The sequence below is a fragment of the Vibrio sp. 1180_3 genome (assembly GCF_029478545.1).
Lineage (GTDB): Bacteria > Pseudomonadota > Gammaproteobacteria > Enterobacterales > Vibrionaceae > Vibrio > Vibrio aestuarianus.
In genome coordinates this window covers 1-57,671 of sequence record NZ_SJFM01000016.1, presented here as the reverse complement: position 1 = coordinate 57,671, position 57,671 = coordinate 1, and the positions used below count along the sequence as shown (strand labels likewise).

The window sequence follows — 57,671 nt, the reverse complement described above, 5'->3', positions numbered from 1 at the left end:
CTCAAATGGTCCGCCACGCCTTGCCAGGGTTCGGTAACAACTGGTTAGTTCTGCTTAAAACGACGGCGCTTGTTTCCATTATTGGATTGGAAGATATGGTCCGGGTCAGTTCATTAGCCGCTGGTTCGACGAAAATGCCGTTCACTTTTTATATGGCTGTCTCAGTGATATTCCTTTTCTTTACCAGTGTATCAACCGGCCTACTCAAATTGGTTGAACGCAAGTTCAGCATTCACACGAGGTAAATATGGACTTTTCCCTTATTACTCAAAGTCTACCTATCTATTTTAGTGGGTTGTGGACAACGGTTTGGCTGGTAGCATTGTCATTGATTATTGGTTTGAGTGTGGCCATACCATTAGCCGTGGCTAGAAACAGCCATAATTACTTTATTAGTATGCCTGCTTGGGGTTATACCTACTTTTTCCGTGGAACACCTTTATTGGTTCAGCTTTATCTCATCTATTACGGCATGGATCAGTTCTTCCCAGTGAAGGATACCCTGTGGGAAAATGCATGGTTCTGCGCACTGGTGGCATTTATATTAAATACATCAGCTTATACCGCAGAAATTATCCGCGGTGCGATTAACGGTTTACCTAAAGGTGAAGTGGAAGCGGCAAAAGCATATGGCATGAGCACCTGGAAAACGTACCGTCGAATCATTTTACCTAGTGCACTGCGCCGTGCTTTACCCGCCTACAGTAATGAAGTGGTATTCATGCTACATGGTTCTGCGGTCGCAGGTATTGTGACCATCATGGATTTGACCGGTGCTGCACGTTTAGTCAATTCGCGCTACTACGCGCCTTTTGAATCATTTCTTACGGCGGGGCTGTTTTATATGGGCCTCACGTTTATTATTTTGTTTTGTTTCAAGCAGGCAGAAAAACGCTTTTTGGCATATTTAAGACCGCTCAGTTAATTAAGGTTTAATGAATGAAAAAGAGCGCTTCGAGCGCTCTTCTGATGATGATTTAGGAAAAAGTAGACCAGATAGGGGCGTGGTCAGACGGTTTTTCAATGCCCCTTAGCTCGTAATCAATGCCGGACTCTTGGCATTTGGCTGCTAAGCTCGAGGTGGCAAGAATCACATCGATACGCAGACCTCTATTATCATCAAAACCTCGAGAACGGTAATCAAACCATGAGAATTGGTCGTTAGTTTCTGGGTGCAATTGACGGAAGGTATCAATCAACCCCCAGTCTTTAAGTGTTTTTAACCATTCGCGCTCTTCCGGTTGAAAAGAACATTTGCCAGTTTTCAACCAACGCTTACGGTTTGGTTCACCAATACCTATGTCTAAATCAATAGGGCTGATATTAATATCGCCCATCACAATGATTTGCTCACTTGGAGAGTGATATTCCGTCAAATAACCCATTAAGTCTTGGTAAAACTGGCGCTTGTATGGGTATTTGGTTTCATGGGCAATATTGTCGCCTTGTGGGAAATAGCCGTTTAATATCGTTACTTTTTCACCTGAATTATCTTCAAATGTCGCGATGATCATTCGTTTTTGATGGTCTTCATTATCGGTAGGAAAACCTTTTTGAACAGAAATTGGCTGCTTTTTGCATAGCATAGCAACACCATAGTGCGCCTTCTGACCATGAAAATAAACGTGGTAGCCCATCGCTTCGACATCTTCAATTGGAAAGGCTTCATCATGAACTTTGATCTCTTGGAGACCAATAACATCAGGTTGATGTTTATCGATGATAGCTTGTAGCTGATGCAAGCGTGCTCTCAACCCATTGATGTTAAAACTAATGACTTTCATTGCTGATCCTTTCGTTGGTCTGTTAAAGAAGATGTTACCATTTAGAAACGTGAGGACAAGATGAAAACCTAGTAAACAGTGCATATAGTAAACAGGTAAGTGGCTCCTGAGTTTTCTGTTAACATTTTTATAAACTTACGATTGATCTCTTGGGTGAATATGGTCTAATTTAGTTGAATCATTCACTCTTTAAAAAATTAAGCTGACGCAAACATAGGGATGTTGTATGCGAACACTATCGGTTCAGTGGAAAATTACACTTTTGGCAGGCTTTTGCTTGTTGATCACTTCACTATCACTCATTGGTTTCTCGGTTTATAACGCCGTTAATAACCAGCATATTATTAAGCAGCAAAGTTCCGACTCAGTAACCATTAAGTCACAACAACTGCTGCAGACACGTGCATTACTCAATGCAACCGAAGTGTCGGAATACCTAAATGAGGCGATGTTTAGAGCAGAAATGCTGGCAGCGAATGCCCTGTTTTTTAAAACCAATACCGAAGAGAACTTTGGTGAAAGTGAAGTGCTACGTACGGCACTTGATGAAATGGTGCGCAAGTCAGTTGTGGGTTTTTCAAGTATTCAAGGAGCTTACCTTGTATTTAAGCCCGATATGCTCGACGGGGAAGACGCAAACTATGAAAATGCTGCTTATGTAGGTTCAAATGAAATTGGTCGGTTTGCAGCCTATTGGCTAACGGCAGCTAATGGTGAAAATGTTGTTGCCAATGTATTAAGTGAACAAGCGTTAAAAGATGTGAAAGAGAGCGAACGATTTGCTTGTCCATTATCTAATGCCGAAACCTGCATTTCCTCGCCAAGAATGATTCAAAATGACGATGGTTCCTTTCTCTCTTCTTCAATATCTGTGCCTATTTTGATCGACGGCTTGCCGATAGGGTTTTTTGGTATTGACCTAACACTCACTCCATTAGTTGATATTGCTTTAGGTTCTGACCGCAGTCTCTTTGAAGGTAACGGCAAAGTATTCATTACCAGCGCAGAAGGCTCGTTGATCGCGAGTGATGATTCATCGCTCACATTAGGTAAACCATTATCTAGCGCTGTTTTGACGGCTCGGGAAATGCAAGAGTTTCGCGCTAGCCAAAAGGTACAGGCGAAATGGAGTGAGGATGGTCAATGGCTAACTGTTTTTGCTCCAATTAATGTTGCTAACCAAACGTGGGGAGTGATATTTGAAATGCCTAAAGCGAGTGTATTGGCAGATGCGAGTCAACTCGATCAAATCATTACTCAGCAAGTAGAGAGGGGCGTTCAAACTGAACTGCTGGTGGGTACTATTTTAGTGTTACTTGGTTTAGGTGTTATTGCGTTAAGTGCCGCTAAAATAGTAAAACCAATTAGAGAAGTAGCATTACGTTTACAAGATATTGGTTCAGGAGAAGGGGATTTAACTCAACGTCTTGTGGTGACGTCACAAGATGAAATTGGCCAACTGGCAAATGGGTTTAATCAATTCTTAGATAAATTGCAGTCGATCATTCAACAAGTGATCGAAACGGCTAATCAAGTGGCTCAAACGACAGATCAAGCACGCAACGCAGCTGTACAAACACGCAGTAGTAGCGAGTCTCAGTTTAAAGAGATGGATTTAGTCGCTACCGCCTCTGAAGAGATGACGCAAACGGCCAGTCTTGTGGTGCAAAATGCTGAAGCTGCGGTTAATGCGGCTTCTCAAGCCAATAATTCAGCATTGGTTGGTCAGGAGGTGATTCGCGCCTCTGAAGCTGAAATGCATAAGCTTGTGGTACGGATGAGCGATGCGGTTCCGGTCGTAGAAGAACTCGCACGCAACAATGCCAATATCACCGAAATTTTAACGGTCATTGAAGGTATTTCAGAGCAAACCAACTTGCTCGCTTTAAACGCGGCAATTGAAGCGGCTCGCGCTGGAGATCAGGGACGAGGTTTTGCAGTGGTTGCTGATGAAGTACGTAACTTAGCGCAACGTACTCAAGATTCGGTCGGAGAGATCCGCCAAGTTATCGAAAAGGTGCAGCAAGGCACGAAAGGGGTCGTCGAGGTTATCCAGCAAGGTAATGAATTGGCAAATGGTACGGCTGATCAAGTGCAGAAAGCGGTTGCCGAGTTAAGTACAGTTTTTGAGTCAATCTCTGCCATTAATGACATGAACAGCCAGATAGTGAAAGCGGCTGAAGAGCAGCAAGCGGTGTCAGGGGAGGTTAACCAAAACTTATCGAATATTCGTGATTTAAGTGCGCAAATACTCGAAAGAGCCGGTGAGTCAGAATCGGTCGGCTCTCAGATCAGTGCGCTTTCTGCTAAGCAGCAGCAATTGGTTGGGCAATTCAAAGTTTAGCGTTAAGCACATTAAGCTAAAAGGAGCGAGTTCTCGCTCCTCAATTTTTATTTGCTTCAATCTTACGCAATAAATCTTGTTGTACGATTTGCATGGCAGCTAGTGCTATCTCTGGCGCGATTTCATTGCTTTCAAGCAAATAAATGAGGTCAACGGCGAGCTTAACCTCTGCGGGTGCGGTGTCTAAAGCTGAGTCCATGTTATTGGTTTTTCTCTCTGAAGGTGATTTGTTTTTCAATTTTTGCTTTTGCTTCTTGGCAGCGTTTAAGGCGTTGCTCGGCGGTTATCAATGCCTGTTGTGCTTGTTGCTGATTAAAGGCAGAGGCTTGTCGCAAACTAAGTTCTTTATCTCTGACCATATCCATCAAACGTCGCTCCCACTCTTGGTGCTGTGCAAGCTCTTGATATAAGGCATTAATTGGTTTTCGGTAGTAGCTACTATGTTTGGGTTCGCTTTTTCTAATTGATAGGGTAGAGATTTCTCTTTGTATCGCTGAAATTTGGGCCAGTAAACGTTCGGTCAGGTATTCGGCGCGTTGGCTTGTTAAACGATTCGTTTCTTGCTCGCGCATGATGGAATCATAAGTCGACTGTGTTTCCAGCACACAAGGTACTAATAAATGAGCTTTGCAACGAAACAGTCGCTCATCGAATAAAACGTGGTGATGTTCACCGCGAGAACGGTCAACTTGCGCAGCCTGCTGTTTAAGCTCGTCGATTAAGGTCTTAAGCTTTGAAAAATGATTCATAAGGTGACAAACCATGCGTCATAGGCGAGTTTAAGCGCGAGAACACTGACCACGCTAACAAATACAGGGCGAATAAATTTAGCCCCAAAGCGAATGGCGGAATGTGCGCCAACAAATGCTCCAGCCATTAAGCAAACCCCCATGGTTAGGCCTAAAACCCAATCGATATGGCCCAATATAGCAAAAGTCACCAATGAGGTAAGGTTACTGGTGAAATTCATCGCCTTTGCCAACCCAGAAGCAAGTAATATATTCAGTCGATACAAAGCCATTGAACTAACGGTCCAGAATGCCCCCGTCCCTGGGCCGGCAAGGCCGTCATAAAACCCTAGTGTTACGCCTTGAATATATTGTTTCTTATGCAAAGTCGGGCAAGGTTGCGGGCTGACATTTTGCTTCGCATCTGGCGTTTTATGCCAAATCGTATAAACCGCTGCCGCCAAGATAATCAGTGGTAGCACTTTTTGTAGCCAATCAGTACTAATGGCATCAACCGCAAAGGTGCCAATAACCGCGCCAATAAACGTCGCCACAAAGGCTCGTAGCCAGCAGCGAGGTTGGAATAGCTTTTTGCGGTAGTAGGTGAAAGCTGCGGTCGATGAAGCAAAGGTAGCGGCTAGCTTATTAGTACCCAATGCAATGTGTGGTGGTAGACCAATAGACAGCAATGCAGGTACGGTTAGCATGCCGCCCCCGCCTGCGACAGCATCAATAAACCCCGCCACAAAGGCGACGAGTGCTAATACAACCAACATGGTTGGTTCAACAAGTTCCATGAATAAAATAGGCCCTAAGTTATTGGATAAAAAGGCGCAAACTTGAAGCCTTAATTAATATTCGATATTTCGTTTAAAGGGTGGCAAAGAGTCGAGTAGTGACTTGCCATAGCGTTTGGACACAATGCGTCGGTCAAGGATGACGACTCTACCAGAATCTCTTTCTTTACGCAGCAATCTACCCACTGCTTGAATCAGCTTTTTGCTGGCCTCTGGCACGGTAATTTGCATAAAAGAGTTTCCTCCCCGTTTTTCAATATATTCTGCATGCGCTTGCTCGACGGGGGAAGTCGGAACAGCAAAAGGTATTTTAGTGATCACCAAGTTTTCTAACAGCTCTCCCGGTAAGTCCAAACCTTCGGCCACCTTCACACATCTATTGTTCTGAATAGTGAGAAACCCTTGAAGATATAGGCAGTTTTGATTTTCACACCTATTATGCCCTAAACTAAGTCAAAAGTGAGAATTCACCATTTTATTTCACACCTTTTATGGCTGCCACCTCGACGCTTACGGTGTCTTGAAGCTCATAAACTCGATACATGAGGGTGTTGTTGATAGTTTCAAGCTTATCAACTTTGGCTTTAAGCTCTGCAACTTGTGCATAGTATTTTTTTTTAAGTTTCTCTTCGTCCTTACACTTATTTCTCCATTTATCTTCCGGGGATATTGACGTAGCAATTGATGAGGTATTAACCTCATCATTATTCTGAGCGTCTAGGCATTCTAGCCATTCTAGCCATTCTAGCCATTCTAGAGCTTTGTTGTATTCGTCTATGGCTGGTTGAGCAACATTGTCAATGAAAGGTTTGAATTTGTGAATGTAGCTGCGTCCATACCCTGCTTCATTATTTATTTTGTTTAGCGTGATTCCGCCTGTTGCTTTGACTCTTTTTTGGGTTCCTGCGAGCAGACGATTCAATGCCTCATTTAAGCGTTCAATTGCTTGTTTACTCATAAGTTTTCCTTTTTTTTGGAAAGGGATGTCTATACTTTCTATCTGCTTTTGAAAGGAGGGAGGGGCTTCGGGAGCATGTCTTCAAGCTCGTTTGCTCAATATGATTTTTCTATTTCATAGCTTTCAGCGATAGCGGTTATCTGAGATGTGTAATACATTTCACCTTAGTACCAGATTTGATTTTGGTAACTAGTTTTCAGTGAACCGTGCATTTTACGTAACGCTCTGTAAAGCAATAATTTCTTCAGTAAACGCTGTGTAATTAATGTTGTGCACTTGAAGTGTTGACTCACCAATTTGTATCTTGATTTTTAGTCCAGCGAGTATTGAGCTTTTTAACTTGTCACCAGAATTAAGGGCGCGAAACTTCTTGATTAGTCTTAATCTTTGTTTCGCCACTTCTTTAGCTCCTTTATCTGTGACCACTTTGTGCTCGCATTCTGTTTTCTCTGCCCTAAATGGCAAGGTTCCGCATAGTCGATCACAAGTTGCATTGGTACAATATGCACCAGAGGGTAGCTGAACAATTGTAAAGTCACCTGATCTGATATGTGCTTCGATTTCATCTAAGGTCATCAGAACACTTTCTCCCTCTTCAAGTTGCTTAAATCTATCTTTTTGAATTGCCTCACCTTGTTTACCACTGAGATTTTCACTTCTGTTGAATATATCATCGTAAAGTTCGATTCCAAGTTCGATCCCAGCCTCTTTCAACTCATCAAGCAGGTCAGTATCTAGCATTAGATCATTCATTTTACTTAGCACAGCATTATTGGCATAGTAATCGCTCATATTAAGGTTTTGGTGCTTATACTGAAACTTAATACCTTGAGCTGAACCAAAACCATACCGAACAAAAAACACAGCAAATGTTCTTCGAAAAGTGTGCGAAGTAATGCGTTCAAATGGCCTATTTAAGGCGAGCTGTCCTTCTCGACTCGGGTTTAGTAAATCAAATGTATCAATATCTTCTTGCGTATGTTTATAGCCAAGCCTCGGTAAGTATCTCTTGATTGATTCGGTGATAGTGTTGATATATGTAAAGTTGTTAGATTTCTGTTCGAATAGAGATGGTGCAATGAAAGAAGAATTTAATTGTTTTCTCATGTGCTCAATGCTTTCCTTTGAGATATTCCCTTCTTCTTCCATGTCTTTGATTTTCTGCTCGTAACATTTCCGAGTTGATTCCATCATGTCGTAAGCCAGCTCTAATGCTTGTAGTGCAATAGGGTGGGATTGCCATGTCGTGGTTTTAGGCTTACCGTTGTGACTTTTACTGGTCTCTCCCTGCAATACGATGATTTCTTTGCCATTAACAGTTATGTTTTTATAGTTAGATTTGTTGAAGCTCAATACCTCGCCAATTCTAGCGCCACTGAATGCTAGGACAACAATGAGGCAGCTAGTCATTATTTCCCCTAGTTTTAAACCTTTAATGTCGGGCCTAAAATCTGGAATTTCATGATCAATATTTTGAACTGCTTTGGTTACCCTAGCCTCGATAGCCGCTCTGTTCATTGATAGTGTTTTGCCTTTATGTGAATATCGGTCAAAATTTAGACGTTCACCTGCTTCCCCACGACGTTTGATGTTATAAGCTGCTTCCATCACCTGAGAAATAATATGCCGATACTCGTGATATGCAGCGATAACGCCTAGAGCGTGATTAAGGATTGTCTGCAACATCACGGGTGGAAGAGCTATGTGTTGTTGTGTTTTCTTCGGCGTAGATGCTTGCTGATATATTTTGTCACCATCAATATAGGTAATTATAATTCCAGATGCCGTAAGTATATTCAGCGTAGAGATTACGGTAGTCAGTTGGTGGTATGAAAAGCGACAATTTTTCAACGTTCGAAGAAAAGATTTGAGAACATTTCTATCTTCTAATGTTGACCAGTCAGTGCTATTGAGGCTGGCAGCAATCCGAGCTAAACCCATTTTTTTATCATCTATCCATTTTGATGATGGCGATTGAGACTCTGTTTGCTTTTTATAATGATATAAGTGGTAGAGGGTATCTTGAACACTTTGAACAAACTCCGCAGGTATTGATCTAAACGAGACTTTAGAGGCATTTGCTTTGTGTGTGCTGTATGACGTACTTGTAGAGAAGTCCCACTCCTCAGTGTAGTAAGGCTTGTCATGTAATGAGTTAATTAAATCACAAGGCTTTATTAAAAAAGCTGTAGTTGACTTTTGTAGAGGAGTGATCTGTTCTTGAACTTTGTCGTTGTTTGTGTTGTAGGTCATACTCAGAATGTCTCCAACAGATCAATTAGGCTATAGCCATCGCTATATAGAGGGTGAGGCTCATTGTTGTGTTGACTTTCAGCTATTGAAAAGTTCTTTGGAGAGCGCTCTTTGAATTTTTTTAGGATTGATTCCACGGTGTTGCATATTTTGTGAAACTTATCTGTTGGGAGTGAATTTATTGATGGATATTCCTTCATTTCTTTTAATGTGTCATTGAAAGAGAGCATTAACCAGATATCTTCAACTGCGGCGACTAATCGGTGGTGTACGCACTCAAAACAGCTTAGAAAGTCTGTACAAGCAAGTTCATTATTATTCGTTCTAACACCTTCTTTTTCTAAATTTTTTTTGATTACGTCAGCAGAACCTTGAGTTGAATCTTTGCAGCGAGTACCTACTGTAGTCAGCTTATCATTGCCTCTATCTTTTAACTTTTGATACTCATATTCCGTCAGCACATCTCTAAATTCATACTTTGCTTCCTTTATCGACTCTTCAGGCTCTTTATTGCAAGTTGCTATATCGTACATTGCCGTATGCGCGGCTGCTATGTTCCTGCGTTGCTCATTCTTATTGCCGTCACCATAGCTTGCCGAAAGAACTTTAACAGAGTTATTTGATGACATTGATACCAGCCAGATATCTTGCGTTACTTTTAAGAGGGTTTCTATTTTTGTTTGCCTGAGTATAGAGGCATTCACTTTGGGCAACCCTAATAATCCCATTAACTCATTTAGTTTTTTTTGTGGAGCTAGTTGCCCCGTTTCTACAAAACCTTTTGTTTCCCCATCTCTTGTATGCCAAGGGAACAGCCAGTCAGTGTTAGTTTTTGCTTGAACTTTTTTTGCTATCTTCACCCAAGAGTGGAAGAACGATTGAACGTGAGGTTTAAAACCTATCGCAGTGTCGAACTTCAGGTACTTAGCACGTGCTTTCGTCATATCAAAGTAAGCTTTTCCGTTCATTTTATTGCAAAACCTCACATCACTAAGCTTTAGATTTAGAATTGGTGTGCTGTTTTGTCCTGTGAGGCAATAAGTGATGATTACTGCAAGACGACTTAAATGATTGAAAAAAGGTTGATGTCCGTATTTCCGGTGGAACACAGCAGTCTTGAAGAGGTTTTTCTTCTTTTCTTCTTCCTCAATGCTCCATGCATTAGCTTTCGCAGCTTCATTGAACAATGTTTCGTCCCAAATTGGATTAAGCTCAGGATATGTTCCGTCATTGATATGTTTGGTATAAGTTTTGAATGCTGCAAATAATCTTTTCAAAGTAGGTCGTAACGCATCGCCTACATCAATGCCTTCGTAATGGCTTGTATCTTTTTTTATTCCTTTGATCGATTTGAGTTTTTTAGCCTCATCCTCTCGACCAAGAGCCTTAAGCATGAAGCTTATTGTTTTTTTAGCCTCGTTCCACGAACTTTTCTTTGCTTCGTTTTTGCTAACACAAAGCTCCCAATGCTCCATGTAGGATTCGTATAAAACTTTGTGGAAGAAGTCGCCATCAACAGCCGTTAAATTTCTTTCATCTAGCCATCTTAGGTAGTATTTTAAGCCTCTGAACCTTGTCTGCTTGGTTATGTTGAAATTGGGTTTCATAATTTTATATACTTGACGAACAAATGCCTCTCTCCCCATCGGGATATAGTCTACACCTTTAATTTTGTTCCCTACTTGGTTGAAGTTAGGGGCATTTTTGAAATTTAGCTGAATGAAATGACAATTATAGGTACATTTCAGAATCATATCTTCGACTCTTAATGGTTCCACTGTAGACTCTTCATCATCAAAGATATCATCAACTTGAAGTGGCTTTCTTCGACTCATCTTAGTTCCTTTGTAGAGCGAATATATTGTTAGCTCATGGTGATTTTCCTAGTGAGCCAAGGTTTGTGGTTGAATCGCATCACCTAGTAATTCATCTTCAAGGTCTTTAAATACGTCAAGGTAATCGAGTATATCTTCCCAAATTTCATCACCAGTTGGATGATCTTCTGCGATCTGTAGGTATAGTAATGTTGTCTCTAAATCTTCATGGCCTAGGCATTCTGAAACAATTGCTAGCGCCTGCTCAGCATCCTTTTTTTTCAAAAGCATACGAAATAAAGCCACTGCAAAAGTCGATCTTAAGTTATGCACAACTGCGTCCTCGATGCTCTGTGCTAAGTTGATGCTTGCGGTTTTTCTTATTTCACCCCATCGAGTATTTATTTCTGTTAGTTTCAAGAAGAACGGTTTACCTGTTGCACTCAAAAAGAGGTAAGCCTTGTTTTCGTCAACCCCATCTTTAGAATCAAAGAACGCGTCATCTCCTTCTTTTCGTTTTTTTTGACACAGTTCTTTAAATTTCTTCAATCTTCTTTCGTAACGTTCAGATTTTGTGTAATTGTATAAAGTCAACATTACTGAACTGGGTATTATTGTTCTCCGGTTTTTATTTACTCCTGCGACCCCTTTTGTTAGTGATCCGTATTCATCTCCAACCCCAAGACGGAGCATTGGTTTTTTCATATCAGGACAAGTAATCTGTCCAATATGCAAGCTTGCACCTTCTTCTTTTCTAAGCCCCGTGAATCTAAGTAGTATGAAAAAAAGACAGTATTCTTCGGAAAGTTTTGTCATTTTTTCCCGCCCTTTAACGAGCTTTAGAACTCGTTTCGTTTTAGTTAAGATGTTCTCTACCTCTTGCCAGCTTCTATTCGCAAGAGGCTTTAGTTCACGTCGTGAGTTAGGGATACTGCCACCATCATTTTTCATTGGTTTTGCAAAGGTAAGTTTCAAATCGGATGATTGAACAGAGAATGAGTATCTTGAATTCATGTTCGTACCATCACTATGTAAGGAAATGATAAACGATTCGTGCTTGAACGGAGGGTTGTTAAATCGTATCCCTTTCCTAAGAAAGTGGTTGTAGAATTTCACAACCCGTCGCATGTATGCAGTGCATAGTGATTGACTTAATCCAGACCCAGACTGACCTTCCTTTTTTAAGCTAGCGTGGTACATATAGGTAGCACGGTGATTAGTTCTAATACCAAATTTGTTCCATTCTGGTCGAGGTGGATGAAGTAGCTCATCATAATCGTCATTGTTGTATTTTTTGTCCCAAGCAGCTTGTACATCCAATATAAAAGAGAAGTAATGGATGAGTGCTTTAGAGTCTTGAGCAGAATCTTCAATTCCATCCTCAATATGTCTAAAAAGGATGTATTCATTTACATGATCCATAGGTTGATAAGAAATAATGTTACTTTTCTTATCCCTACCAACAAGATTCAAGAAGATAATATGTTTGATGTGCACATATGCTGACTTGTCCTTGGAATAGACAATCTGCATCTTACGTTTCTCATCTCGAACTACTAATGGTTTCTTGTAAGTGAAGTTCTTTATTCCTGTTGACTCAATTTTGTAAGTTATATCAGTCATTTTTCTAACCTAGTGATGACTATCTTTTAGAGTCTTAAGTTTTATCTGTTGCTGTAAAACTTCTCTTACTTTGGATAACTCTGAATACCCTAGATCGCCACAAAATCTGCTCATTTCGTTTTCCACTAGGTGAATGAGTATCTCCAATTGCTCTTTAGTTAGGGGTAATCTCATGCTTGAATCATCCACTTTAAGTCAATGTGGCATACTTACTCATGCCACTCATTACAATATGTATAGCATGAAAATTGAGTATTGTGCAACGTCATAAGTTGTTGATTTTTAAATACTTAAATTTAGATTAGTGCAAATAAAGAACAATGACGGTCAGGCATTTTTCGGTTAAAGTAATCGCTTAATGACACTCTAACTCAGAGTCACATAAGAGCCAAAATTAGGGTTTTAGATTATGAAAAAGATATTACCAAACCTAGAAGAATTTAGATTGAACGGGACATCACACCTAGTAGTCGATCCTAGTACGCTGCCTGTTGACGTTTTGGCGGCACTAGAGAGGTATATGCGAGGTAGAACTGTCAGTCATCCTGTTTATATATACATACAGGATTGGGTGGGGTTTTGTGGTGCAGTGGAAAGAGGTGACGTTAGTATTTAATGCAACTCGCAACTAAGGGGGTGTATCGAGGTATTGTGACCACTTCTTAGTTGCTTAAAAAGTGGCGGAAATGACTGATCGGAATGGGACAAAAGGCAAACTACGTAAAAATCTCGAACTTTAATGTCCACCGACAAGTGCTACTCATTCAAATACAACTCTGCCATCCCATCTAAACGGTTTTTTACTTCTTTCCAGTTCGGCATAACACTGGTTAGCAAGCGCCAGAATTTTTCGCTGTGGTTATGCTCAGCGATGTGGCAAAGCTCATGGAGGATCACGTAGTCAATGCAATCTTTAGGCGCTTTAATGAGGTGTGGGTTCAGCATCAAGTTGCCTTTAGCCGAGCAGCTTCCCCATTGTTTACTCATGGGAAGAACACGAAAGCTTGGGATACCATCAACCCAAGTGGCTTGCGGAAGTAATTCAGATAAACGCTCATGGAAAATACGCTCCGCACGTGCCTTGTACCAATTACGCACTAATGCTCGAACCATGGCTGTTTTGTCATCGTTAAACCGAGTTAAGGTGACCAGTAATTTACCGCGAGTCATTTTTACAGTTGGTAGTGCTTCGGCATCTTCCACGATCTTCAATACGTAACGACGACCAAGGTAGAACTGCATCTCACCGCTTACATAGTGCTTAGGCTGAACGTATTCCAAGTGACTGCGGAAGTCTTTCAATGCATCGTAAATCCACGAAGCACGCTTCATCACAGCTTGGTGAATGTCGTTACGCTCTGCATCTTCTGGGGCAGTAATCACCACTTCACAATTGGGGTGAACCTTGATGGTAATTTTACGTTTCTTACCGTCTAAATGAGGTTTGCGGACGACTTCGTAACACAAAGCTTCGTCGCCATAGACGAAGCTGTATTCTTCTTTGTTGCCTTCACTGGAGCTTACCGACGTCATTAATGATGCCCTGACACGCCAAGGCGGGTAATTTTTATAACATCAGTAATAATGGCTTGGGTTTTATCCATACCTATCGCTTTGAATAACACAGGGATTAACTTACGTCGGATCTGATTCTCTATTTCTTGAGGATTAATGGAAAACTCAGCAACAGCGGCGGTAACGATTTCATCGATTTGCAACGCATAGTTAAAGCACTCATCTTCTGACAAAACATGATCCCCTAAATGATGAGGGAATAGGCCATAGAACGCCTGTACGTGTCGTTTTATTTTTGGATCAAGCTCTGCGAAGCGATCCGTCGGTATGCCTTTCACATCGCGTTCTTTTACCTGCTCTTCAAAATCAGCAAATAGCAGGTACTGTTTTACAGGCGCATCGAACATCTCTTTTGCTTGTTGAATTGCTTGCCTAAGCAGTTTCGAGAAGTATTCTTGGGCATACGGGTCATCGGCAAGGTCTTGTTCGATCATTTTAGTAACACGACCAGTGATCTTATCTTTTTGGTTGCGAGCTTCATCGTCGGTGAGTTGCTCTGGCTTAATATCCTTACCCATGTTTCCGACTAGATAAGCGCCTTTTGACTCTTCAATTTCAACACCCGCAATATGCTTATCCAGCATGGTGCGAATATTTTCAGCATACACATCGTAATCAATAGTTTCTTCGGCATCTTCACGAACTTGCTTACGTAATTCAGCCATGGACTTTAACGTCTTTTTATACAAATCACGCCTATCTAGACCTGAGTTTGAATCAACGGTATCGAAGCTTTTATCTTCAAAGTAAGTTGCGGATTGCAGAGCCACTTTTAAACAATTTGAAAAAGCTGTGAGCGTAGAGTAGAAGTCATCACGTTTTTTCTGGTTGGTATCGGTAAGCTGTCCATCAATGGTGTCAATTTTCGGAGCGAGCACTTGGCGCAGTGCTGGGCCATCTTGTTTGTTGGGTACTTCGGCAAAAATCGCCCACAGCTCACTGTATAAACCGGGTAGTTTTTTGTATTCCGTATCCATACGATTATAAAGACCTTTTAAGTCTTCAATATCGAAACCACCTTGAGTACGCTCGGCAAGATCTTGATAGTCGGCAATGGTCGCATCCAACTCTTTTAAAATGCCACGGTAGTCGATGAGGTAACCGAACTCTTTCTTCTGATGCAGACGGTTTACCCGAGCAATGGCTTGGATCAGGTTGTGTTGCTTAAGTGGCTTGTCGATGTAAAGCACTGTGTTCTTTGGCTCATCAAAGCCTGTCAGTAGCTTATCAACCACGATCATGATGTCTGGGCCATCATCCTTACCGAACTCTTCGATAATATGTTTAGTATAAGCTTTCTCATCTTGACCAAAATCAGAGCTGAGGACATTCTCTTTCCACCAATTCTGAACGATATCCGTGCTTTCGCCATCTACTGTATCGTGCCCCTCACGCGTATCAGGCGAAGACATAGCAACAACCGAGGTTACCTTGCCTATTTTATCGAGAAGCTTCTTATATTGGATGGCAGAGGCCTTTGAATCGCAGGCTAGCTGTCCTTTTAAACCTTGGCGTTTGAAGTTTTGGAAATGGTCAGAAATGTCATGGGCGATTAAATGGATCCGCCCCTCGGTTTGATAGATCTGACCTTTCTGAGCGAACTTCTTCTTCAAGTCTGTACGCTGTTTTTCGGTCAGCTTATCGGTAATGCGATCAAACCACGCATCTAACGCTTTATCGTTGGTGCTTAGCTCTGGTACGCGCTCTTCATATAAGAGTGGCGTGACGGTTTTGTCTTCCACAGCTTGCTGCATGGTGTAGGAATGGATGATCTTACCAAACTTATTTTCAGTCTTGTCGTCCTGTAACAGCGGAGTGCCAGTAAAGCCGATATAAGCAGCTTTCGGAAGAGCTTGCTGCATACGAATGTTGTTCTCACCGTTTTGACTACGGTGGCCTTCATCAACTAGCACAATCATATCTGGGCTATCGTTGTAACATTCTTCTAACTCAATCGCTGTACCAAATTTATTGATGATGGAGAAGATAATACGCTCATTCCCTTTACTGATTTGCTCGGCAAGGCGTCGGCCTGTTGTTGCCATTGAGGCTTTACGATCTTTTTCTGATAGCGCACCACCAGAGGCAAAGGTACTCGCTAGTTGGTCTTCTAAATCAACACGGTCGGTCACGACTACTACTCGGCATTTAGCCAGTTCTTTAATCCATATGAGTGCCTTCGATAAGAACACCATGGTAAATGACTTACCTGAACCCGTGGTATGCCATATCACACCACCATTACGCGCCCCCTTCTCATCAAAAGAGGTGACACGTTCAATCAAGGCTTTGATGCCGAATACTTGCTGATAACGAGCAACGATTTTACCTGCTTTTTTATCAAACAAGGTGAAGAGCTGAGTCATTTCCAGTAGTCGGTCATGACGCAGTAGTGAAACCAATAAGCGGTCTTGGTCTGTCACCACTAAGTTACCGCCAGCGACTAAAGACAGGTATTCGTCACGAACTTTAGTTGGTCGATGACCAAAGATTCTATCTAGGCTGGTTTGCTCAAGAGGTTTATTCTTTAAGCGCTCAAAAGTGGCTTCGGTGATCTCTTCTTCTTTCCACTTTGCCCAGAACTTACTTGGCGTTCCGCACGTTCCGTATAAACCTTCGTGACCATTTACTGACAGTAATAGTTGGCTATAAGCAAATAAGTGTGGGATTTCATCGACCTTTTGATTGCGAATATTTTGCGAGATACCTTCAGCGACGGTCGGCTTACCCCCGTGAGACGAATCAGGACGTTTAGCTTCAATCACTACCCAAGGTAAGCCATTTACAAAACAAACAATGTCTGGAATGCGGTTGGCAGTACCATGAGCATTTTCAACGACAAGTTCTTCAGTAAAGTGAAACTGGTTATTGTTAGGTGTTTGCCAGTCAATGACATTGATAGTTGGGTTGGCTTTCTTGCCATCAACAAACTCGGTTACGCCAATGCCATAGGTCAAAGCGTTATAGAGTTTTTCATTCGCTGCTTTCAACCCTTCATTCATCGCTGGGTTCGCTAACTCGTGGACAATTTTGTCGATAGCCGCTTCTGATAACTGGTGATCTTTGCCCATGAATGAGTAGGTTTTGTGTTTCAACACATCACGTAAAACGTCAGGCAAAATCACCGTGGAGAGGTTGCCACGCTTAACAACGCATTCGCTCGGAGGAATGAATTGATAGCCAAGATTGGTGAGCAAGGTTAACGCTGGGATTTTGGCGCTTTGCTCTTCACGGAAGTTGGGGATATTTTGTTGTTCCATTAAGATTCAACTCCTCTACTTTGTGTAGATTTGTCTGCTTTTAATGTAGGGCGGATCTCTTTTTCAAATTGATCCATTATTTGTAATTTATGTGCCACTTTCTTACGCATAGTGTCTAAACTGTGTTCTTCAAACCGTGCTTTGTAACAACGGCATGTATCACTCACTTCATTCCATACCTGACCACAATCTTGTTCGCGATAGTGTTCATCAGCAATTTTTCGATCGTCATTATTATCAATGTCATCACAATAATAATTAATACAAAACGATTTACCTTTTCGCCCATCTAAAAATAGAACAACATCAGATTCAGTCGGCCAGTCTTGGTAAGCAAAACGTATAGCTGGATAGCCGTACCAATGAACCACTTTTGAATGCAGGCCAACACCCAAATCGATTTGTAGTTGCTGCTGTAAGCTTTGCTGATACAACTGAATCGTACTGACTTTCGTCTCTTGTAGTTGTTTTATTTGATGTAAGTTGTCCAATACGAAGTCAAGCGTATCTAATGAGAGTTGTGGTTGAGACATAACGTTTTCCAAATGCAGTGAGAACTCACGCAGTAAAATAAGCCACTTATTCATTGGCTGTTCAATAAAATGGTTAGCTAACTTATCTTTCAATGAATGGACAAAAGAGTCGTAGCTGATTCCATTCCAAAGCATCAATTCTTTAGGTATGTTTCCATCTAGAGAGAGGATGACAAGAAATTTCTTCTTCCCTTGAAATCGTTGGGAATTTTGCTTGTACACAAAGTTTTCGTATTCAGAAAAAGGGTTATTCTTTTCATGGTAGATTTTGTTTTCTATCACCATAACCCACTCATCACTTTCTAGTAACAAATCAAGACGCTTACCTTTTTGAGTTTGAACCTCTCTTTCTGGCGGAAGCGATAACGAACAATCAATATCATTAATGCTTTTCGGTAAAGAATTAATTAATGCTTCTAGTACGAGTGTTCCTAACCCATGAGCCGCTTTATCATCTAAAAAAAATGCCAATATGTCAGTAGTCGGGTTTTCGTAATAGCCTTTGCTGCCAATGCTAAAAATAGTTGGCTCCGCCACTTCAAACGGTGCAAGTTGTTTTAATTTTTTAAGCAGTTGATCAAACTGTGAGAGTTTTGTGTCCATACCTAGCCTTATATTTTTAATTATTTGCTTGCTCAGTAGCTGACTCTAACGTTCTTCCTTGGTGATCATGCAAGGTCACACCTTTATCTGTTTTCCAATCAACCCAGCCATTTGATGAACCAAGAAGTAAGAAACACGAAGCACCGCTTGGGGTTTTAAATAGGTAGTCGCGTTCAAATACAAAACGGTCGCTATTTTGAGATATAACATTTTTGGTTAGCAGCTCGTCTCGTTTTTCGTAAAATCGTGGTTCGGTTTTACGCTTGGTTTTCATTGGGGCAGAAGAACCTTTAAATACCACCATACCCTCATTGGTATAAACACCTTCAGCCCTAACACCCGAACGATTACAGACAAATGTTTGCTCGTCCTTGATATTGCTCACTTCAGTCAGCGGTTCGAAAATCGGATAACCCAAGGTTGCTAGAAGTAGGCTGCCAATATCATGGATTTCATCGCAATCGGCTTTGAGAGGGATAGGCGTATGCGGCTTTTGCCCGCCATTTCCATTGAGTAGTTCGTAGCGTTGGCTCGCTTTCGCTTTTTCAATAGACAAGGACTCCAAGTACAGCACATGGGTTTGGGTTAGGTTGTTGGTGAGAGAAACTAAGACTAATGCTCGCTCCCAGTCTTTAGTCTCACTTTTATGGTGCTGCATTAACCGAGACCCCACATCACCAGATTGACCGATGTAGCATTCGTCTTTGTTGTCACCAGAGACAAGAAAGTACAACCCTACTTGTTTGGATTCCGGCATATTAACAAACTCGACCATTTCACTGCGTGGCACTTCAATTAAGCGAATGATTGAAGTGGTTTGCTCAGCAATACGAATACCCGATGGATCTCCACTAGGTAAAAATATCTGGATGGTGCGAGGTCTTTTATTCATTATGCGACTTCCATATCATCAACTTTCACACGACGCTTACCAGTCAACAACTGTTGCATCAATGCCTTCTTTTCTTGCTTTAAGTGAGCGAACTTAGCTCCGAGCACTTCTATTTCTTTGTCGGCAGCGTTTAGCACTGAGGCGATTTTTTGTTGCTCGACCTCTGAAGGATAAAGCACAGACACACTCTCAATCGCTTTTTTTTGAATATTTGGTAAACCTGAACCAACTCGCAGCGACATAATTCTACGTTCGCTAAATTTCAAATACTGGTACAAATATTCAGCATCAACCGTAACATTAGTTAGGTTGTAACAGTGACCTCCACACCAAAAATCTACTTTTTGGAAATCGGTGTAACCACATGAGTTCCCACCTTCACTGATGGTTATTGTATTTCGCTCAGTATTAAAGGAGTCAGTGTAACCTGAAGGAGTAATACCACCATTTATTACAGGATATTTACCCGTTGCCTTTAAAGTTGAACGATTAAGCTGTTTACCTTTAGTAATCTTGCAAACTTTACTTAAAATGGAGCTTTCCCACTCCTCCTCGAATGCATTACCCGTATCAGGATTGAGCAAACGCTTCTTACCCGTCAAAAGCTGCTGCATCAGAGCTTTTTTCTGTTGCTTACTGGTTTCAATCAACTTTTCTGTGGTGGCAATCGCTTTGTCCCAAGTTGAGAGGATTTTGGCGATTTTTCGTTGCTCTGGGATCGGGGGAGCCAGTACAGGAAACTCTTTTAATTGCGTAGAATTGATACTTGCCAAATTTGTACTTCGTTTAGCACAACTCAAAAAGTATGTTTTACCGTAATTACTACCTGATAATGCGCCTAAGAAGTACGGTAACAATACTTTCTGATTCGGACGCACAGCAAATACATGATTCTGATTAAGACATGGTGTTATTTGACCTTGCCACACATCACCACGCCCTAACTTGTCAAAGTCCCCCCCTTCAGTCATCAACACATCACCAACTTGCAATGAGTATCTTTCAAGCTGATGGCGTTCAATTTGGATAGTCTTCACCTCAGAAAGATCAATATATCCATCTTGTACGTTCGCTACTCTAAGGTATGGCACTTCAATAGGATCTTTTAAGCCTTTTTTACCTTTGGCTACGCCTGTTTTAATCTCTGCTACTTTCTCAAGAGGCTTCCTTTCCCAACCGTTAGGCACCATAACCCAACTCCTCTAGGTAACCTGCCATTTCAACTTCTAGGTCAGCCAGATCATGTTTTAGAGTTAAGCGTTCGGTGCGAACTGCAACTAAGTCGATCTCTTCTTCTTCCTCGAAGGTATCCACATAACGAGGAATATTGAGGTTGTAGTCGTTCTCGGCAATCTCTTCGAGCGTTGCTAGGTATGAGTATTTGTCGGTGGTTACACGCGTTTTGTAAGTATCAACAATCTTCTGAATGTTCTCAGGGGTTAGTTGGTTCTGGTTCTTACCAGACTTGAACTCACGAGAGGCATCAATAAACAGTACCTTATTATCATCTTTCTGTTTTTTGAACAGAAGGATTGCCGCTGGAATACCAGTACCGAAGAACAATTTTTCAGGTAGACCAATTACGGTATCTAACATGTTTTCATCAATCAATTGCTTACGGATTTTACCTTCAGATGAAGCGCGAAATAGCACGCCATGAGGTACAACCACACCCATACGGCCTGTATGTGGTTTCAAAGTTTCTATCATGTGTGAGATAAACGCATAGTCACCTTTGGTCTTTGGCGGTACGCCACGGCGGAAGCGACCAAAATGATCGTTACCTGCATCCTCAAAGCCCCATTTATCTAACGAGAATGGAGGGTTTGCCGTTACCACATCAAAGTGCAGCAGGCCGCCTTCTTTATCCTGAAGCTTAGGGGTACGAATAGTATCGCCCCATTCAATGCGGTGGTTATCTTCACCGTGTAGGAACATGTTCATCTTCGCTAATGACCAAGTCGAGCCAATGGCTTCTTGGCCAAAGAGTGCGTACTGCTTAGAGCCAGCAAAGTTGTTTTGAACTTGCTTACCACACTTCATCAGTAGCGAGCCTGATCCACATGCAGGGTCGCAAATTGTGTCGCCTTGTTGTGGCTCTAGAATGATAGATAAAAGGTCAGAAACTTCTGGTGGGGTATAGAACTCACCCGCCGATTTACCGCTACCCGCTGCGAAATGTTTAATCAAGTATTCGTAAGCGTTGCCTATAACATCTAATGTACCAACGCGGCTTGGGCGAAGGTTAAGCGTCTCTTTACCAAAGTCTTCCAGTAGGTGACGCAGGATGTCGTTCTTCTGCTTTTCATCACCGAGCTTATCAGTGTTAAAGCTGATGTCTTGGAACACGTTTTTTAGCTTAGTGCCATTGGCTTCTTCAATCGCGTGTAGTGCTTGGTCGATACGAGAGCCGTTTCCTGCTTCATGGCGAGCTTCGTATAAATCCCAGAACGTTGAACCTGTTGGGATCTTGAAAGACTGAGTTTCCATCATTGCTGCAATCAATTCAGGCTCGTCACCGTACTCTTTAGCCAGCTCATCCACTTTATCTTGATGCACATCAGAAATGTATTTAAGGAACAGCATGGTTAAGATGAAGTCTTTATAGATGGATGGATCTACGGTGCCTCGGAAAGTATCGCAGGCTGCCCAGACGGCTTTGTTAATGTCATCTTGATTGATTTTAGTGTGTGGCATGGTTTTCCCAGTTAGCAGAGTTACTTACTTTAATGCTGGGATTCTACCATTAAGCCAAGCGAAAAGACTTGATGAAAGTGATGGTTCACATCGTATTATTTGATATAAAACCCTGACCATGTAGAACAACAGAAATGGAGGAGCAAGAGTCAAGCCTGCCCCTATACATTTTAATTGCTGACTATTTTCACATTACTTTGTTTTTGAATGTTTTTGGGCACCGTTCCTTTTGGCACACATGGGATGGTAAAGGGTTCGTTTATGTTCCCTGCGGCAGGAAGAGGGATGTTATTACCATCTTCATCTTTTTTGTACCTAGCAACTCGTCTTACCGCGATCTTATTACCTGCAACAGGGATACCTAAGTGCATGTTCCAACCTTTAAATATGGCTGATAACTTGCAAAGTAAGGAGTAACTCGTCGATTCATGCACAAGTGATTGTAAGTAGTTCCTCACCTGATATTCGACATCGTCTTCGGACTCTAAACCCAGTGATGAAATGACTCTAGTAAGGTAAGTCTCTGGTGATAGTGTTAACTCTTCAATTTGAACTTCCGTGAGTTTCTTTTTAATTAGGTAATGTGCAAACGCATAAATCGGCTCAGAGGCTTGGCTCTCAAGTCTGTATTTTTTGACAACCTCGCCAACAAAGCTAACGGACAGTGCAAGTTCACTGTTCTTTTCTACAAAGTCTAAGATTTCAGGCGGCGGAAAAGACGTCCCCTGAGTCCCACGAAACGCAAACGGATTTTTCGTCAACTCAAATGCCTTTGCGAGCATTGCAATACGAGAGAGTACGCTAGGGTTAACTTTCACACCGGACATTGCTAATACTTGGGCGCGAGAACGGGTATTACCCACGTCAATGTGGGCGAAGGACAAGTCATCGGTCACACCGTAAGTCACTGGAGCAATAAATCCGACTTGCGCATCACAGGCCGCTTCAAGGCGGTGGTGCCCATTCAAAATCTCGCCATCACTAGAAATGATAATTGGCTCTCCTGTCAGACACCACTTTCTATCCTTCATCGCTTTACTGTAGTTTTTGACCTTATTTTTATTGATTGTCCTGTTCTTGTTCTCTGGGTTGATTACCCCTCGTCGAGAGTGTTCGAGCATGTCTCGTGCTAACTCAGGGCTAATGAAGATATCAACATGCTTTAACCCTGTACCCACCTCTCTAACCCCAGAATAATATTTAGATTTACTTTGGAAAACTTCAGATATTACATCTCTTGAAAGTAGCTGACTGGAAGATTCTAACAATTGCCGTGAACTGGCCAAAAAGCTCCTTCTTGGTGTGTCACCAAAACGATCAACTAACGTGTTTACGATAGATGTCTCTAGGTTTTGATCTGATATTTCATGTGTATTTTCTGGAGACTTATCTGTCATTGGGTAATCCTCAGCAATGGTGTGGCAATATAATGTTTAGGAACAGGAATTGAGTTAATATTAGTCTTATTATTGATCCGACAAGCAAGTCGGATCAAGTTTAATTTTTATTTTAGACTGCGCTAGTCGAGTAACTGGATTAAAAAAAATGAAGCTTTCGGATAACAAAATCACTGGGATATTGCACTCTGCGAAAGGGCGAACACAAAAAACATTCATTACTACAATGCCCATGATTGAAGTAAGTGCCTATTTTTCTTCGAAAAGCTTGTTGCCAGAATTGAAGTGGGTTGCTGATGCTGCGGTTAATTCAACAAATTCAAATAAAGTACAAGCTATTCAAGCTGAACTAGAAAAAGTCGTGATTGACAACGTGGTAAGCGCACCGCTATCGCTAACATTTGCGATTACGGGCAAGCCCAGTATTCAGAAGGCCTCTAGTTCGCTATCAACACTCAGTTATGTCCCATCGAATACGTGCATTGTCGGCAATGTTTTGGGCTTAGTTGCTATCTGCAAAATTTTAGGAATAAAAACTTTTTTGTTCAGTTCAAGGCTAAGCGTTAAAGAGGCAAACCAGAAAAGCGAATTGAGACAACGTCTAGCGATGGAAAGCGTAGAAATTCGAGTGATATTTGATGATGAGCAGGGATTAGATGAAAAGCATGTCGTTGAGTTATTTAAAAAAAGCCAAGTGCTTGATTCTGCGTTAAGCCTTCCACACCTTGATGAAGGACAAAATTTACTTCCCGATGATCAGTTCCCTCTAAGACCTTTTATTGAACAGTTAGTTAAAGAAACTAATATCGAATCCTACGGTGGTGTGAGTTTTGACTCCAAACATGTAAAGGTTTCAGAACGCTGTATCACGACTCAATATGTTTTATTCAAATTGATCGTTGGTGCTGTCGCTGGGGTGGGTACTCAAGAATACAGTAAGATGTCTAAGGACGTTACGTTACCCAATGGTACAAGCCTTACTTCTGTACTCAGCGGTGGCTATGTCAGCAAGATTGCTTACTTCCTAAAAGCATGGCTTGAACCACTAGCAGAAGCATTCATAAATAGTCGTTCTGGCTATCATTTATCCCCACAAGTGTGGCAAGCATTAGGGTTAACAATCCATCGGTTAGTTAGTGATGAAGCTTCGTTAAATGACCTAAAGTCGGCAGGTAAGGCATTGGGTGGCCTTGATTACAGTAAAGATGCCAAACACTGGGATAAATGCTCGGTAATGGAATTGGATGCTAAGGGACGTATTTATAAGAATGCTGCGAGTTCGACGAGACTGTTTCGAATTGGGCTGTGTGAGTATTTTGTCGGGGTTGTTGGAGTAGGGGGGCATTAGGGAAAATAGTTGATAAACCTTGTACGTGCAGCGCTCACAAGGGGAAAACGTGAAATTTATATCGTTGGAGCAACTAATTAGTCTCATTAGAGAGAATAGCTCTGAAATAGAACTAATGTGAATCTGTCCTGACGGGCCATTAAATACGAAAATTCCCCCAAACGTTTTAGATAGGTCTTTCTCAAAGATTAAAAACTCTTATCATAAACATGATCTTTCTAAATAATACTAACCGCTTGATATGGTATGATTTGCCTATCAGTCGATCGCTTAAGGTATAATTAAGTTTCTTGTTTATTTAAGCGATTCGAACAGAATCCTCTACAAACAAGTGGTAAGCATGTTATTAAAGAAACTTGTGGTATCTGGCTACAAAAGCATATCAATAAGCTATCCTCAAACAATAGAGTTTGATCCTGAACTAACAGTTTTTATTGGTCCTAATGGAACAGGAAAAAGTGCCACGTTAGAAGCTCTAAATAAGTTGTTTTCAATCGATCATTCTTTACGTGGGATTATACCTTCCGATTTTCACTTACCTGACGATGTGGATCCGGCAATCCCTAGAAATTTAACTATAGAGGCATGGTTTAGTCTTGCCAATGATAACGGTAATCCATCGATTCCGCCTTTAATTAATGGACTTACAGCATCCACATCAACAAGTGAAATCATATTTAGGGTTCGATTAGAAGCAAGCCTAAGCTTTGATTACAATCCTCTAGGGGATGTAGACGAAAATATTTGGGTAATCGATGGCGATATGGAAGAACCCGAAGACGATAACAAACATCGTTTATCTGCGACTCAAAGGAATGCGATTCAAGTCAACTATGTGCCTGCCAATAGAGACCCGTTAGTTCAATTAAAATACTCATCAAAAGCCATATTAGGCCGTTTACTCAAAGCGATTAAATGGTCAGAGGGGGAGCAAGAATCTTTTGAAGCACAAGCGCAGCAACTGAACCAATTGGCTTCAGACAATCCAGCTTTAACGCAGATCACACAAGCAATTAATCGTAATTGGCAGGAGGTATACAAGGGGCGTCACCTTAATCAAGCTGGACTTAATTTTCCTGTCGGTGATGTGGATGAAATATTAAGGCTTATACAGCTTCAGTTTATGCCAGATGCAACAAGAAACAAGGTTGATACTAGTCGATTGAGTGATGGCCAAAAATCTCTCGTTTACTTTGCTCTAACCAAGGCATTATTTGATATAGATAAAGCAACACGACAAGCTATTGTTAGTAATCAGCCATCAAATTTTGATGCAGATAAGATGAAGCTACCTATTTTTAGCTTGATTGTTCTTGAGGAGCCTGAGAACCATTTATCACCACACTATTTAGGTCGAATATTAAAGCTAGTAAAAGATTATGGCGCAACTGAACTCTGTCAGTCAGTTGTTTCTACGCACTCTGCTTCATTGGTTGGACGTATAGAACCAGCGCAAATACGTCATTTTCGATTAGATAATGAGAATATATGTACAAAAGTTCAAGCATTATTATTGCCTGAAGATAGTGATGAGCAGGCTAAATATATTAATGAAGCTGTTAAGGCTTACCCCGAAATTTACTTTTCCAAACTAGTGATACTGGGTGAAGGCGATAGTGAACAGGTTGTTCTTCCGAAATTATTGGAGCACTTTGGAAAAGACATTGACGGTCATTCAATATCGGTGGTTCCGCTTGGTGGAAGGCATGTTAATCATTTCTGGCGTTTGCTTAATTCGTTGAAAATCCCTTTTGTTACACTATTGGACTTTGATATTGATCGTAATGGCGGTGGTTTTGGCCGCATGAAGTATGTCGTTGAGCAATTACTTTTAATGGATGAAATAAAGAGCAATTATATTAACGAATGCATTATTCCTTATATCCCTAATTGGAATAGCGAGCGAAACGCTGATTCGTTTTCAATACATTATGAAGATGGTAAAACAAGGATAATTGCAGATGAATTAGAAGCATGTAATGTTTACTTTTCTAGTCCACTAGATATCGATTACTCAATGATTTGTTCTTTTCCGGAGATCTTTTGTGAAAAAGACGAAGCCTATGGAGAAAGAGGCCCATCTGATGGTAAAGAAGATGAGGAAGAAGAAGACACAGCAAAAAGAGAGGCGGCGTTAATAAAAGCGGTACTCAAGAAAGGAAATGCTGGTAAACGGTTTGATTTTGGATCCGATTGGGAAAGGAACTTCTTGTGGTATCGCTATCGTTTCTTATCGAATAAAAGTAAACCTGCATCTCATGTTCGTATGTTTACCAAGCTTGAGGAGCAATATACTTCTCGAGAGATACTGGCAAAGTTACCATCAGAGCTAACACGATTGATGGAACGTATTGTCGAGTTGTCTGAACAGGTAATTGAGTAATGACTGACTGGAAACCATCAGAGGGAATAGAAGCTACAACTGAATTAATGGATATCATTACCTGTGATGTATCGGTTGCTGTGCTAGCAAGTGCTGGTGCGGGAAAAACAGAGCTGTTGGCCCAAAAAGCAAATTATTTATTCTTTACTGATAAATGTGTTTGGCCTAAAAGAATATTATCTCTTACGTTTAAAACTGAAGCTCAGTTAAACATAAAAGAGAGAATAAATAAGCGTTGTGGTCATAAAGCTACTCGTTTTGACTCTTTTACATTCCACGCATTCAGCAAGAGTATTGTCGATAGGTTCAAAAATATTCTTCCTGAAAATGAACGTCCTATAAACAATTACGATATCGTCTTTCGTCGCCAAGATGTAAGTGGTTCCAACAAAATATTGATGGACGACTTGCTAGTGTTAGCAATACGCATCTTACGCGCAAGAGAAGATCTAAGAACGATGTTCTCTTATTCTTATGCATATGTTTTTGTAGATGAGTTTCAAGATACGACTAATGAGCAATATGAATTGTTACAACTGTTGTTTCAGAACTCCGATACTAAAATTTTAACTGTTGGAGATATTAACCAAAGCATCATGTTATGGGCTGGAGCACGTCAAACTGTATTCACCGATTTTTTAAATGACTTTTCAGCACAAAACAAGTTCCTAATAAAAAACTACCGAGCGTCTAGCGAAATACAAGGTGTACTAGCGGTAGTATTGCAATTTGTACAGAACCCAAGATCTACATTCCAAGAAGTATCAACAATTCCAGACAACTGCTCTCTACATGCTTTCAGTGATGAGTATCAAGAAGCATCATTCATTGCTCACAGTATAAATGAAGCAATCAGTAGTGGTATTGACGCTAGCGATATTTCTGTTTTAACTAAGCAGCAGGCATCACAGTACACCGAAATATTGAGAGCTGAGTTAACGAGGCTTGGTATAAACAACCTCGACATGACCGACTTACAAGATGCCTTAAAAGAACCTCTTGGACAATTATTCTCGCAGTTTTTAAAAGCGTTAGTGCATCCTGAACCTAAAGTCATGACCGAGTTGTTTAGAGTTAATTTAGTCTTAAACAAGGTTGAATCTGATGATGATAAAGAAGAAGAATTAACTACTTCTTTAGTTAACTTCATCTCACTAAAGCAAGAGTTAATAACAACAGCAACAACGGCTGATGACTTGTTATCTTATCTTCAAAGCTTTATTCATGAGCTTGGTTTGCCAAAAATAAAAGGAAGATGGAAACAATATAAATCTTCTGCTTATTTTAATCATGTATGGCAAGCGCTTGAAGTACACTTGAGAAATATGTGTAATCAGACCAATTCATTAGAAGATGCTGTAAAGTTATTTAGTGCTGAGAACGCTGTACATTTAATGAATATCCACAAGTGTAAAGGTCTTGAATATCACACTGTATACTTTATGGGGCTAGAAGATCAGGCTTTTTGGAACTATGCGGAACAAACATTCGAGGATAATTGTGCAATATACGTTGCCTTGTCCCGCGCTAAAAATCACATATGTGTAACTATTAGTCAACATAGAGAGCATAGGAATAATTGGTATCATGATAATAGAGCCTCGACATTTGGTGCTATAAAGCCTGTTATAAGTCTGTTGAAAAACAAATGTAAGTTTGCTGCTACGAACCATAACCTTGCTTAAGACATCAAGGGGTATACTTTGTATTTCACCTTGATGAATTAAACAATGTTAATGCTAGATTTATAATTAAGTTACTGCCAATTGAGAAGAGCCTATTAGCCTCTTGTAAAGGGTGGTAATGAGGCAACAATCTGCTTTCCATAGCTCTTTGTGTTGAGTCGTGAATCAAGAATAGTAACTGTACCACTGTCAGTTTCGGTTCGGATTAACCTACCAACTGCCTGTACCAGAGCACGGCTTGCTTGAGGTAGCATGAGTTCAAAGAAAGGATTCCTGCCTCTAGCTCTTAATATTTCTGCGTGTCTTATTTCAACAGCATTTGTTGGTGAAGCAAATGGGATCTTAGTGATAATTAGGTTGGTTAAGAGGTCTCCCGCCAAATCTAATCCAAAAGAGAAACTTCCCGTGCCAAATAAAACGCTTTTTTTACCAGCCTTTATTAGATTTGAGTGTTTATCCAGCATCACTTGTTTAGGTAAGTCCCCTTGTTGCTGCAAAATGAATCCTTTCTTTTTAGCCTTGGCTTCAACTCCCTTAAATACTTTTTGCATCTGCCAGTAAGATGAAAATAAAACAAGGTTTGCGGAGTGGTCGGTTATGTATTCATCGAATAAGTGAGTAATAAGGTACTGTGTATACGCATCTTGATCGCTGGGTTCAACACTTAGCTTAGGGATAGACAAAGTGCTTTTCGAATAATCAAAGGGAGACTCAACCTTGAACACCTTTGACCTCTTCGGATATCCTGACTCTGATTGATACAGTTGAAATGTTCCGACACTGCTTAATGTCGCTGAGCACAGTAGTACATCGGAAGCATGATCCCATAAAAGGTCGCGTAGTATTCCTCTTGCTTCTATAGGTACAACAGATAGTGTATATCCCGATTCCTGACTATCAATCCATTTAGCCATTTGGTCGACATTCTTTTCGTTTAACATGGTGGTGAGTACATACACAGTTGTTTCAAGCCAGCCAGAATGGAACACGTAATCACTATATATAGTTTCTTGATGTGGTTTTAGCATGTCACCGTCATCAAGAATCTTCTGGTACACAGCATTTATTTCGTCAACCAGTTTTTTAAGGCTTCTTAAATCTTTATAAGCGTTTTCTAGCAACGGAACTAAGTGGGGGCATAGCTCTCTAATTACATATATATCATCTTCAAAGTAAGTATTATGATTGACTTGTATATGCTTTTTCATTGCATTTACGCTATGAACACAACTGTTTACAGCTTCCGGTATTTTCAGGAAACGGTCTTTGAGTGCTGTCCTCGTTTCGTTGGATTGATGTCTTCTGACTGCCTTTCCAAGGGATTCCATGAGGCTTGTGAACGAAGATAGATAGAAAGCCCCCTCTGATGTTGACCGAGCGATATGAGGGAGGTCGTGCGCCTCATCTATAACTAAAATATTATCGCTGATTGGAGGCAGAATGACACCTCCACCATCATCGAGGTTTAAATCACTAAGTAGTAGGTTATGGTTTACAAGAATTACTGTCTTGTCTTTTAGGCCGTTTCTTTCTTTATGAAAGGGGCATTCACGATGGCTTGCAAACTTCGCTTGGCATCGATGTTTGTCACAGACAACCTTGCTCCATACCTCATTTGGGATGGTTGCCGAATAAGTTCCTCGTTCACCATTCCAGCTACCATTGTTGTAGTCATTAAACATCTTCTCAAGTATTTCTGATTCAGTGCTATCGCTAGAAAATAATGAGCTTTGAATGTCACCTTGACCAATTGCGTCTGCTAGTTTCTCTAGACAAACGTATTGCGCTCGGCCTTGCGCTAGTGCATAAGTAAAGGGCTTATTGTAGAGGCTGGCGAATAAGGGGAGATCTTTGTTGAGTAATTGCTTCTGAAGCGCAATGGTTCCAGTGCTAATAATAACCTTTTTGTCGTTGTTCACAGCATAAGTTATTGCTGATGCAAGGTAGGCTAGGGACTTACCAGTCCCAGTTCCAGCTTCACAAATTGTCACCGTGTCATTTGGTTCATTTAACTGTTTTGCAAACTCAAAGCACATGCGCTTTTGCCCTTCTCGAGGGTGGTAGTTCTCGAACACTTCTTCACATTTGGTAAAGACTTGCTTCAAATCTGCTAACTGCTTTCGCATAAATAAATATCCGTCAATCTAATCGATACTAGCTAGCCTTTATATAGGAAGTCTTAGCCAGTTTCATTGTTACTTAAAATCCCGATTAATACTCAATCTAATGCTAACTCAGCTAGATAAGTTTGGAGAAAGTGTCACACTCCATAAGGATGGTAAAAAGTGTATGGGTTGTATTTTACCTATAAAAGTGTGTAGGTGCTCCGAAAAGCTACTCGTTCCAAATAACACACTTGTTTTTGCGCACTGCACTAGCATTTTATGTTTATTTAGAATTTCTGAGCGCGATGAATCGCCTTGTATTTGTAAGGCCCAGCCTTTTTTTACAAAATCGGCTGCCAGTTTTTCTGCTACTTCACGCATTTGCCAATAAGAGGCAAACAATACCAAGTTAGCTTTACCATCGGTAATAAATTCCGGTAAACGTTCGACAAGATAATCAGTAAATTCTTTGGCTTGAGGTTCGACACGCATAGTAGGGATCAACAACTCAGCTTGACCTTGGTAGTCAAAAGGAGAAGCTAAGGCCAAAAAGCGTGTGCCGTCTTCAGCTTTTTCGCTGATCCCCGCTTGTATGCAGAAGTAGCTAAATGAATTGAGTGCTCGCATCGTCGCTGAGACTAAAATAGCGCCTATGCAACGGCTCCAAATTTGTTTATCCAGTTGCCAACCTATTTCAAGGGGCGAAACACTAACAACAAAGTCACCGTCCCGTTCTGGGTGTAGTTCTAGCCAGCGAGCTAAGGGGGCTCCTTTTTCTCGTTGAGGTTCAGCCATTAATGCCCAAACTTGTGCCAAGTTATCTAATCTTTGACTATAAAAACCGAGTTCGGTCAATGCTGGCTCGGCAATTCTGGCGGCCAGTTCGCCTTCCTTTACGCGCTCTCCAATAAGGTCCGCTATTTTTGCTAGTGACTGATTCGCTTTTTGTGAGAGCTTTTTTAGATCTTTTGATTCGGTTTCAAGCCATTGTGGAAGTTCACCGTGCTCGAATCGATAGCGTTTTTCTACAAATTGTTCCGGAACAAACTGTTTCGCCAGTTGGTTTAAGCTTGGGATCAACTGCTGAATGGATTCTTGTAGCTCGTTTCTAAAACGAGCTACTCGTCTTTCTTCTGCCAAACTAGCAAACTTGGTGACCGACTGGTTGAGCTTTTCCAACCAACTTGCCGCCCCTTTTAAACTGGCCGATGCCGATGCATGGTCACGGGCCACGTGAGGTAGGTGATGCGCTTCATCAAAAATATAAATAGTATTTTCAGGCTCGGGCAGAATAACGCCACCTCCTAGATCAGCATCAGCCATCACTAAACTGTGGTTTGCGATGATGACATCAGCTTTGTCGAGCTCTGAGCGGGCTTTTTGAAAAGGGCAATCCCTGTGACCTGGGAAACTACCATTACAACTATGCTTATCGCTAACAATTAAACGCCACAGTTCATCTTTTATCGCCTTTGGCCATGAATCTCTATCGCCATCCCATTTACCTTTGGTCAATCTATCGTACATAGTGGCTAAAAGGTCGATATCTTTTTTCTGCGGTTTGGTTTCGAAAAGCGCAATTTGGCTTTCATTTTCGCCACATGCTGCTGCCAGTTTTTCAGCGCAGCAGTAACGTTGTCGACCTTTTGCCAAAATAAAAGAAAATTCGCGGTCAGTAATACGGCGAAATAGAGGTAAGTCTTTACTAACCAACTGTTCTTGTAGTGCAACAGTTGCTGTTGAGATCACAACTTTTCTATTGTTTAACACCGCAACAGGGATAGCCGCCATTAAATAAGAGAGTGATTTGCCAATACCAGTGCCAGCCTCTGCGACCAAAATTCGATTTGATTTGTGATATGAACCACAAAGCGTTTTGGTAATTTCTGCGACGAGGAAGTTTTGTCCACGGCGAGGAATGAAATTTTCCAATTGAAATTGCAGGTTTTGATAACTGGTGCGAATGGATTGTTGGATTTTGGTAGTAAGCATAGTTGGACCTAAATTGCGGAAATCCGATGGTAGCACACTTTGCTAAAGTATACGCAGTTCACGAAATCGTATGCTTTTCAATTAAATCTAGATCTCCTTCACAAAAAAAAACTGAACCTTCAGGAACTTATATTTAATTTAGGTTGTGAAACATATAAAACCACACCTTGGTTAATTCTGTGGTTTTTTATTCTAAATATATGGAAAATACACTGAATTATTAGTCAATAACTCTTATGTTAAATTTTTATTATCATTTATATTTTGTGATATTTAGGCTTGTAAGTCACTCGTGTTTTTATGAAAATTAAGTGTAATTAATTGTTTTTGTTGGGTTTTACAAAAAATTAGGTTTATTTTTTAGGATATTTGACATGCAGGATAATCTTTTGCAATCTAGCTCTCGAGATTTAATGGCGGTGATGAACTAAATTGAAATTTAGAAGTTGCCATCAAAAACAACATAAGGGAACCGGACAAGGAATTCCCATACTAAGAAAAGGCAGTGGATTATTATGAAAAAGACTCTATTAGCATTAGCAGTTATGGCTGCAGCTGGTTCAGCTCAAGCTGGTATCGAACTATACAATCAAGATGGTGTTACCGTTAATCTTAAAGGTGATATTGAAGTTGTATACAGCAATACGACTACTGAAAGTTCAATGAAACAAAAAATCGAAGATGCGGACTTTGGTTTTGATGTTCGCTATGCGGTTAATGATACTTGGCAAGTTGGTGCATACTGGGAATTCAACGGGTCTAAGAAAACTAACTCAGAAGTTACTCGCAACGGTGACACTTATGTAGCTGCATATCACGCTACGCTTGGTTCAATTAAATTCGGTCGTCTTTGTACTGCTGTTGATGATCTAGGCATTGGTTCTGATGAAGCATTTGGTATTTCTACTTTCCTAGACAATGCAACTGATGAGTGTTCAGATGAAGCAGTACGTTATGATTTTGATAATGGTGATGTATATGCAACATTAGGTTTTGTTCAAAACAAAATCGATAATAAATTTTTAGACAATACAAAAGACGTTATTTCAGATGGTAACGGTGACACTTACTATGACGGTCGTGCTGGATTCCGTGGTCTAGATAACTTCGATATTTCTGTATTCGCATCTCAATACAGTGTTGAAACTGAAACTGCAACTCACAAAGACCATACTGGTTTTGGTTCAGAGATTGTGTTCAGTGGCATCGAAAATGTAAATCTAGCTATTGCCTACTACTCAGTGTCTTCTGATCTCGCTAACGATGATAACAGCGTTATTGCAGTAGCAGCAGATTACACAATGGGCAAATGGGGCTTTGCAGCAGGTTTCTCTGCAGGCGATCACGATGACGTTGCTAAAGAAAAAGATACTTGGTTTGTGAATACTACTTACGGTGTAGCTCCTAACACTAAACTATACGCAGAAGTTGGTGGTCTTGACCAGAAAGATGTTGATGATAACCTAGGTTTAGCTATCGGTGTTGAAGCTTCATTCTAAAATGAAATGAGCTAAACTCTCGCTTAAAGCCACCTTCGGGTGGTTTTTTCATTTTATATCTTGTAAATCACTTACCTTAAAAAGGAATATTTATGAAAAAATGCTTTGTTGTAGCCTTATCTATTGGGTTGATGGTAGGGGGAGTTCAAGCGGCCACTTTAACACCAAAGGCTGGCGTATCAATCCTGTATATAAATGGAGAGGCTGCTGAAAGTAAAATCTCTGAAAATCATATAGAAGCTGGCTTTAATCAAGTAGTGGTACGCATGGATAAGGATATGTCGCGAGGCTCTAGCAGTGACGTATTTACTTCTAAGCCTTACGTACTCTCATTTACAGTTAATGGTGAGCATATTGAAATCAACCACCCTAAAGCGCGGAGTCGTGTAGAAGCAGAGCGAGCATTTGAGTCTAATCCTCAATGGATTGTCATTGAAGACGATAAACTTTTACGTCATGAGCAAGTTGTTCTCAAAGGAAATGTAGGATTTGTTCCGTATGGTGGAATGGCTGAGCTTATACAGAAACACAATAGTCAGCGTGGGATTTACTTTAACAACGGCCAGCTTGTCGGTAAACCTGTTGCAGCCCAAATGTTGCCAGTGACGACTGCTGTTGTTGTGAAACCTAACCAAATAGACCAAGATACTGTTATTTCAGGGAATGTCGAACAACTCAAAGCGTGGTATTTAAAATCATCTGCGCAAGAACGCAAAACGTTCCGTAAATGGATGATCGACCAAGAATAATCGTCCTCAATCATTAAAACGCCAAACTCGAGAGTTTGGCGTTTTATCTTTTAAGCACAACATTTTTTGAATTTTTTGCCGCTGCCGCACCGGCACGGGTCATTTCTGCCAATTTTGCTTTGCTGGTATTGCTCAGGAAATTGACCATCGATATAAAACCAAAGGCCGTTATGTTTGATAAAACGAGAACGTTCTTCTAAGCAACATTGCTGGTTATCTTGTTCAAAGTAAGCTTTAAAGTGGACAAACCCTTCATCAGCATGGTTGCCTGATGCCGTATCAACAACCTCCAAACCACACCAGTTACTATTTATCGATTGTTCTATTTCAGTACGCTGAAGCTCTGCTTGGCAGCTAGGGTGGTAAGTTGCGATGACAAAATCGACTAAACCAAGCACATGAGCGCTGTAACGTGCGCGCATCAGTTGTTCAGGGTGAATAGCTAAGCTATGCTCATCATGAATGGGCTTACAGCATTTTTCATAACTGGCGACATTACCGCAGTAACAGGTTGTCATTTCAATCTCTACAATTGGGTTTACACAACGCCGAAGTGTAGAGATTAACAGGTGAAGTGTCTAGAACATGCCTCGATTGAGAGCATACAAGCCGATTATGCGCTGGCTGTAAATAAGTCTGCTGTCCATTTAACCGCTTCATCATAGCAAGCAGCAATATCTTCGTCGCTCAGCTTTAGTTGTTGTGCAATTTGAGTAACCGTATCCCACTGCGCGTGTTCATAAGCTTTTGTGAGGTTAAGAAGTTGACCTAACACGCCTTTTCCTTGAGTAAGCGCTAACTTTACCTCCTCTTCAATCGGCATCTCGTCCATTATACTTTCGAGTGATTGATCAAGCAGGCTATCTAGTAGTGAAAACATGCCAGTTAAAAAGCCTGCACCGGGCGCTAAGGTCAATTTAGCTTTCACTGCAACGAGCTCGCAATATCTGGCTCGTTGGATAGACAGACCATAAAGGTAGCCAGGTTTTGACTTTTGGGTAGACGCTATCGCGACTAAAGAAACAAACTTGCGTAAGCGCTGCTCACCGAGGTACACCAAAGCTTGCTTAAATGAATGTATTTTTGCGCATACCATTGCCGATGAATTAACAAAAGTTAAAAGCTTATATGACAGCGTTACATCAGTGGCGACCAAGCTTTCTATGGCCGAGTAATCAAGATCTTGTTTCGCTATTTCTTTAAATAGCTGAACGACGGTCAGAAATGAGGGCTCTAATGCTTTACGCTGTAGTAATTCTGGCTTGCTAAAGAAATAGCCTTGAAAGTATTTAAAACCAGCAGATTTTGCCTGTTCAAATTCTTGGTATGTTTCTACCTTTTCTGCTAGGAATGCAATTTTAGTTGCGCCTAACTTCTTAATGAAAAGTTTCGCCTTTTCAATCGGTACTATTCGAATATCAAATTTTATAATAGAAATATAAGGCAAGAAAGGTAGCCATTCTTTGCGCGGAACAAAATCATCCAACGCAATTTGGTAACCTAAATGGGCAATTTTTTTGATCGCTTCCAGTAACTCTGCGGTTGGTTGGCAGTCTTCTAACACTTCGACAACCAAGCTACCTGCTGGAAATAGTGTCGGGACTTGATTGATAAGGCTTTGATAAGGAAAATTAACAAATCCTAGGCGATCACCGAGGGTCTCGTAATGAGTCGATAAGAAATGGTCAGATAGTAAACGGCTAGTCGCTAAATCAGGATCAATATCCGGAAATGTATTTTTTGGTCCATCCCTAAAAAGTAACTCATAACCTATGGTTTCGCGGTCACTATTTAGTATAGGCTGCCTGGCAACATACGAATATTTCAATGCAAGACTCTTTTAATTATTTTGACAGTAGTGATTATAGCTGAATTCCTAACTTTTAATTGCAGCGATAACACTACAAGATGTGACTAATTTCTAACTATCTGATTTAAACTGTCGGGTTTCAAGTTTGAAGCCATTATCAGCATAGACTAAGACTGAGCCTTGAGTATACCAGTCGCCAAGCACAATCCGCGTTGTTTCTTTATTTAATTGTTTTGTGTGATGAACGTCAGGTCGATGGGTGTGGCCGTGGATCATTAAATCTACATTATGCTTACGCATAACATGATCGACCTCTGAAAGCGTAACATCCATAATATCAAGCGATTTCATCTGTTTATCACTATTAATGTCAGATTGAACTTTGCCAACAATACGCATTTTTAGCGAAAAAGGTAATCGGTTGAAGATCCACTGTAACCAAGGTTGGTGTACTTTCTTGCGATACTGTTGGTATTTTATGTCTTGAGTGCACAGGGTGTCACCATGCAATACCACGGCTTTTGTGCCATACAGGTTGATAACGTGCTCTTCATCGAGAAGGATAATGCCCGTTTCTTTTGCAAAACGTTTCCCAAGTAAAAAATCGCGATTACCTTGGGTAAAATAACAAGGGATGCCTCGACCTGTAAGACGGCTAAATTCGGCTTTTATTTGATCCGCAAAAGGGGAGCCATCATCATCGCCAATCCAAAATTCGAATAGATCACCAAGCACGTACAATGCATCGGCATAAATCGCTTCTTCGCGCATAAAACGTACAAAACAGTCGGTAATATCGTGGCGAAAAGGGCTAAGGTGTAAATCAGAAATAAATAGTGTATGCATAATTAAAATTAAGGAGCGCCAAGCGCTCCTTCTACCGTTACTCTTCGATGGTCGTGCTAGTGATGAATACTTCTTCTAGCGGTACATCTTGGTGCATACCCATAGAGCCAGTGCTAACGCCTTTGATTTTATTTACGATGTCCATGCCTTCGATTACTTCGCCAAATACACAGTAACCCCAACCATCTAAGCTTTCTGAGCGGAAGTCCAAGAAGGTGTTGTTGTTCACGTTAATAAAAAATTGAGAACTTGCTGAATGCGGTTCCATGGTACGAGCCATTGCTAGTGTACCGATTTTGTTGCTCAAGCCGTTATTCGCTTCATTTTTAATCGAAGCGCGAGTTGCTTTCTCTTTAAGGCCTGAAGTCATGCCACCGCCTTGGATCATGAAACCATCGATAACACGGTGAAATAGGGTGTTATCGTAAAAACCGTCACGGCAGTACTGTAGAAAGTTTGCGCTTGTCTCTGGTGCTTTTTCTTCATTAAGTTGAATTTTAATATCACCAAAATTCGTGTGAAGGATGATCATGATGGTTACCTTATATCTATTTTTATTGAAGCACGGATTTTAACTGAACTTTCGACACATTCAAATCAACAAATCTGTTTGTTGTTGGGAATATTCGTCGAGATTAAGGATGACCTAGCTAGGAGAGAGTTGTTATACTGTGAAACTGTTTTAGTTCAAACCGTTATTAGATAGAGATCATGCTGAAAATATATAACTCACTCACAAGACAAAAAGAGGAATTTAAACCCATCAGTGCTAACAAAGTTGGCATGTATGTCTGTGGAGTCACCATATACGATCTCTGTCATATTGGTCATGGTCGTACCTTTGTTTCTTTCGATGTGGTTTCACGTTACTTGCGCTATTTAGGTTATGACTTAACGTTTGTACGTAATATCACGGATATTGATGACAAGATCATCAAACGTGCGGCAGAAAATGGTGAATCTTGTGAGTCACTTACAGAGCGTTTAATCGCTGATATGCATGCCGACTTCGATGCACTGAATATGAAGCGCCCTGATGTTGAACCAAGAGCAACGGGCTACATTCAAGAGATTATTGAACTGGTTGAACGTTTGATCGAACGAGGCTTTGCTTATGTCGCAGATAATGGCGATGTAATGTTCGAAGTTAGCAAGTTTGATGAATATGGTAAGTTATCGAAACAAGATTTGGATCAGCTGCAAGCTGGTGCGCGTGTTGATGTTGAATTAGCAAAACGTAGTCCACTGGATTTTGTGTTGTGGAAAATGTCTAAACCAGGCGAGCCAACATGGCAATCGCCATGGGGAGATGGTCGTCCTGGATGGCATATTGAATGTTCTGCAATGAACTCGGCGATTTTGGGTAATCATTTTGATATTCATGGTGGTGGCTCTGACCTTCAGTTTCCGCACCACGAAAACGAGATCGCTCAATCATGCTGCGCACACGATACTACTTATGTGAACACATGGATGCACAGCGGTATGGTGATGGTTGACCGCGAGAAAATGTCTAAATCACTCGGCAATTTCTTCACCATTCGTGATGTTTTGGCTCATTATGACCCTGAAACGGTTCGTTATTTCTTGATGTCTGGCCACTACCGCAGTCAACTCAACTACAGCGAAGACAACTTGAAACAAGCGCGAGCGTCATTAGAACGCCTATATACCGCGTTAAGAGGCCTTGACCTTTCGGTCGCTGTTGCTGGTGGTGATGAGTATGTTAGCCGCTTCGCCACCGCGATGAATGATGACTTTAATACGCCTGAGGCTTATTCAGTGTTGTTCGATATGGCACGCGATATCAACAAGCTCAAAACGGAAGATCTTCATCAAGCAAGCCAACTAGGTGCATTAATGCGTGAGTTGGCTGACGTAATAGGTATTTTGCATCAAGACCCTGAGGTTTTCCTTAAAGGGGATGCCGGTGATGATGAACAAGCGGCTGAGATCGAAGCCTTGATCAAATTACGTAACGACTCTCGCGCTGCTAAAGATTGGGCAAACGCAGACTTAGCGCGCGATAAACTCAATGAGCTGGGTGTCATCCTTGAAGATGGGCCAAGTGGTACAACGTGGCGCCGTAAATAATTACGTTCGTTAATGTATTGAAAATGGGCTTAAACTTCGTAAGTTAAGCCCATTTTTATTGTTAGTAGCAGCAATCGTTGTTTACGAAAAAAGGTATTCATGTCAATTATTTTGGGGATAGACCCAGGTTCTCGTATTACGGGTTACGGAGTGATTCAGCAGCAAGGTCGCCACTTATACTATTTAGGTAGTGGCTGTATCCGTACCTCTGAAAAACAACTTCCCGGACGTTTAAAACAAATTTATGCAGGTGTCAGTGAAATTATCACGCAGTTTCAACCTGATGTATTCGCTATTGAACAAGTCTTTATGGCAAAAAACGCAGATTCAGCGCTTAAACTAGGGCAAGCCAGAGGAAGCGCCATTGTTGCCGCGGTGAATGCCGATCTACCGGTCTATGAATATGCCGCAAGGCTTATTAAGCAAGCGGTCGTTGGCACGGGTGGGGCAGATAAATCTCAAGTCCAACACATGGTTCAACATATGTTGAAATTATCAGCGAAGCCGCAAGCGGATGCGGCCGATGCGCTTGGGGTTGCTATCTGTCATGCCAACACTAATAAAACGCTGATAGCATTAGCAGGCCAAGCAACTAGCGCTAAAAAAGGCCGTTATCGCTGATAACTCAGTGCATTCCAGGGTGGTTTTTCTACTGGCTATCCATCCAGTTATTTATTATTATCTCAGTTCATTAACCCTATTCTCAAAGGAATTTCCTGTGATTGGACGTCTTCGCGGCATTCTAATTGAAAAGCAGCCCCCCGAGTTACTGATTGAAGTTGCTGGTATCGGCTATGAAGTTCAAATGCCCATGAGTTGCTTCTACGAATTGCCTCAAGTCGGTGATGAAGCGATCATCTATACTCACTTTGTCGTACGTGAAGATGCACAACTTTTGTATGGATTTAACACAGTGAAAGAACGTGCTTTATTTAGAGAAGTCATTAAAGCCAATGGCGTAGGACCCAAATTGGGTTTAGGCATACTTTCAGGCATGACGGCGAGCCAGTTTGTTGCTTGTGTTGAACGTGAAGATATATCCACATTAGTGAAATTGCCTGGGGTCGGTAAGAAAACGGCAGAACGTTTAGTTGTTGAAATGAAAGACCGTCTTAAAGGTTGGGGAGCGGGAGATCTTTTCACACCGGCAACCGATGCTGCACCAATGGATGTCCATCACCTTGAATCTGTGACTCAACATGCAGAAGAAGAGGCGGTTAGTGCGCTACTTTCTTTGGGATATAAGCCACAACAAGCTTCGAAGGTTGTTTCACAAGTGGCCAAGCCTGATATGACAAGTGAAGCGTTGATTAAAGAAGCCTTGAGAGCAATGGTATGATTGAAGCTGATCGCTTGATTGCTCCAAATAGCCCTATTCCAAAAGACGAAGAAATTATTGATCGCGCAATACGTCCTAAAAGACTGGCGGATTATCGTGGCCAAGACCACGTGCGTGATCAAATGGAAATTTTTATCAAAGCTGCACAATTGCGTAGTGAAGCATTAGATCACCTACTAATTTTTGGCCCTCCTGGTCTTGGTAAAACTACATTAGCTAATATTGTGGCAAACGAGATGGAAGTGAATATTCGTACTACCTCGGGTCCAGTGTTAGAGAAAGCGGGTGATTTAGCGGCTTTGTTGACCAATCTTGAAGAGAACGATGTACTATTCATTGATGAAATCCATCGCTTGAGTCCTATGGTTGAGGAAGTATTGTATCCGGCAATGGAAGACTACCAACTCGACATCATGATCGGTGAAGGCCCGGCTGCACGCTCCATAAAAATCGATCTCCCTCCTTTTACTTTAATCGGCGCGACAACGCGGGCCGGTTCACTCACTTCACCGCTGCGTGACCGTTTTGGCATTGTTCAGCGGCTTGAGTATTACAATATCGCAGATTTACAACATATTGTTCAGCGAAGTGCCGATTGTTTAGGGCTATCGATGGAAGCAGAGGGGGCGCTTGAAGTCGCAAGACGTGCTCGTGGCACACCTCGTATTGCTAACCGTTTGTTAAGACGTGTCCGTGATTATGCTGAAGTTAAAGGCAATGGTCACATCTGTGTCGATACGGCTGACAAAGCCCTGAATATGCTGGATGTGGATAGCCAAGGTTTTGACTATATGGACCGTAAGCTTCTTCTTGCAATTATGGATAAGTTCGGTGGTGGCCCAGTTGGTCTAGATAACCTGGCTGCTGCAATCGGTGAGGAAAAAGATACGATTGAAGATGTGCTTGAGCCTTTTCTCATTCAGCAAGGTTATTTGCAGCGGACACCGAGAGGACGAATTGCAACCGATCGCGCTTATCTACATTTCGGAATTGAGAAATAAGTTTACAGTTTTATTTTCTTTTTATTTTCGAAAGTTAAATTGTGACATGCATCTCATTTATCAAAAGCCATATTTCTTGCAAGCGTTAATATACGTACCAATTTGTTAAATCATTATTGCCATTCCATTGTGGTTTTTACCTAAAAAAAACAACGCATGTGATATTTGATTGATTTAGATCAGGTTGTTTGTTTTCTGCGCAGGTTTGCATTGTAAAAATTGATGTAAATCAAGGATTTTTTCTCCTATAAATTTTTTGAAACAATCACTGTTTAGCAGTAATATTAGTTGCAGCTATATTAGCTGATGCTTAACAATTAACTAACCATAACGGTACATATTTGTAACAAATTGGCGTCACTTTTCAACACTTACTGAGGTTGTTTAATATTATGGCGTTTGTTTTTGCAAAGTATGTCAAAAGTGTCATTCAGCCGGCACAAAGGAGTTACCATGATTGACGTAGTTGATCTATCGCGGTTGCAGTTTGCACTCACAGCGATGTATCACTTCCTGTTCGTTCCATTGACTCTAGGTATGGCTTTTCTTTTAGCCATCATGGAATCTTTGTATGTAATGACCGATAAGCAAATCTATAAGGACATGACAAAGTTCTGGGGTAAGCTTTTTGGTATTAACTTCGCTCTAGGTGTGGCCACCGGCCTTACGATGGAGTTTCAGTTTGGTACGAACTGGTCGTACTATTCCCACTATGTAGGTGACATTTTTGGCGCCCCTCTTGCAATTGAAGCACTTGTAGCCTTCTTCTTGGAATCAACCTTTGTTGGGTTGTTCTTCTTCGGGTGGGATAGACTTTCAAAACGCCAACACTTAGCCGTGACCTGGTTGGTTGCGCTGGGCTCTAACTTCTCCGCGCTTTGGATTCTAATTGCTAACGGATGGATGCAAAACCCTGTTGGTGCTGAGTTTAACTTCGAAACCATGCGCATGGAAATGGTGAGCTTTGCGGAAGTTGTATTTAACCCTGTTGCACAGGTGAAATTTGTTCACACGGTTGCTTCTGGTTACACCACGGGTGCAATGTTCATTCTAGGTATCAGCTCTTACTACCTATTAAAAGGTCGTGATGTTGCGTTTGCTCGTCGTTCATTTGCTATCGCAGCCTCATTTGGTATGGCGGCTATCTTGTCTGTTATCGTGCTTGGTGATGAATCAGGTTACGAAGTAGGCGAAGTGCAAAAAGTGAAACTCGCTGCTATTGAAGCTGAGTGGCACACTGAACCTGCGCCAGCGGCTTTCACTTTATTTGGTTTACCAAATCAAGACGAAATGCACACCGACTATGCGATTAAAATTCCTTATGTGATGGGTATTATCGCCACCCGTTCGCTTGATACGGAAGTCACTGGCTTACGTGACTTGCGCGACGAACACGTTGATCGCATCCGTAATGGTATGTATGCCTATGAGCTACTTGAAAAGCTGCGTGCGGGTGAAAAATCTCAAGCGAATATGGATGCGTTTGATGAAGTTAAAGGTGACTTGGGTTACGGCTTACTTCTTAAGCGTTATACCGACAAAGTGACTGATGCGACTGAAGAGCAAATCCAAGCGGCCGCCGATGACTCAATTCCGACTGTGTGGCCTCTATTCTGGTCATTCCGCCTGATGGTCGGTGTTGGTTTTGTGATGTTGTTTGTGTTTGGTGCGGCATTTGTTCAAACATGTCGTCAAAAAATCGAACAAAAACAATGGGTACTTAAAGCGGCGCTGTTCAGTATTCCTCTACCGTGGATTGCGATTGAAGCGGGTTGGTTTGTTGCTGAATATGGCCGTCAGCCATGGGCTGTTGGTGAAATATTACCGACCAATGTCGCTGCTTCAGCGCTGACTCTTGGCGAATTATGGACTTCACTGTTTGCTATTCTTGCACTTTACACAGTGTTCTTGATTGCCGAAGTCTACCTGATGGTGAAATTTGCTCGTAAAGGGCCTAGCAGCCTAAAAACTGGCCGTTACCATTTTGAGCAAAATGCAAACTCTGTTGAAGACAAAGTTAGCCGCCAAGTAGAAGCATAGGCAGGGAGATACGATTATGTTTGATTACGAAATTTTGCGACTAATCTGGTGGGTGCTTATTGGCGTGCTGCTTGTTGGTTTTGCGATTACCGATGGTTTTGATATGGGCGTTGGCGCTCTTGTACCAATTATCGGTAAAAATGATAGCGAACGCCGAGTAATGATTAACTCTATTGCTCCACACTGGGATGGTAACCAAGTTTGGCTTATCACTGCTGGTGGTGCGCTGTTTGCAGCTTGGCCTTTGGTTTATGCAACATCATTCTCTGGGTTCTACTTAGCGATGATCGTAACCCTAGCAGCGTTATGGTTGCGTCCGATTGGTTTGGACTACCGTTCAAAAATTGAAGATCCAAAATGGCGCAGCACTTGGGATATTTGTATTTCAATCAGTGGTTTCGTTCCGCCAATTATCTTTGGTGTAGCGTTTGGTAACCTACTTCAAGGTGTACCATTCCAATTGAATGATTTCTTGATGCCGACATACCATGGATCATTCTTTGGTTTGTTGAACCCATTCGCACTGCTTTGTGGCTTGGTTAGCTTATTCATGATTGTGCTACAAGGTGCAACGTGGTTACAGATGAAAACGACCGATGCAGTTCATGTGCGTGCACGTAATGTTGCACAGCTCATGGGTTTACTCGTTGTAGCTACTTTTGTTGCAGCGGGTTTTTGGATTCAAAATATCGATGGCTATGTGATCACAAGCGTGATTGACACCAGTGCTGCATCGAATCCTTTAAACAAAGAAGTGATTCGTGAAGCTGGCGCATGGATGGCTAATTTTGAAGCTTATCCATTGTTGTGGGCTGCGCCTGCTTTAGGTGTTGTGATGCCATTAATTGCCGTGCTGGCTTCTCGCTTTGAAAAAGGTGGTATTGCCTTCTTGGCTTCTAGCTTGGCGAATGCGGGTGTTATTTTCACCGCTGGTTTTGCTATGTTCCCGTTCATTATGCCTTCAATCTTAGTACCAAGTAATAGTTTGACGATGTGGGATTCGACATCAAGTGAGCTAACACTGAACTTGATGACTGTGGTCGCTTTTGTGATGGTTCCGATCATCCTGGGTTATACGACATGGACTTACTACAAGATGTTTGGTCGTCTTGACAGCAAGTTCATCGAAGAAAACAAAAACTCACTTTACTAAGGAGCGATAGATATGTGGTATTTCGCATGGATTCTAGGTGTACTGCTAGCTTGTGCATTCGGTATCATCAACGCTCTTTGGTTAGAGCATACAGAAATGATGGATAAAGACAGTGAGTAAACTTGCTTTGCAAGTGGCTCAACTTCATCAGCCAACTAACAAGACCTCATTAAGGGTCTTGTCATTGGTGTTAGGCTTTTATCATGTTGCGATGGTGATGTGGGACCCGGAACAATATTCTCATAGTATTGGTGGGTTCAACACCATCATCAGCCCCTTGCTGATTTGGGCATTGTGCTCAAGCATGGTTTTTGGGGTTGGCTTTAAGCCTCGTAAATGGGTTTGGCAACTGTTGTTTAGCCCTTATATCTCTCTTTCAATATTAACCTACCTAACGGTTGTTAGACTGGTTTGATTGAGCCTTTTCCAACTTAAAACTGTAGTTTCAGGTCGGAAGAGGATAGCAGAGCAGATGTTACTTATGTCTCGGCATTGATTCAGTGCCGATTAAATATCCACATTAGTGCTGTCTCTTTGAGGCAGCACTAATTTTTTGTATCCATTCTAAGAAAAGTCTATTCAATCCTTGTACTAACAGTAACGAGTTGCGTTATAGTAACGAACTCAATCTGTATATGTATTGGAATGTTTGTGCAAAATACAGCCTCGGCCTTTCATTGGCCTGTAACCATTTATTATGAAGATACTGATGCCGGTGGTGTTGTGTATCACTCAAACTATCTTAAGTTCTTTGAACGGGCGAGAACCGAACTGCTTCGTTCTATTGGTGTCTCTCAGCATACTCTTCTTACTCAGAATATTGGTTTTGTCGTCAGACATATCGACATCGATTTTCTACGAGTGGCTCGTTTAGATGAGATGCTGAATGTTGTAACGAACATTTCTGAGCTGAAAAAAGCGTCTCTGACATTCTGTCAAGAGCTCGTCAATCCTGAAGGTAAAGTGTTGTGTAAAGCCGTGGTTAAGGTAGCATGTGTCGACAATCAGAGCATGAGGCCCAAGGCGATGCCTCAATCAATAATTTTGGAGTTAACCCCTAGTGACCGCTGATATTTCAATTCTTGATCTGTTTTTGCAAGCCAGCATATTAGTAAAAATGGTGATGCTTATCCTTTTAGGCATGTCTATTGTCTCATGGGCGATGATCATCAAGCGCAGCAAAATTCTTTCTCAAGCAGAGAAAAGTGCAGATTCGTTTGAAGATAAGTTTTGGTCTGGAACCGATTTATCTGCAATTTACCAAGATGTGAAGAAGCGCAAAGATGAAATTTCAGGTACTGAAGAAATTTTCTATTCAGGTTTCACTGAATTTGCGCGATTACGGAAAACCAATGCGACCTCACCAGACTTCATTATGGAAGGAACTGGTCGAGCAATGCGCGTTGCTGTTGCACGTGAAGTGGATGAATTGGAAACGAGCTTGCCATTTTTAGCCACCGTTGGCTCTATCAGCCCATACATTGGCCTTTTTGGTACGGTATGGGGAATTATGCACTCATTCATTGCGTTAGGTGAAGTTAAGCAGGCGACACTTGCTATGGTTGCCCCTGGTATCGCTGAAGCTCTGATCGCAACCGCTATGGGCCTATTTGCTGCAATACCTGCGGTGATGGCTTACAACCGATTAAGCAATAAAGTGAGTAAGTTAGAGCATAACTACGCGACATTTTCAGAAGAGTTTCACAGTATTCTTCATCGCCAAGCTATGGCGGGTAGGGAATAAACCATGGTGGGTTATCAGCGTAAAAAACGCAAATTGACCGCAGAAATTAATGTTGTGCCATACATCGACGTGATGTTGGTGTTACTGATTATTTTTATGGTGACCTCGCCTTTTGTGACACAAGGTGTCGATGTCGAGCTACCTAAAACCTCTGCTGCAAAGCCAGCATCCGAACTTGCTGGGGATAGCGATAGCAGCTTTATTATCGTAGAGATAGATAAAGAAGGTAATTTAGGGCTTAGCGTCAATGATGAAGAGGTTCAAAGAGGCTTGTCATTGCAGGACGTTATTGTTCGAGTCAAAGCTGAACTCTCACTAAAACCAAACTCACCTGTTGCTGTGGGCGGTGATGCAGCAACGCCCTATGCGGAAGTCGTACTAGTTTTAGATGAATTGAGTCGCGCAGGTATTCCGAAAGTGGGTCTACTAACCGATATAAAGGGATAGTTCGTACCGTTCATGAAAGATAATAAGTCCAAAAACAACGACTACAAAAAGCCAATCATCATTTCCACTATTTTGCATGTGGTTCTGATTGTTGTTTTGTTGTGGGGCACTGATTTCACATTATCGAAACCTGAACCAACGGGACAAATGGTGCAGGCTGTTGTGATTGATCCTCAATTGGTTCAAAAGCAAGCTCAGCAAATTCGTAGTCAACGTGAAGCCGCAGCGAAAAAAGAGCAAGACCGACTCGATAAATTACGCCGAGAAAGTGAACAATTGGAAAAAAATCGCAAGGCAGAAGAAGAGCGGATTAGAAAGCTCAAAGAGCAGCAAGCGAAAGAAGCAAAAGCGGTGAGAGAAGCAGAAAAGCAGCGTGTTCAAAAAGAGCAAGAGCGTAAACTTGAAGAAGAGCGAGTACGCAAAGAAAAGGAACGAGCTGCTAAAGCTGAAATAGAACGAAAAACCAAAGAAGAGGCGGTCAAGAAGGTCGAGCAAGAACGCCTAGCGAAGCAGGCCGCAATTGCACAAGCGGAACAAGAACGTATAGCGAAAGAAAAAGCGGCCGCTGAAGCTAAAGAGAAAGCGCGCAAAGAACGTGAAGCGGCAGAGCGAGCCGAGAAGGAGCGTATAGCTAAAGAGAAAGCCGCTAAAGAGGCTCAAGAAAAAGCCCTCAAAGAAAAAGCACGTCTAGAACGCCTAGAGCGTGAACGTAAAGAGCAAGAAGCGGCTTTAAATAGTATTTTCTCAGGTTTAGAAACGGAGACCGAGCTAAATAGCTCAGCACGTTCTCAGTTTGTAATGAGTGAAACGCAACGCTATGGAGCAATATACACTCAGCTTATCCAGCAAAACTTACTACTAGAAGATAGCTTTAAAGGTAAACAGTGCAAGGTGAATTTACGCCTAATTCCAACAGGAGCAGGGGCGATTGTTGGTAACTTAAGCATTGTTGGTGGAGACTCACGATTGTGCGCTGCAACAAAGCGTGCAGTTGCCCAAGTGGGGACGTTTCCATTACCAAAAGATGATCCCGATGTAGTCGAGAAATTAAAGAACATTAATTTAACTGTAGAACCAGAGTAAATAAGGAAGAGCTTGTGTTAAAGCGATTGATGTTAGGGTGCTTACTTGTACTGACAAGTAATATACAGCTTGCTAACGCAGCATTGGAGCTTGTTATTACCGATGGTATCAACTCGGCAAGGCCAATTGCGATAGTACCGTTTAAGTGGGAAGGTAAAACAAAACTTCCTCAAGATATTTCAGGAGTTATCGCTTCTGATCTACAACGCAGTGGTAAATTTAGCCCTGTTGCGACCAGTAAAATGCCGCAAACCCCATACAGCGAAACAGATATCAAATTCGATGCTTGGAGCCGCATTGGGGTGGATGCACTATTGACTGGCAGCATTACGCAAAATGCGGATGGTCAATACGTCATTAACTATCAGTTAGTTGACGTAGTGCGCGGTCAATTGACCCAAGGTCAAAGCAAAGCTCTGAGCAATGACGGGCAGCTAGTACTTTCTAAAGATCATGTGCTATTTAATAAAATCGCGACAGTTCCTGCGAACCGCATGCGCGAGTACGCGCATAGAATTTCAGATCTTGTCTATGAAGAGTTAACTGGCGATAAAGGTGCATTTTTAACGCGTATCGCTTACGTCGTGGTAAACGATAAAGAGCAGTACCCTTATCAGCTAAGGGTTGCCGATTATGATGGTTATAACGAGCGATTGGTTTTACGTTCTAAGCAACCTCTAATGTCTCCTGCATGGTCACCAGATGGCAAGCAATTAGCCTATGTCAGTTTTCAAAATGGCCAAGCAGAAATATTCTTAATGAATATCTACACTGGCGAACGAGAAAAAATTACGTCTTATCCTCGTCATAATGGCGCTCCAAGATTCTCACCTGATGGTAAGAGTTTAGCTCTTGTGCTTTCAAAAACCGGCAGCTTGCAGGTTTACACTTTGGATTTGGCTACTCGTAAACTGAAACCAATAACGAGTGGCAGATCAAATAATACGGAACCATTCTGGCATCCTGATGGTAAATCTCTAATATTTACTTCGGATCGGGGTGGTAAACCACAGATATATCAAGTAAATTTGACCAATGGCTCGACCAACCGTATTACGTGGCAAGGCAGCCAAAATTTAGGTGGTCAAATTACGCCTGATGGTCGGTTCTTAGTGATGGTGAATCGAAGTAATTCTGGTTTTAATCTGGCAAAACAAGACTTGGAAACAGGTTCAGTGCAAATTCTTACCAAGACTTTGCTCGATGAGTCTCCAAGTATTGCACCCAATGGCGGCATGGTCATATACAGCTCAATTTATAACCAAACGAATGTACTTTCGATGGTGTCTATAGATGGGCGTTTCAAAGCTAGATTACCGGCAACAAATGGGCGCGTTAGAGCTCCTGCGTGGTCTCCGTTTTTATAGCAAGTAAGTAATAAAAAGTAAGGAAAATAAGATGCAACTTAACAAAGTTCTTAAAGGGCTACTAATTGCGCTACCAGTACTTGCAGTAACTGCATGTAGTTCAAGCGATGAAGCAACTAACGCTTCTGGTTCTGAAACTAACCAGTCTACTTCAGGTTCAGCAAACAACGTTGATACAACGGTTGTTTCTCCGATCGATGAGAATGCACAACTTTCTGAACAAGAGTTAAAAGAGCAAGCTCTTCGTGAAACTCAAACCATCTATTTCGCATTTGATAACGCGACAATTGTTGGCGACTACGAAGACATGTTAGCTGCACATGCGGCTTACCTAAGCAAAAACCCAGCGATGCAAGTGACTATCGAAGGTCATGCTGATGAGCGTGGTACTCCTGAGTACAACATCGCACTAGGCGAGCGTCGTGCACAAGCTGTTGCTAAATACTTGCAAGCGCTAGGTGTTCAAGCTGATCAAATCGCTATTGTCAGCTACGGCGAAGAAAAACCGCTTCTTCTAGGTCAATCTGAAGATGTATACGCGAAGAACCGCCGCGCTGTTCTAGTGTACTAATCGAGGATTGCCTCATGTTCAGTAACTTAAAGCGCATTGTTACGCTTACGTTACTGGCAAGTGCGGCGAGCACTACGCTCGCTGCACCAGCTCCAGTATCTGACCTCAGCAATAGCTCTTCTTCTAGCGCCACTCGCGCTCAAAACTCTTCGTCTGAAACGGATGTACAGCGTCTTGAACGCTTGCTTGAAAACCGCAATCGTGTGCAGTTGAAAATGCAGCAGCAGCTTGACGATATGACCTTAGAAATCAGTGAATTACGTGGGCAGCTTGAGCGCAATAGCTATGATATGCAGCAAATGCTAGAGCGCCAACGTGAATTGTTCATTGAACTAGACCGTGTTCGTAGTGAAATGAAAACTACGGGTAGTGCACCTCCTACTACATCACCTGATGCGGCAGTGGAAGGTACATTCAGCAGCAATGTGGACGAACAAACAGCGTATCAGAATGCAGTTGATTTGATTCTGAAGAAGCGTGACTACAGCGGTGCCATTGCGGCGTTCCAACAGTTCCAAAAAGATTATCCTGATTCAAACTTTGCCCCTAATGCACATTATTGGTTAGGACAGCTTTATTTTGCGAAAAAGCAAGACAAGGAAGCAGCGCAAAGCTTTATAGCCGTGCTTACCTATAGCGAATCCAATAAACGTGCAGATGCATTGGTGAAGTTAGGTGATATTGCTAAACGTAACAATAATTCAGCCCAAGCGAACAAGTATTATCAACAAGTTATTGATGAATACCCGACCAGTGCTTCGGCAAATGTTGCAAAAGAGAATTTGAATTAATAATAAGAGGTCGTGAAGGCCTCTTTTTTTTGCTTATTGTTACAAGAATCACTTTTGATTCACACTTAGGTTCGGGTGTACAATGCTCGAATTCTTGGAAGTTGCATAGAGCAAGAGCAATGAGCCACATTTTAGACACCATTGAAACTGTATATCCTTTTCCACCTAAACCTATTCCTTTGACGGTTGAAGAAAAGCAAACTTATACCGCTAGCATCAAACAGTTATTAAAAGAAAAAGATGCAGTGCTAATTGCACACTATTATACCGATCCTGAAATTCAAGCATTGGCAGAAGAAACGGGGGGATTTGTCGGTGATTCATTAGAAATGGCGAAGTTTGGCAACCGTCACCCAGCAAGTACGCTAATCATTGCTGGTGTTCGTTTTATGGGAGAATCTGCGAAAATTTTAACCCCAGAAAAACGCATTCTTATGCCAACACTAAAAGCTGAATGTTCTCTTGATTTGGGTTGTCCTGCTGATAAATTTACTGAGTTCTGCGATGCTCATCCTGATCATACCGTCGTGGTTTATGCCAATACATCTGCTGCTGTAAAAGCAAGAGCTGATTGGGTGGTGACATCGAGTATTGCTCTTGAAATTGTAGAACACCTAGATGCAGAAGATAAGCCGATTATCTGGGGACCAGACCGCCATTTGGGGTCATACATTGCTAATAAAACCGGTGCAGAGATGCTGCTTTGGCAAGGCGAATGCGTGGTCCACGATGAATTCTCCGCAGACGCTTTACGCAAAATGAAATCTCTATATCCTGATGCGGCCGTATTGGTGCACCCAGAGTCGCCAGCCAGCGTGGTTGAATTAGCGGATGCTGTCGGTTCGACAAGCCAATTGATCAAAGCGGCAAAATCGCTTCCTCAGCAAAAGATGATAGTAGCAACGGATAAAGGCATTTTCTTTAAAATGCAGCAGTTAGTGCCTGAGAAAGAGCTTATTGAAGCACCAACCGCAGGAGCGGGGGCGACTTGTCGTAGTTGTGCGCATTGCCCTTGGATGGCAATGAATGGCCTTAAAGCCATTGAAGCTGCGCTCAAAGAAGGTGGTGATGATCACGAAATTTTTGTCGATGAAGCACTGCGATTAAAATCACTGATCCCACTTAATCGCATGTTGGATTTCGCTGAACAGTTAAACCTTCAAGTTAAAGGTAATGCTTAGTTTTAACTTGAAGCAATACAAAAAAGGCTCCTTGGAGCCTTTTTATGTGAGTACCATTAACGAAGTTAATTAAAGCTACCGTTATTGGTTTTCAGCTAACTGTACACCGCGTTGGGTTAAGCCGCACAACATTACAGGTATTGCATTGTAGATCTCTTCAAATTGATCTAACCCTTGTAGGCCTTGTTCGGCAAGCGTTACTAATGATGTTTCTGGGTCATACAGCATGCTTAAAGACAGTAGTACGCCACCAAGTAGTGCATTGTCTTGGCTATCTTCAGGCATCAAGGTTTCCCAGTCGTCTCGTGCCAGTTGCCAACCTTGTAAAAAGCCTTCACAGAAATCACGGACGTCATCCGTAACAATTTCTTCTTCATCTAAGGAACAGCCTTCTGGCCATGCCCAATTGGCGTTCAATAAAGCAGGGCGATATAAGTTCCATATATCAATAACAAGCTGAAAATACGTTTCTAGCTGTTCACCATCTGTAAAAGGTGCAACTTCTTCACCTCCCCACAAAAAGGGTAACCATTCTTCAGGAGGTAGAATATTAGGAGCAGAAGCCATTGCTGTCACAAAACCACGTGTTTTCGCTTCGTTTAATAGCTTATCTTCTAATTCAGGTTGCGATAGGAGTGTTTGTAAGGTCAAAACAAAGTCCATGAGTTGTTAGATAATTAGCAGTATCTTAACTCTAAATAGTCGTTGTATGCCAATTTAACAAAAGTTATTGCGGTAAAGACTTGTTTCATACAATCAATATCTTGCTTGGCAGGATTCTTCACTATAATTTGTACAAAAGAAAAAGTTCAAAGGCTTATGAAAGTACGTAGCTCACTTAGAAAGAAAAGCATCACCGCATTGGCGTTTTATCTTTGCTTTTTTATTGCAACCATCGGAACGATTACCTACTGGGTTGTCGAATCTCCTCTGCGTGCTGAACTCAAACAAAATTTAGATTTACGTGCTGAAATATTGTCTGCACAAATTAGAGAACCACTAAATAATTCAATAGGCATACTGCAAAGTGTCGTCAGCATTGGACAGTCTGCAAACGGCCAAGCAGAGCAAGACCGTCTGCTACATTCACTGTTCTCGATACTTGATAATATCGTTGTGAGTGGCGGGCTATGGCCAAAACCTTATAGTGTCGATCCCGCTCAACAATATAGTAGCCTGTTTTATAACCGAGCATCTGATGGTCAAGTCGACAAGTTACTCTCTTGGAATAATCCAGCAGTGAGCGGGTACGATAAAGAGACATGGTATACCGAGGTAAAAGGGCAGCCATTAGGAAGTGTGGCGTGGTCACAAGTTTACGTTGATTCTTATACCCATATTCAAATGATCACCGCTTCTTCGCCATACTATGTCAACGGAGAGTTCGCTGGTGTCGCTACTGTTGATATCTCGTTACATGGCTTGACTAAGCTTCTTGCTGCTCAAGCTGAGCGATATGACCTCGGTATGTCGCTTAGTGATTCTGATGGATCCATCATCTCTGAACATAACTTCAATATTCGCAATGGAGCATATATCAGTCGTTTTGATTTTGGTGATTTTCAGTGGCAAGTTGACGTGATAAACGCTAACCGTTTAGTGAATGATGAGGTTTATGAGCTGGTCACTAATGTAGAAGCGCGTATTATTCCCTTTCTTTTAGCCTGTGTAATGATTGGTTATTACTTGTTAAACAAATATTTGATTACACCAATCGTCGTTATTGCGAAAAAAGTTGCTGACTCAAAAGAAGGCGGCATTATCGAGATACCTTACCGCAGTAATGATGAAATACGGCAGTTAGTTGATACTTTTAATCAGAAAACGGTCTACCTTGAAGCGGAAAAGGTGAAAGCTCAAGCATCAACCCGAGCTAAAAGCGCATTTTTAGCGACGTTGTCTCATGAAATTCGAACCCCAATGAATGGTGTACTCGGAACAGCGCAAATATTATTGAAAACTCAACTTTCGACTCAACAACGACAGAACTTGAATAGTTTGTATGAGTCAGGTGAGCATATGATGACCTTATTGAATGAGATCCTTGATTTTTCAAAGATCGAGCAAGGTCATTTAGAACTCGATAATAGTCGTTTCCCACTTGATTCATTGATTGGCAGTATCAAAAGTGTCTATCACACCTTGTGTAATGAAAAAGGGCTTCAATTTAATATACACAACGAGGTAGCGAGCGATCGCTGGTACTTCTCGGATAAAGCTAGACTGAGACAAATCTTATTTAACTTACTGAACAACGCCGTTAAATTCACATCAAGTGGTTTCATTGATGTCTACTTAAAAGAAGAGTGGGTCGATGAGCAACTCTATTTATCTATCCGTGTTAGAGACTCTGGGATTGGTATTGCTAAAGAAGCGCAAGAAAAGATATTTCGACCCTTTGAACAAGCTGAATCGTCAACCACAAGGCGCTTTGGTGGTACAGGTTTAGGGCTGGCAATTGTCAAACAGATAACAGAGCTTATGAACGGTAATATAACGGTAGCGAGTGAGGTTGGTATCGGTAGTAGTTTTCATGTCATGCTCGCTATCGAAGAGGCTTCTGCAGGCCCAACCGAAGTTAAAACTCATCGTAAACTTGATTATCAAGGCCTTAAAGCATTAATCGTCGAAGATAATCGAACGAATTCGATCATCATTGAGACTTTTATGAAAAATAAGGGTTTTATTTGCCGCTGTGTTGAAAATGGTGAGATGGGCGTACAGGCACTCACTGAAGAGCGATTCGATCTTGTTTTAATGGATAACCATATGCCAGTAATGGATGGTATCGAAGCCATTTCTTGTATCAGGTCTCTATCAGAAAATAATCATAATGTATTAATTTTTGGTTGTACCGCTGATGTATTCAAAGAAACTCGAGAGCGAATGCTAGCAGCTGGTGCAGACTATATTATCGCTAAGCCAGTTCATGAAAATGAACTTGATGACGCACTTTATCAATACGCTGAAAAGCTGTACCAATTTCAGCCAAAATCCTCAATGCAGATGGCTGTTGGTTCGATAGAAGAGTCACTGGTTACTTTTCATATGGCGATTGAAAATCAAGAAATTGAGTTGGCATTAACCACCGTCAAAAAGTTAGCCGCGCACGTTTGCGTTGCTGAGTCATCGCCATTACATGATGCTTTGCAGAGTATCCAAATTAGCTTAGAAAACGATAAGCTACCCAATACACAACAAGTGGATGTCTTAACCGTTTTACTTGCTGATTTTTGTAATTAACTTACTAATAAGTGACTTAAATATTGTTTAATTTAACATTTATTTAAAAATTAGCGTTAGATTCTAGTTTTAATTTCAAAACTGGTTATAAATTTACCTAACTCAATTAAAATTGGAGATTAAATCTACAATTTATATGTTCTAATTACCTTATCAGCTGGTCTTTTTCTATGACCTGGTTTTATGTATTGCCTGTGGGTGATTTTTGTAGATATATATGTTGTTGAGGAAGGTAATGAAAGCTCGTGGCCCATTTTGTATTCGTCATGCTGCTGCTGACACATTTGCAATGGTCGTTTTTTGCTTTGTTTCTGGGATGATCATTGAGATTTTTATCTCTGGGATGACTTTTGAACAATCGTTAGCATCTCGAACATTATCGATTCCTGTCAACATTGCTATCGCATGGCCTTATGGCGTGTTTCGAGATTTCGTTTTACGTTTAGGGCGGAAGTGGTCGAATTCAAACCTGATGAAGAACATTTCAGATTTAATTGCATTCGTTTTGTTCCAATCACCTGTTTATGCGGCCATTCTTTTGGTTGTTGGGGCATCAACAGAACAAATTATTACGGCTGTTTCAAGTAACGCTATCGTTTCATGTGGAATGGGTGTGTTATATGGTTATTTCTTGGATATGTGCCGTCGATGGTTCCGTGTGCCAGGCTATTACCAAAGTATGTAACTGCATATTTAGCACGCAGCTATTGTCGTTGATTTCAACTAATAAGCTAATAAGTAACCAAACGCGCTGATAGTGTGGACTTTTTTAAGATTTTGGCTTGACCTACCTCTCCATAATCATTAAATTAGCGCCTCGTTAACTGATGCAGTTGACACAATCAAATACGGTGAGTTGTCCGAGTGGCTTAAGGAGCACGCCTGGAAAGTGTGTATACGGCAACGTATCGAGAGTTCGAATCTCTTGCTCACCGCCACATTCAAGAAAAAAGACGTCTCAGGACGTCTTTTTTCTTATATAAAGATTATAAAAATCAATGAGTTACGGTTTCGTAGCGTTCCATAAAGTGCCGTAAAAGCGCTTGTTTAGAGTAATACCCAGTATTTCTACTTGATGCTAGTTAAGAAGTTGGCGCACGTAACTTGGCTTCATCCAAAAGTAACTTGACTTCATTCAAAGCTGACCTAGCTTCATCCAAAACTAACCCAGTATTATTCGTATAGATATTCTTATCACGTCTGTCAAGTGGCTTTTCAGGTATTGTATTTGTTGAGTTACGACAACTTCTTTCGAACACCTTTTCATTTAACGAACCCCAATCTTCATTTAACGAACCCCAATCCTCGGCCAACTCATTCGATAGTTCACTGAATTGTTTACGTTCAATACTTAGGTCCTCTTGTAGAGATGATAAGTCATCGTGCGAAAGTGATTTGGCTGTATGCAAATCATTCGATAGTTTACTGAATTGTTCACGTTCAATACTTAGGTCCTTTTGTTGAGATGATAAGTCATCGTGCGAAAGTGATTTGTCTGTATGCAAAATTAACTTGGCTTTACACGAAATTAACTTAGCTCGATCCAAAAGTGACTTGGCACCATTACAAAGTAGCCTAGGATCACTCACAAGTAACATGGCATTATCATGATCAGTTTTATTCCAATAAGTATTTGAATAGGTATCCTTACCATATATGTCAAGTGGCTGTTCAGGTCTTGTACTTGTTAAATGATAACTTCTATTGATCACTTTTTCACTTGACGAATTCCAACGCTCAGTCAACTTATCCGATAGTTTATTTAATTGTTTAAGTTTAGATTTTTTAATACTTGGGTCATTTTGCCGAAACTGTTCTATACCGAATCAACTTGAAGATGCAGGCTTGAGAACCTGAAAATGATCATTAATTCGAGATGTCAAAGAGCCTGCGATCTCTGGAAGAGTCACAGAAAAAAATTGGTCTATTGCCGCCTTGAAGT

At 41.4% G+C, this 57,671-nt stretch carries 48 protein-coding genes, 1 tRNA gene and 3 pseudogenes (1 of these 52 running past the window's edge); 27 read left to right on the top strand and 25 right to left on the bottom strand.

Going from position 1 to position 57,671, the window contains the following annotated elements:
• Together EYW48_RS11560 and EYW48_RS11555 are read left to right on the top strand one after the other, a co-directional pair.
• Positions 1-245: the 3' end of an ABC transporter permease gene (locus tag EYW48_RS11560; protein ID WP_053310074.1), read on the top strand. 496 nt of this gene lie to the left of the window's left edge; 245 of the gene's 741 nt are visible here — the last part of the coding sequence; the start codon falls outside the window, past its left edge; its stop codon occupies positions 243-245.
• Between the two features lie 2 nt (positions 246-247).
• On the top strand, positions 248-925 hold the full coding sequence (locus EYW48_RS11555) for an ABC transporter permease (RefSeq protein WP_168522640.1): 678 nt from the start codon (positions 248-250) through the stop codon (positions 923-925).
• Between the two features lie 52 nt (positions 926-977).
• Here the strand turns inward: EYW48_RS11555 and xthA are convergent, their stop codons facing one another.
• Entirely contained in the window at positions 978-1,784 is an 807-nt protein-coding gene (gene xthA / locus EYW48_RS11550; RefSeq protein ID WP_053310072.1) for an exodeoxyribonuclease III, read from the bottom strand.
• A 226-nt stretch (positions 1,785-2,010) separates the two neighbouring features.
• On the opposite strand from xthA, the gene EYW48_RS11545 reads away from it, so the two are divergent.
• The gene (locus EYW48_RS11545; RefSeq protein WP_277432444.1) at positions 2,011-4,128 is read left to right on the top strand and encodes a methyl-accepting chemotaxis protein; all 2,118 of its coding nucleotides are present in this window, start codon (positions 2,011-2,013) and stop codon (positions 4,126-4,128) included.
• 40 nt (positions 4,129-4,168) lie between these two features.
• Here the strand turns inward: EYW48_RS11545 and rsmS are convergent, their stop codons facing one another.
• From rsmS to EYW48_RS11470, 15 genes and pseudogenes are all read right to left on the bottom strand, one after another.
• Positions 4,169-4,327 carry a pleiotropic regulatory protein RsmS gene (gene rsmS, locus EYW48_RS11540; RefSeq protein WP_053310070.1) on the bottom strand — a complete coding sequence of 53 codons (159 nt, stop codon included), beginning with the start codon at positions 4,325-4,327 and terminating at the stop codon, positions 4,169-4,171.
• A 1-nt stretch (position 4,328) separates the two neighbouring features.
• Positions 4,329-4,877, bottom strand: coding sequence for a primosomal replication protein (locus EYW48_RS11535; RefSeq protein WP_261917885.1), 549 nt, complete (start codon positions 4,875-4,877; stop codon positions 4,329-4,331).
• On the bottom strand, positions 4,874-5,653 hold the full coding sequence (locus EYW48_RS11530; protein ID WP_274671502.1) for a TSUP family transporter: 780 nt from the start codon (positions 5,651-5,653) through the stop codon (positions 4,874-4,876). The genes EYW48_RS11535 and EYW48_RS11530 overlap by 4 nt, the downstream gene beginning before the upstream one ends.
• 54 nt (positions 5,654-5,707) lie before the next feature.
• Positions 5,708-6,016: pseudogene (locus tag EYW48_RS11525) on the bottom strand (helicase C-terminal domain-containing protein); the annotation flags it as partial.
• A gap of 112 nt (positions 6,017-6,128) precedes the next feature.
• Entirely contained in the window at positions 6,129-6,611 is a 483-nt protein-coding gene (locus EYW48_RS11520; RefSeq protein ID WP_277432443.1) for a hypothetical protein, read from the bottom strand.
• Between the two features lie 213 nt (positions 6,612-6,824).
• Positions 6,825-8,864, bottom strand: coding sequence for a hypothetical protein (locus EYW48_RS11515; RefSeq protein ID WP_277432442.1), 2,040 nt, complete (start codon positions 8,862-8,864; stop codon positions 6,825-6,827).
• A 2-nt stretch (positions 8,865-8,866) separates the two neighbouring features.
• The gene (locus EYW48_RS11510) at positions 8,867-10,699 is read right to left on the bottom strand and encodes a hypothetical protein (protein ID WP_277432441.1); all 1,833 of its coding nucleotides are present in this window, start codon (positions 10,697-10,699) and stop codon (positions 8,867-8,869) included.
• 48 nt (positions 10,700-10,747) lie between these two features.
• Positions 10,748-12,301, bottom strand: coding sequence for a tyrosine-type recombinase/integrase (locus EYW48_RS11505; protein ID WP_277432440.1), 1,554 nt, complete (start codon positions 12,299-12,301; stop codon positions 10,748-10,750).
• A 756-nt stretch (positions 12,302-13,057) separates the two neighbouring features.
• Positions 13,058-13,834, bottom strand: coding sequence for a SprT family zinc-dependent metalloprotease (locus EYW48_RS11500; RefSeq protein WP_277432439.1), 777 nt, complete (start codon positions 13,832-13,834; stop codon positions 13,058-13,060).
• Complete coding sequence (locus EYW48_RS11495) at positions 13,834-17,136, bottom strand: HsdR family type I site-specific deoxyribonuclease (protein ID WP_277432438.1); 3,303 nt, start codon at positions 17,134-17,136, stop codon at positions 13,834-13,836. The genes EYW48_RS11500 and EYW48_RS11495 overlap by 1 nt, the downstream gene beginning before the upstream one ends.
• The gene (locus EYW48_RS11490; protein ID WP_277432437.1) at positions 17,136-18,272 is read right to left on the bottom strand and encodes a PD-(D/E)XK nuclease family protein; all 1,137 of its coding nucleotides are present in this window, start codon (positions 18,270-18,272) and stop codon (positions 17,136-17,138) included. Before EYW48_RS11490 ends, EYW48_RS11495 begins: the two co-directional genes overlap by 1 nt.
• Positions 18,273-18,288: 16 nt before the next feature.
• Complete coding sequence (locus EYW48_RS11485) at positions 18,289-19,164, bottom strand: GIY-YIG nuclease family protein (protein WP_277432436.1); 876 nt, start codon at positions 19,162-19,164, stop codon at positions 18,289-18,291.
• Positions 19,164-20,354, bottom strand: a complete 1,191-nt coding sequence (locus EYW48_RS11480) for a restriction endonuclease subunit S (RefSeq protein WP_277432435.1) — start codon at positions 20,352-20,354, stop codon at positions 19,164-19,166. Before EYW48_RS11480 ends, EYW48_RS11485 begins: the two co-directional genes overlap by 1 nt.
• A complete protein-coding gene (locus EYW48_RS11475; RefSeq protein ID WP_277432434.1) occupies positions 20,344-21,861 on the bottom strand; it encodes a type I restriction-modification system subunit M in 1,518 nt (505 codons plus the stop codon). Before EYW48_RS11475 ends, EYW48_RS11480 begins: the two co-directional genes overlap by 11 nt.
• A 170-nt stretch (positions 21,862-22,031) precedes the next feature.
• Positions 22,032-23,258: a chromosome partitioning protein ParB gene (locus EYW48_RS11470; protein ID WP_277432433.1), complete on the bottom strand. Its 1,227-nt coding sequence runs from the start codon at positions 23,256-23,258 to the stop codon at positions 22,032-22,034.
• Between the two features lie 148 nt (positions 23,259-23,406).
• Between EYW48_RS11470 and EYW48_RS11465 the strand changes: the two genes are divergently transcribed.
• The 3 genes from EYW48_RS11465 (at position 23,407) to EYW48_RS11455 (ending at position 28,674) form a co-directional block, all read left to right on the top strand.
• Positions 23,407-24,606 (top strand): hypothetical protein, encoded by a 1,200-nt coding sequence (locus tag EYW48_RS11465; protein ID WP_277432432.1) that lies wholly within the window; start codon positions 23,407-23,409, stop codon positions 24,604-24,606.
• A gap of 340 nt (positions 24,607-24,946) precedes the next feature.
• Complete coding sequence (locus EYW48_RS11460; RefSeq protein WP_277432431.1) at positions 24,947-26,989, top strand: AAA family ATPase; 2,043 nt, start codon at positions 24,947-24,949, stop codon at positions 26,987-26,989.
• Complete coding sequence (locus tag EYW48_RS11455) at positions 26,989-28,674, top strand: ATP-dependent helicase (RefSeq protein WP_277432430.1); 1,686 nt, start codon at positions 26,989-26,991, stop codon at positions 28,672-28,674. The genes EYW48_RS11460 and EYW48_RS11455 overlap by 1 nt, the downstream gene beginning before the upstream one ends.
• Before the next feature lie 95 nt (positions 28,675-28,769).
• Here the strand turns inward: EYW48_RS11455 and dinG (EYW48_RS11450) are convergent, their stop codons facing one another.
• Positions 28,770-30,800 carry an ATP-dependent DNA helicase DinG gene (gene dinG, locus EYW48_RS11450; RefSeq protein WP_277432429.1) on the bottom strand — a complete coding sequence of 677 codons (2,031 nt, stop codon included), beginning with the start codon at positions 30,798-30,800 and terminating at the stop codon, positions 28,770-28,772.
• Between the two features lie 192 nt (positions 30,801-30,992).
• Positions 30,993-32,771, bottom strand: a pseudogene (gene dinG / locus EYW48_RS11445) (ATP-dependent DNA helicase DinG); the annotation flags it as partial.
• A gap of 515 nt (positions 32,772-33,286) precedes the next feature.
• Here dinG (EYW48_RS11445) and EYW48_RS11440 point away from each other — a divergent pair.
• Both EYW48_RS11440 and EYW48_RS11435 read left to right on the top strand, forming a co-directional pair.
• Complete coding sequence (locus EYW48_RS11440; RefSeq protein ID WP_277432428.1) at positions 33,287-34,270, top strand: porin; 984 nt, start codon at positions 33,287-33,289, stop codon at positions 34,268-34,270.
• Positions 34,271-34,362: 92 nt separating this feature from the next.
• The gene (locus tag EYW48_RS11435) at positions 34,363-35,019 is read left to right on the top strand and encodes a DUF2057 family protein (protein WP_171981080.1); all 657 of its coding nucleotides are present in this window, start codon (positions 34,363-34,365) and stop codon (positions 35,017-35,019) included.
• Positions 35,020-35,069: 50 nt separating this feature from the next.
• Here EYW48_RS11435 and EYW48_RS11430 read toward each other — a convergent pair whose 3' ends face one another.
• The 4 genes from EYW48_RS11430 to EYW48_RS11415 all read right to left on the bottom strand — a co-directional run bounded on the left by EYW48_RS11430 (position 35,070) and on the right by EYW48_RS11415 (position 38,207).
• Positions 35,070-35,537 (bottom strand): YchJ family metal-binding protein, encoded by a 468-nt coding sequence (locus EYW48_RS11430; RefSeq protein WP_277432427.1) that lies wholly within the window; start codon positions 35,535-35,537, stop codon positions 35,070-35,072.
• Between the two features lie 95 nt (positions 35,538-35,632).
• Entirely contained in the window at positions 35,633-36,847 is a 1,215-nt protein-coding gene (locus tag EYW48_RS11425; RefSeq protein WP_277432426.1) for an EAL domain-containing protein, read from the bottom strand.
• 93 nt (positions 36,848-36,940) lie between these two features.
• Positions 36,941-37,675 (bottom strand): UDP-2,3-diacylglucosamine diphosphatase, encoded by a 735-nt coding sequence (lpxH, locus tag EYW48_RS11420; protein WP_053310063.1) that lies wholly within the window; start codon positions 37,673-37,675, stop codon positions 36,941-36,943.
• 37 nt (positions 37,676-37,712) lie between these two features.
• Positions 37,713-38,207 carry a peptidylprolyl isomerase gene (locus EYW48_RS11415; RefSeq protein WP_053310062.1) on the bottom strand — a complete coding sequence of 165 codons (495 nt, stop codon included), beginning with the start codon at positions 38,205-38,207 and terminating at the stop codon, positions 37,713-37,715.
• A gap of 179 nt (positions 38,208-38,386) precedes the next feature.
• On the opposite strand from EYW48_RS11415, the gene cysS reads away from it, so the two are divergent.
• From cysS to nadA, 16 genes are all read left to right on the top strand, one after another.
• Positions 38,387-39,769, top strand: a complete 1,383-nt coding sequence (gene cysS / locus EYW48_RS11410) for a cysteine--tRNA ligase (protein ID WP_053310061.1) — start codon at positions 38,387-38,389, stop codon at positions 39,767-39,769.
• A 99-nt stretch (positions 39,770-39,868) separates the two neighbouring features.
• The gene (gene ruvC, locus EYW48_RS11405) at positions 39,869-40,390 is read left to right on the top strand and encodes a crossover junction endodeoxyribonuclease RuvC (RefSeq protein WP_261915626.1); all 522 of its coding nucleotides are present in this window, start codon (positions 39,869-39,871) and stop codon (positions 40,388-40,390) included.
• 97 nt (positions 40,391-40,487) lie between these two features.
• Entirely contained in the window at positions 40,488-41,108 is a 621-nt protein-coding gene (gene ruvA / locus EYW48_RS11400) for a Holliday junction branch migration protein RuvA (protein ID WP_277432425.1), read from the top strand.
• Positions 41,105-42,109 carry a Holliday junction branch migration DNA helicase RuvB gene (gene ruvB / locus EYW48_RS11395; protein WP_277432424.1) on the top strand — a complete coding sequence of 335 codons (1,005 nt, stop codon included), beginning with the start codon at positions 41,105-41,107 and terminating at the stop codon, positions 42,107-42,109. The genes ruvA and ruvB overlap by 4 nt, the downstream gene beginning before the upstream one ends.
• Positions 42,110-42,562: 453 nt before the next feature.
• A complete protein-coding gene (gene cydA, locus EYW48_RS11390) occupies positions 42,563-44,149 on the top strand; it encodes a cytochrome ubiquinol oxidase subunit I (RefSeq protein ID WP_053310057.1) in 1,587 nt (528 codons plus the stop codon).
• 16 nt (positions 44,150-44,165) lie between these two features.
• Complete coding sequence (gene cydB, locus EYW48_RS11385) at positions 44,166-45,302, top strand: cytochrome d ubiquinol oxidase subunit II (RefSeq protein ID WP_277432423.1); 1,137 nt, start codon at positions 44,166-44,168, stop codon at positions 45,300-45,302.
• Between the two features lie 12 nt (positions 45,303-45,314).
• A complete protein-coding gene (cydX, locus tag EYW48_RS11380) occupies positions 45,315-45,422 on the top strand; it encodes a cytochrome bd-I oxidase subunit CydX (RefSeq protein WP_000270285.1) in 108 nt (35 codons plus the stop codon).
• Complete coding sequence (gene ybgE / locus EYW48_RS11375; RefSeq protein ID WP_171981086.1) at positions 45,415-45,717, top strand: cyd operon protein YbgE; 303 nt, start codon at positions 45,415-45,417, stop codon at positions 45,715-45,717. Before cydX ends, ybgE begins: the two co-directional genes overlap by 8 nt.
• 230 nt (positions 45,718-45,947) lie before the next feature.
• The gene (ybgC, locus tag EYW48_RS11370) at positions 45,948-46,373 is read left to right on the top strand and encodes a tol-pal system-associated acyl-CoA thioesterase (RefSeq protein WP_171981087.1); all 426 of its coding nucleotides are present in this window, start codon (positions 45,948-45,950) and stop codon (positions 46,371-46,373) included.
• Positions 46,363-47,046 carry a protein TolQ gene (gene tolQ / locus EYW48_RS11365; RefSeq protein WP_053310053.1) on the top strand — a complete coding sequence of 228 codons (684 nt, stop codon included), beginning with the start codon at positions 46,363-46,365 and terminating at the stop codon, positions 47,044-47,046. Before ybgC ends, tolQ begins: the two co-directional genes overlap by 11 nt.
• 3 nt (positions 47,047-47,049) lie before the next feature.
• Complete coding sequence (tolR, locus tag EYW48_RS11360; RefSeq protein WP_053310052.1) at positions 47,050-47,493, top strand: protein TolR; 444 nt, start codon at positions 47,050-47,052, stop codon at positions 47,491-47,493.
• A 12-nt stretch (positions 47,494-47,505) separates the two neighbouring features.
• A complete protein-coding gene (gene tolA, locus EYW48_RS11355; RefSeq protein ID WP_261926720.1) occupies positions 47,506-48,576 on the top strand; it encodes a cell envelope integrity protein TolA in 1,071 nt (356 codons plus the stop codon).
• Between the two features lie 14 nt (positions 48,577-48,590).
• A complete protein-coding gene (tolB, locus tag EYW48_RS11350) occupies positions 48,591-49,943 on the top strand; it encodes a Tol-Pal system beta propeller repeat protein TolB (RefSeq protein ID WP_261917867.1) in 1,353 nt (450 codons plus the stop codon).
• Positions 49,944-49,974: 31 nt separating this feature from the next.
• Positions 49,975-50,514, top strand: coding sequence for a peptidoglycan-associated lipoprotein Pal (gene pal, locus EYW48_RS11345; protein WP_277432422.1), 540 nt, complete (start codon positions 49,975-49,977; stop codon positions 50,512-50,514).
• Positions 50,515-50,528: 14 nt separating this feature from the next.
• The gene (gene ybgF, locus EYW48_RS11340) at positions 50,529-51,305 is read left to right on the top strand and encodes a tol-pal system protein YbgF (RefSeq protein ID WP_168522511.1); all 777 of its coding nucleotides are present in this window, start codon (positions 50,529-50,531) and stop codon (positions 51,303-51,305) included.
• A 119-nt stretch (positions 51,306-51,424) separates the two neighbouring features.
• Positions 51,425-52,486: a quinolinate synthase NadA gene (gene nadA / locus EYW48_RS11335; protein WP_053310047.1), complete on the top strand. Its 1,062-nt coding sequence runs from the start codon at positions 51,425-51,427 to the stop codon at positions 52,484-52,486.
• An 81-nt stretch (positions 52,487-52,567) separates the two neighbouring features.
• Here the strand turns inward: nadA and EYW48_RS11330 are convergent, their stop codons facing one another.
• Complete coding sequence (locus tag EYW48_RS11330; protein WP_171981090.1) at positions 52,568-53,137, bottom strand: UPF0149 family protein; 570 nt, start codon at positions 53,135-53,137, stop codon at positions 52,568-52,570.
• Positions 53,138-53,305: 168 nt separating this feature from the next.
• Here EYW48_RS11330 and EYW48_RS11325 point away from each other — a divergent pair, with 168 nt between their 5' ends.
• From EYW48_RS11325 to EYW48_RS11315, 3 genes are all read left to right on the top strand, one after another.
• On the top strand, positions 53,306-55,729 hold the full coding sequence (locus EYW48_RS11325; protein WP_277432421.1) for a hybrid sensor histidine kinase/response regulator: 2,424 nt from the start codon (positions 53,306-53,308) through the stop codon (positions 55,727-55,729).
• Between the two features lie 235 nt (positions 55,730-55,964).
• Positions 55,965-56,414 carry an L-alanine exporter AlaE gene (locus tag EYW48_RS11320; RefSeq protein ID WP_053310045.1) on the top strand — a complete coding sequence of 150 codons (450 nt, stop codon included), beginning with the start codon at positions 55,965-55,967 and terminating at the stop codon, positions 56,412-56,414.
• Between the two features lie 165 nt (positions 56,415-56,579).
• Positions 56,580-56,667, top strand: a tRNA-Ser gene (locus EYW48_RS11315).
• Between the two features lie 144 nt (positions 56,668-56,811).
• Here the strand turns inward: EYW48_RS11315 and EYW48_RS11310 are convergent.
• Together EYW48_RS11310 and EYW48_RS11305 are read right to left on the bottom strand one after the other, a co-directional pair.
• A complete protein-coding gene (locus EYW48_RS11310; RefSeq protein WP_277432420.1) occupies positions 56,812-57,474 on the bottom strand; it encodes a hypothetical protein in 663 nt (220 codons plus the stop codon).
• An 81-nt stretch (positions 57,475-57,555) separates the two neighbouring features.
• Positions 57,556-57,671: pseudogene (locus EYW48_RS11305) on the bottom strand (IS630 family transposase); the annotation flags it as partial.

What these genes read in the sequence shown, in the direction of transcription:
- EYW48_RS11555 (WP_168522640.1), top strand. Translation starts at nt 248, where the DNA reads ATGGACTTTTCCCTTATTACTCAAAGTCTACCTATCTATTTTAGTGGG.
- xthA (WP_053310072.1), bottom strand. Translation starts at nt 1,784, where the DNA reads ATGAAAGTCATTAGTTTTAACATCAATGGGTTGAGAGCACGCTTGCAT.
- EYW48_RS11545 (WP_277432444.1), top strand. Translation starts at nt 2,011, where the DNA reads ATGCGAACACTATCGGTTCAGTGGAAAATTACACTTTTGGCAGGCTTT.
- rsmS (WP_053310070.1), bottom strand. Translation starts at nt 4,327, where the DNA reads ATGGACTCAGCTTTAGACACCGCACCCGCAGAGGTTAAGCTCGCCGTT.
- EYW48_RS11535 (WP_261917885.1), bottom strand. Translation starts at nt 4,877, where the DNA reads ATGAATCATTTTTCAAAGCTTAAGACCTTAATCGACGAGCTTAAACAG.
- EYW48_RS11530 (WP_274671502.1), bottom strand. Translation starts at nt 5,653, where the DNA reads ATGGAACTTGTTGAACCAACCATGTTGGTTGTATTAGCACTCGTCGCC.
- EYW48_RS11520 (WP_277432443.1), bottom strand. Translation starts at nt 6,611, where the DNA reads ATGAGTAAACAAGCAATTGAACGCTTAAATGAGGCATTGAATCGTCTG.
- EYW48_RS11515 (WP_277432442.1), bottom strand. Translation starts at nt 8,864, where the DNA reads ATGACCTACAACACAAACAACGACAAAGTTCAAGAACAGATCACTCCT.
- EYW48_RS11510 (WP_277432441.1), bottom strand. Translation starts at nt 10,699, where the DNA reads ATGAGTCGAAGAAAGCCACTTCAAGTTGATGATATCTTTGATGATGAA.
- EYW48_RS11505 (WP_277432440.1), bottom strand. Translation starts at nt 12,301, where the DNA reads ATGACTGATATAACTTACAAAATTGAGTCAACAGGAATAAAGAACTTC.
- EYW48_RS11500 (WP_277432439.1), bottom strand. Translation starts at nt 13,834, where the DNA reads ATGACGTCGGTAAGCTCCAGTGAAGGCAACAAAGAAGAATACAGCTTC.
- EYW48_RS11495 (WP_277432438.1), bottom strand. Translation starts at nt 17,136, where the DNA reads ATGGAACAACAAAATATCCCCAACTTCCGTGAAGAGCAAAGCGCCAAA.
- EYW48_RS11490 (WP_277432437.1), bottom strand. Translation starts at nt 18,272, where the DNA reads ATGGACACAAAACTCTCACAGTTTGATCAACTGCTTAAAAAATTAAAA.
- EYW48_RS11485 (WP_277432436.1), bottom strand. Translation starts at nt 19,164, where the DNA reads ATGAATAAAAGACCTCGCACCATCCAGATATTTTTACCTAGTGGAGAT.
- EYW48_RS11480 (WP_277432435.1), bottom strand. Translation starts at nt 20,354, where the DNA reads ATGGTGCCTAACGGTTGGGAAAGGAAGCCTCTTGAGAAAGTAGCAGAG.
- EYW48_RS11475 (WP_277432434.1), bottom strand. Translation starts at nt 21,861, where the DNA reads ATGCCACACACTAAAATCAATCAAGATGACATTAACAAAGCCGTCTGG.
- EYW48_RS11470 (WP_277432433.1), bottom strand. Translation starts at nt 23,258, where the DNA reads ATGACAGATAAGTCTCCAGAAAATACACATGAAATATCAGATCAAAAC.
- EYW48_RS11465 (WP_277432432.1), top strand. Translation starts at nt 23,407, where the DNA reads ATGAAGCTTTCGGATAACAAAATCACTGGGATATTGCACTCTGCGAAA.
- EYW48_RS11460 (WP_277432431.1), top strand. Translation starts at nt 24,947, where the DNA reads ATGTTATTAAAGAAACTTGTGGTATCTGGCTACAAAAGCATATCAATA.
- EYW48_RS11455 (WP_277432430.1), top strand. Translation starts at nt 26,989, where the DNA reads ATGACTGACTGGAAACCATCAGAGGGAATAGAAGCTACAACTGAATTA.
- dinG (WP_277432429.1), bottom strand. Translation starts at nt 30,800, where the DNA reads ATGCGAAAGCAGTTAGCAGATTTGAAGCAAGTCTTTACCAAATGTGAA.
- EYW48_RS11440 (WP_277432428.1), top strand. Translation starts at nt 33,287, where the DNA reads ATGAAAAAGACTCTATTAGCATTAGCAGTTATGGCTGCAGCTGGTTCA.
- EYW48_RS11435 (WP_171981080.1), top strand. Translation starts at nt 34,363, where the DNA reads ATGAAAAAATGCTTTGTTGTAGCCTTATCTATTGGGTTGATGGTAGGG.
- EYW48_RS11430 (WP_277432427.1), bottom strand. Translation starts at nt 35,537, where the DNA reads ATGACAACCTGTTACTGCGGTAATGTCGCCAGTTATGAAAAATGCTGT.
- lpxH (WP_053310063.1), bottom strand. Translation starts at nt 37,675, where the DNA reads ATGCATACACTATTTATTTCTGATTTACACCTTAGCCCTTTTCGCCAC.
- EYW48_RS11415 (WP_053310062.1), bottom strand. Translation starts at nt 38,207, where the DNA reads ATGATCATCCTTCACACGAATTTTGGTGATATTAAAATTCAACTTAAT.
- cysS (WP_053310061.1), top strand. Translation starts at nt 38,387, where the DNA reads ATGCTGAAAATATATAACTCACTCACAAGACAAAAAGAGGAATTTAAA.
- ruvC (WP_261915626.1), top strand. Translation starts at nt 39,869, where the DNA reads ATGTCAATTATTTTGGGGATAGACCCAGGTTCTCGTATTACGGGTTAC.
- ruvB (WP_277432424.1), top strand. Translation starts at nt 41,105, where the DNA reads ATGATTGAAGCTGATCGCTTGATTGCTCCAAATAGCCCTATTCCAAAA.
- cydA (WP_053310057.1), top strand. Translation starts at nt 42,563, where the DNA reads ATGATTGACGTAGTTGATCTATCGCGGTTGCAGTTTGCACTCACAGCG.
- cydB (WP_277432423.1), top strand. Translation starts at nt 44,166, where the DNA reads ATGTTTGATTACGAAATTTTGCGACTAATCTGGTGGGTGCTTATTGGC.
- cydX (WP_000270285.1), top strand. Translation starts at nt 45,315, where the DNA reads ATGTGGTATTTCGCATGGATTCTAGGTGTACTGCTAGCTTGTGCATTC.
- ybgC (WP_171981087.1), top strand. Translation starts at nt 45,948, where the DNA reads ATGTTTGTGCAAAATACAGCCTCGGCCTTTCATTGGCCTGTAACCATT.
- tolR (WP_053310052.1), top strand. Translation starts at nt 47,050, where the DNA reads ATGGTGGGTTATCAGCGTAAAAAACGCAAATTGACCGCAGAAATTAAT.
- tolA (WP_261926720.1), top strand. Translation starts at nt 47,506, where the DNA reads ATGAAAGATAATAAGTCCAAAAACAACGACTACAAAAAGCCAATCATC.
- pal (WP_277432422.1), top strand. Translation starts at nt 49,975, where the DNA reads ATGCAACTTAACAAAGTTCTTAAAGGGCTACTAATTGCGCTACCAGTA.
- ybgF (WP_168522511.1), top strand. Translation starts at nt 50,529, where the DNA reads ATGTTCAGTAACTTAAAGCGCATTGTTACGCTTACGTTACTGGCAAGT.
- nadA (WP_053310047.1), top strand. Translation starts at nt 51,425, where the DNA reads ATGAGCCACATTTTAGACACCATTGAAACTGTATATCCTTTTCCACCT.
- EYW48_RS11325 (WP_277432421.1), top strand. Translation starts at nt 53,306, where the DNA reads ATGAAAGTACGTAGCTCACTTAGAAAGAAAAGCATCACCGCATTGGCG.
- EYW48_RS11320 (WP_053310045.1), top strand. Translation starts at nt 55,965, where the DNA reads ATGAAAGCTCGTGGCCCATTTTGTATTCGTCATGCTGCTGCTGACACA.